Annotated in this window: 40 protein-coding genes and 1 pseudogene (1 of these 41 running past the window's edge); 11 read left to right on the top strand and 30 right to left on the bottom strand. The window is 57.4% G+C overall.

Annotation, left to right across the window (positions count from 1 at the left end; genetic code table 11):
• From ligA to argH, 24 genes and pseudogenes are all read right to left on the bottom strand, one after another.
• Positions 1-1,026 carry the 5' portion of an NAD-dependent DNA ligase LigA gene (gene ligA / locus HY298_21225; GenBank protein ID MBI3852784.1) on the bottom strand. Its footprint begins 1,002 nt before the window's first position, so the window shows 1,026 of its 2,028 coding nt (coding positions 1-1,026); its start codon is at positions 1,024-1,026; its stop codon lies off the left edge, out of view.
• A 165-nt stretch (positions 1,027-1,191) separates the two neighbouring features.
• Positions 1,192-2,628 carry an SBBP repeat-containing protein gene (locus HY298_21220; GenBank protein MBI3852783.1) on the bottom strand — a complete coding sequence of 479 codons (1,437 nt, stop codon included), beginning with the start codon at positions 2,626-2,628 and terminating at the stop codon, positions 1,192-1,194.
• Positions 2,617-2,781: pseudogene (locus HY298_21215) on the bottom strand (SBBP repeat-containing protein). Before HY298_21215 ends, HY298_21220 begins: the two are co-directional and overlap by 12 nt.
• Positions 2,782-3,367: 586 nt before the next feature.
• Complete coding sequence (locus HY298_21210; protein MBI3852782.1) at positions 3,368-4,024, bottom strand: DUF4375 domain-containing protein; 657 nt, start codon at positions 4,022-4,024, stop codon at positions 3,368-3,370.
• Positions 4,025-4,075: 51 nt separating this feature from the next.
• A complete protein-coding gene (gene acs, locus HY298_21205) occupies positions 4,076-6,082 on the bottom strand; it encodes an acetate--CoA ligase (protein MBI3852781.1) in 2,007 nt (668 codons plus the stop codon).
• A gap of 144 nt (positions 6,083-6,226) precedes the next feature.
• Positions 6,227-6,982, bottom strand: coding sequence for a hypothetical protein (locus HY298_21200; protein ID MBI3852780.1), 756 nt, complete (start codon positions 6,980-6,982; stop codon positions 6,227-6,229).
• A 164-nt stretch (positions 6,983-7,146) separates the two neighbouring features.
• Positions 7,147-8,130, bottom strand: coding sequence for a right-handed parallel beta-helix repeat-containing protein (locus HY298_21195; protein ID MBI3852779.1), 984 nt, complete (start codon positions 8,128-8,130; stop codon positions 7,147-7,149).
• A 237-nt stretch (positions 8,131-8,367) separates the two neighbouring features.
• Positions 8,368-9,702 (bottom strand): hypothetical protein, encoded by a 1,335-nt coding sequence (locus tag HY298_21190; protein ID MBI3852778.1) that lies wholly within the window; start codon positions 9,700-9,702, stop codon positions 8,368-8,370.
• 34 nt (positions 9,703-9,736) lie between these two features.
• Positions 9,737-11,359: a hypothetical protein gene (locus HY298_21185; GenBank protein MBI3852777.1), complete on the bottom strand. Its 1,623-nt coding sequence runs from the start codon at positions 11,357-11,359 to the stop codon at positions 9,737-9,739.
• Positions 11,360-11,378: 19 nt separating this feature from the next.
• Entirely contained in the window at positions 11,379-12,455 is a 1,077-nt protein-coding gene (locus HY298_21180; protein MBI3852776.1) for a right-handed parallel beta-helix repeat-containing protein, read from the bottom strand.
• Between the two features lie 187 nt (positions 12,456-12,642).
• Positions 12,643-13,086: a DUF5069 domain-containing protein gene (locus HY298_21175; GenBank protein MBI3852775.1), complete on the bottom strand. Its 444-nt coding sequence runs from the start codon at positions 13,084-13,086 to the stop codon at positions 12,643-12,645.
• Positions 13,087-13,150: 64 nt separating this feature from the next.
• Positions 13,151-14,206 (bottom strand): formate dehydrogenase accessory sulfurtransferase FdhD, encoded by a 1,056-nt coding sequence (gene fdhD, locus HY298_21170; GenBank protein MBI3852774.1) that lies wholly within the window; start codon positions 14,204-14,206, stop codon positions 13,151-13,153.
• On the bottom strand, positions 14,206-16,905 hold the full coding sequence (fdhF, locus tag HY298_21165) for a formate dehydrogenase subunit alpha (GenBank protein ID MBI3852773.1): 2,700 nt from the start codon (positions 16,903-16,905) through the stop codon (positions 14,206-14,208). The genes fdhD and fdhF overlap by 1 nt, the downstream gene beginning before the upstream one ends.
• Positions 16,893-18,395: an NADH-quinone oxidoreductase subunit D gene (locus HY298_21160; GenBank protein ID MBI3852772.1), complete on the bottom strand. Its 1,503-nt coding sequence runs from the start codon at positions 18,393-18,395 to the stop codon at positions 16,893-16,895. Before HY298_21160 ends, fdhF begins: the two co-directional genes overlap by 13 nt.
• 190 nt (positions 18,396-18,585) lie before the next feature.
• Positions 18,586-19,449 (bottom strand): xylose isomerase, encoded by an 864-nt coding sequence (locus HY298_21155; GenBank protein MBI3852771.1) that lies wholly within the window; start codon positions 19,447-19,449, stop codon positions 18,586-18,588.
• A complete protein-coding gene (locus HY298_21150; GenBank protein ID MBI3852770.1) occupies positions 19,449-19,859 on the bottom strand; it encodes a hypothetical protein in 411 nt (136 codons plus the stop codon). Before HY298_21150 ends, HY298_21155 begins: the two co-directional genes overlap by 1 nt.
• 73 nt (positions 19,860-19,932) lie before the next feature.
• On the bottom strand, positions 19,933-20,166 hold the full coding sequence (locus HY298_21145) for a galactosyldiacylglycerol synthase (GenBank protein MBI3852769.1): 234 nt from the start codon (positions 20,164-20,166) through the stop codon (positions 19,933-19,935).
• A 33-nt stretch (positions 20,167-20,199) separates the two neighbouring features.
• Positions 20,200-21,090 (bottom strand): NAD(P)-dependent oxidoreductase, encoded by an 891-nt coding sequence (locus HY298_21140; protein MBI3852768.1) that lies wholly within the window; start codon positions 21,088-21,090, stop codon positions 20,200-20,202.
• Positions 21,091-21,210: 120 nt separating this feature from the next.
• Entirely contained in the window at positions 21,211-21,375 is a 165-nt protein-coding gene (locus HY298_21135; protein ID MBI3852767.1) for a hypothetical protein, read from the bottom strand.
• Positions 21,372-22,871: a sodium:solute symporter family protein gene (locus tag HY298_21130; protein MBI3852766.1), complete on the bottom strand. Its 1,500-nt coding sequence runs from the start codon at positions 22,869-22,871 to the stop codon at positions 21,372-21,374. The genes HY298_21135 and HY298_21130 overlap by 4 nt, the downstream gene beginning before the upstream one ends.
• A 213-nt stretch (positions 22,872-23,084) precedes the next feature.
• Entirely contained in the window at positions 23,085-24,383 is a 1,299-nt protein-coding gene (gene lysA, locus HY298_21125; GenBank protein MBI3852765.1) for a diaminopimelate decarboxylase, read from the bottom strand.
• Between the two features lie 951 nt (positions 24,384-25,334).
• On the bottom strand, positions 25,335-26,378 hold the full coding sequence (locus tag HY298_21120) for a squalene/phytoene synthase family protein (protein MBI3852764.1): 1,044 nt from the start codon (positions 26,376-26,378) through the stop codon (positions 25,335-25,337).
• Entirely contained in the window at positions 26,375-26,767 is a 393-nt protein-coding gene (locus HY298_21115) for a thioesterase family protein (protein MBI3852763.1), read from the bottom strand. The genes HY298_21120 and HY298_21115 overlap by 4 nt, the downstream gene beginning before the upstream one ends.
• On the bottom strand, positions 26,764-28,164 hold the full coding sequence (gene argH, locus HY298_21110) for an argininosuccinate lyase (protein MBI3852762.1): 1,401 nt from the start codon (positions 28,162-28,164) through the stop codon (positions 26,764-26,766). Before argH ends, HY298_21115 begins: the two co-directional genes overlap by 4 nt.
• A 137-nt stretch (positions 28,165-28,301) precedes the next feature.
• Between argH and HY298_21105 the strand changes: the two genes are divergently transcribed.
• The 3 genes from HY298_21105 (at position 28,302) to HY298_21095 (ending at position 29,992) form a co-directional block, all read left to right on the top strand.
• Entirely contained in the window at positions 28,302-28,754 is a 453-nt protein-coding gene (locus tag HY298_21105; protein ID MBI3852761.1) for a DUF4190 domain-containing protein, read from the top strand.
• A 105-nt stretch (positions 28,755-28,859) separates the two neighbouring features.
• Positions 28,860-29,708: a hypothetical protein gene (locus tag HY298_21100; GenBank protein MBI3852760.1), complete on the top strand. Its 849-nt coding sequence runs from the start codon at positions 28,860-28,862 to the stop codon at positions 29,706-29,708.
• Positions 29,708-29,992 (top strand): hypothetical protein, encoded by a 285-nt coding sequence (locus HY298_21095; protein ID MBI3852759.1) that lies wholly within the window; start codon positions 29,708-29,710, stop codon positions 29,990-29,992. Before HY298_21100 ends, HY298_21095 begins: the two co-directional genes overlap by 1 nt.
• A gap of 70 nt (positions 29,993-30,062) precedes the next feature.
• On the opposite strand, the gene HY298_21090 is transcribed toward HY298_21095, so the two are convergent.
• Positions 30,063-31,667, bottom strand: coding sequence for a PQQ-like beta-propeller repeat protein (locus tag HY298_21090; GenBank protein ID MBI3852758.1), 1,605 nt, complete (start codon positions 31,665-31,667; stop codon positions 30,063-30,065).
• 177 nt (positions 31,668-31,844) lie between these two features.
• Between HY298_21090 and HY298_21085 the strand changes: the two genes are divergently transcribed.
• The 6 genes from HY298_21085 (at position 31,845) to HY298_21060 (ending at position 39,738) form a co-directional block, all read left to right on the top strand.
• A complete protein-coding gene (locus tag HY298_21085) occupies positions 31,845-32,870 on the top strand; it encodes a hypothetical protein (protein MBI3852757.1) in 1,026 nt (341 codons plus the stop codon).
• A gap of 227 nt (positions 32,871-33,097) precedes the next feature.
• Positions 33,098-33,940, top strand: a complete 843-nt coding sequence (locus HY298_21080) for a prepilin-type N-terminal cleavage/methylation domain-containing protein (GenBank protein MBI3852756.1) — start codon at positions 33,098-33,100, stop codon at positions 33,938-33,940.
• 185 nt (positions 33,941-34,125) lie between these two features.
• Positions 34,126-35,010: a DUF1559 domain-containing protein gene (locus HY298_21075; protein MBI3852755.1), complete on the top strand. Its 885-nt coding sequence runs from the start codon at positions 34,126-34,128 to the stop codon at positions 35,008-35,010.
• Positions 35,011-35,098: 88 nt separating this feature from the next.
• On the top strand, positions 35,099-35,320 hold the full coding sequence (locus tag HY298_21070; protein MBI3852754.1) for a hypothetical protein: 222 nt from the start codon (positions 35,099-35,101) through the stop codon (positions 35,318-35,320).
• A 145-nt stretch (positions 35,321-35,465) separates the two neighbouring features.
• A complete protein-coding gene (locus tag HY298_21065) occupies positions 35,466-38,186 on the top strand; it encodes a DUF1553 domain-containing protein (protein ID MBI3852753.1) in 2,721 nt (906 codons plus the stop codon).
• A gap of 10 nt (positions 38,187-38,196) precedes the next feature.
• Entirely contained in the window at positions 38,197-39,738 is a 1,542-nt protein-coding gene (locus HY298_21060) for a DUF1501 domain-containing protein (protein ID MBI3852752.1), read from the top strand.
• On the opposite strand, the gene HY298_21055 is transcribed toward HY298_21060, so the two are convergent.
• Both HY298_21055 and HY298_21050 read right to left on the bottom strand, forming a co-directional pair.
• A complete protein-coding gene (locus tag HY298_21055) occupies positions 39,719-42,790 on the bottom strand; it encodes a DUF4091 domain-containing protein (protein MBI3852751.1) in 3,072 nt (1,023 codons plus the stop codon). The genes HY298_21060 and HY298_21055 overlap by 20 nt on opposite strands.
• A gap of 138 nt (positions 42,791-42,928) precedes the next feature.
• On the bottom strand, positions 42,929-44,041 hold the full coding sequence (locus HY298_21050) for a PD40 domain-containing protein (protein MBI3852750.1): 1,113 nt from the start codon (positions 44,039-44,041) through the stop codon (positions 42,929-42,931).
• Between the two features lie 180 nt (positions 44,042-44,221).
• Here HY298_21050 and HY298_21045 point away from each other — a divergent pair, with 180 nt between their 5' ends.
• Positions 44,222-45,955: a tetratricopeptide repeat protein gene (locus tag HY298_21045; GenBank protein MBI3852749.1), complete on the top strand. Its 1,734-nt coding sequence runs from the start codon at positions 44,222-44,224 to the stop codon at positions 45,953-45,955.
• 149 nt (positions 45,956-46,104) lie between these two features.
• On the opposite strand, the gene HY298_21040 is transcribed toward HY298_21045, so the two are convergent.
• The 3 genes from HY298_21040 to HY298_21030 all read right to left on the bottom strand — a co-directional run bounded on the left by HY298_21040 (position 46,105) and on the right by HY298_21030 (position 53,868).
• Positions 46,105-47,781 (bottom strand): tetratricopeptide repeat protein, encoded by a 1,677-nt coding sequence (locus HY298_21040; GenBank protein ID MBI3852748.1) that lies wholly within the window; start codon positions 47,779-47,781, stop codon positions 46,105-46,107.
• A gap of 371 nt (positions 47,782-48,152) precedes the next feature.
• A complete protein-coding gene (locus tag HY298_21035) occupies positions 48,153-51,791 on the bottom strand; it encodes a hypothetical protein (protein ID MBI3852747.1) in 3,639 nt (1,212 codons plus the stop codon).
• Positions 51,792-52,482: 691 nt separating this feature from the next.
• A complete protein-coding gene (locus HY298_21030; protein MBI3852746.1) occupies positions 52,483-53,868 on the bottom strand; it encodes a hypothetical protein in 1,386 nt (461 codons plus the stop codon).
• Positions 53,869-54,755: 887 nt separating this feature from the next.
• On the opposite strand from HY298_21030, the gene HY298_21025 reads away from it, so the two are divergent.
• Positions 54,756-57,671 (top strand): hypothetical protein (locus tag HY298_21025; GenBank protein MBI3852745.1); only part of this gene is annotated, 2,916 nt, incomplete at its 3' end.

The following is a 57,671-nucleotide window of genomic DNA, read 5'->3' as shown; positions in this document are numbered from 1 at the left end:
CACCGGTGTGAGCGCGCCGGTGCGGCCAACTTGGATCGTGATCGCTTTGAGTTTTGTTTCGCCCTGTTCCGCCGCGTATTTGTACGCCATCGCCCAGCGCGGCGCTTTGGCAGTCGCGCCGGCCCGCTGTTGTTGCGCGAATGAATTGAGTTTGATCACCGCGCCATCCGTCTCGTAGTTGAAGCCGTGACGAATCCTGTCCAGTGCGTCGATGGCCTCAAAGAGTTCTTCCACCGAACGGCACAACCACGTCGGTTCGGGTGTTTTGAAACCGAGCGCCTTGAGCCACGCGAGCAGGTCCGCCTGCGTTTCAGGTCGCGACTGGCCCGCGCCTTCGAGTTGGCCGATGCCATACAGGATGATGTCCAGCGGGCGCCGCGCGACAATCTTCGGATCAAGTTGTTTCAACGAACCGGCGGCGGCGTTGCGCGGATTGGCGAACGTTTCTTCGCCGGCCGTCTGGCGTTCCGCGTTCAATTTTTTGAAACCCGCGAGGGTCAGATAAACTTCACCGCGCGCCTCCAGCACGGCCGGAGCGTCCCTAGCCAGCTTCAACGGAACGCTGCGGATGGTTTTGAGATTCGCCGTGATGTCGTCACCGGTCGTGCCATCGCCGCGCGTAGCGCCGACCTTGAACACGCCCTGTTCGTACCGCAAATTGACGGCGAGGCCGTCCACCTTCGGTTCCACCACCCACTCGAGCTTTTCATTCGGCAAAAGCTTTTGGACGCGATTGACGAATTCGCGCACCTCCTCCTGCGAATAGGTGTTGTCCAGGCTCATCATCGGCACCGCGTGTGGCACGGATTTGAACTCACTCAATGGCGCGCCGCCCACGCGCTGGCTCGGCGAATCGGGCGTGGCGAGTTCGGGAAACTCCCTTTCCAGATCCAGCAGCTCGCGGTAGAGGAGATCATATTCGCGGTCGCTGATTCGCGGTCGCGCCAGCACGTAATAAGCGTGATCGTGGGCGCGCAACTCCTCGCCAAGTCTGGCGTGACGGGCTTTGGCCTGAGCGGCTGTCATCGGGGGATAATATCCAAACTCGATTGGTATTGTGCATCAAAAATCCAGAGGGATGTGCCGCCATCCTGAATCAAGAACGCCACGTTACCTTCAGCAAACTAAACCGATAAGAGCTTGCGCAACGTTTCTCGATGCCCGTCCAACCCGGACGTTGGCAACATCGGGTCACGGATTTTTCAACCGATAAAATCTGTTCCCGACTGAAATATTATTGCTGACAACATTTTGATCGCCGACCAGCACGGGCAGATTGGTCACAGCCGACCAAATGTTGCTTGCGGACAAACTCGGTACGCTTTCGAGTTGGAAGCCGACTTGATTCGTTGGCCAGGAGAGGACGAATTGAGTTCCTGTGCGCGCGACATTCAAGCGTGGCGGGCCGTCGAGCCGTGCGGTGAAACAATCAAACCCTCCAAAGCTGTTCAGAGTTTTACTGTCGAAGCCGGCGGTGCTCGTGAAGAAGCCCGCGGTGCAAACATTACGTTCCGCATCCACGGCGATCCCGTACCCACGATCATAGTCACTGCCGCCCGCCTGCTTGATCCAGATGAGATTGCCTGCGGTGTTGTATCGAGCGACGAATAGATCATCCAGGCCGTTGCTGTTGAGGTTGGTGTTGCCAAATGTGGCGGTGTCGGAGAACCAACCGGTGAAGTAGCAGTCCCCCTGCGCGTCGGTTGCGACTACACCGGTGCCGCTGTCGGCGCCGCCGCCGGTTTCTTGCGCCCAAACCACGTTACCCGCTCCATCATACTTGGCGATGAAGTGGGCCGCGCCGGAATCATTGGTGAGCATGATGCCGCCGAAGTTGGCCGTATCAGAAAATGCACCCGCTACGAAACTATTGCCGGCGGCGTCCACGGCGATGCTGTGACCTTCGTCAACTCCGGTTCCCCCGGCTTGCTTCGCCCAGAGCACATTACCGGTGGAGTCATACTTGGCGACGAAGACGTCGTTGGTCGCCAAGACACCTCCACTGTTGTTTAGTGTGATGTTCCCAAAGGTGGCGGTGGAGCCACCGAAATAACCGGTCACAAGACTGTTCCCCGCCCCGTCCACGGCGATGCCGTAGCCGACATCAAACCCGTTTCCGCTGGCTTGTTTAACCCAGACCAGTTCGCCCGTGGTGTCGTATTTGGCGACGAAGATGTCGAAGTCGCCGCCGATGGTCGTTGTCAGGGTCACCTGGTTGGTGGTGCCGAATGTCCCCACGCCTTGGAAAACGCCGGTAACGTAGCTGTTGCCGGCCGTATCCACGGCGACACTCCGACCGGCGTTGAGGCTGGTTCCGCCGGCTGGTACGGCCCAGAGCAGGTTGCCATCGGTGTCATATTTGGCGATGAAGATGGCCGAGCCACCGAGGTTGTTGAGAGTGTTGGTACCAAAAGTGGCATCGCCGGAGTACGCGCCGGTTACATAACTGTTGCCCGCGCCGTCCACGCCAATCCCAAGCCCGTAGTCGTCGTAGATGTTGTTGCCAGCCTGGTTGACCCAGAGCAGGTTGCCCGCTTGGTCGTATTTGGCGACGAAGATATCGAGACCGCCGCTGCTGGTGATTTTGGTGCTGCCGAAAGAGGCTTCGCCGGAAAAGGAACCGGTCACGTAAATATTTCCCGCGCCGTCCACGGCGATCCCGCGGCAATAATCATTGAAGGCGCTGCCCGCCTGTTCAATCCAGCGGAAGGGCGGCGGCTGGGCGGCTTGCGTGGTTGGCTGAAGGGAAACAGCCAGCGTCAGCCAACCGGCGACCGACAGCGCGTGAGCGAACGGGGAAAAGTTTCTGAATGATGCTTAGTTTGTTTGCATACCAGTATCAGCTCTTGAGAATTGGTTTTGACGCTGGCTACCAACTGGCAACCAGCGTCGTCCTCAACAGACTTGCATTTGCGCCGGAGGATAAAACGAGCGGGCATTGGGCAACACACAGAATTTTTTTATACCCAATGCCCGCGCCTTCCACCCGGAAAGAAATCCACTGGACCGAAATTGTCGGTCAACCCGCTGCGACATGTTATTTCGCGATAGGGAATGCGCTGTTCCCAATTCAAGAGCGGCTGTCATGCCAAGGCTGCATTCTTTCTCTGTGCCGCTTATGACTCAACAACTTCGATATCCTTTTGGTGAAGGCGGAGGGAGGAGAGACCCGTCCGGGTCTTGCAAAATGCACTGTCGGAGGTTGCATTTTGCAAGATGAGTGGCAGTTGAACAGATGAAGGGGCACGCTTTTTCCGTGGCGGCTTTTCTTCGATGCTTTGACAAAACACATGTAATTCGGTTTGGCGACCGGGGTAACTGCTGTGGCGACGTGATTGTGAAGTTCCCCCTGCCGAGCCGAAGGATCTTACCGAAACGAGTCCTTGTGGATTAGAATGTAATTAGCCATCGATTCGGACAGACGACCCTCCAATTCCCGGTAATACTGACTATCCAGCTTGTTCCAGCGTTTACGAATTGGTGCCCGGTCTTCGAACGCAAAGAAAACTTGGTGCGCTTGTTCTGGTTCCGGTGGGAGCATGCCATCGGGAAAAACCGCTGTCGCTTTGCGAAACCACTCGGCGACAGAAGCACATTCAACGGCAAACAGGTCTTCCGCAATCTGAGCGCTTTCCCATCCACGATTGAGGAAGAACTGGTGAAGCCCGCCGTTACCAATCTCCGATTCGAACTTATTGAGTCTCCAAATGATTCTCTCGTGTTCGCTCAAAGCTGAAAGATCCCACGCGCTTTTCTGGTCGTCGTAGCGAACCCTCTCGTCGAATCGTTCGCGAACCTTAAGGGCGACTGTGCCTGGATACTTCGGAATGAAGGACAGGATTTCGTCCATGCTCAGATCATTGCCAGATTTCTTGTTCAGCTCTAGCAATTCAGCTTCGCTCTTTTCGTTCGACGACGTGCCGGGCAATTGCATAGTTTTCGTGATTATCGTGGTGGTGGATTTGCATCCGACGACCAGTACCGAAATGAGTCCAATCACTTTTGCGAATTGAGTTGGTGCCATTCTCAGTAGCTATTCTGTTTGCGATCAAGAGATCCTGGCGGCTCATTCTTGTCACTCCTCGGCCTGACTCAAACGCGCCAGCACATTGAAATCTTCCAAGGTAGTGGTGTCACCTTTGATCTCTGTGCCGGAGGCAATTTGCTTGAGCAGGCGGCGCATGATTTTGCCGGAGCGCGTTTTGGGCAGCGCTTCAGCGAAACGAATGTCATCGGGCTTGGCGACCGGACCGATTTCCTTGGCCACGTGGTTGCGCAATTCATCGCGGATCGCAGGGCTGGCATGGACCCCGCCTTTCAGCGTGACAAAAGCGACGAGCGCCTGACCCTTCAGCTCATCCGGACGGCCGACCACCGCGGCCTCAGCGACTTTCTGATTGCTGACCAGCGCACTCTCCACTTCCGCCGTGCCGATGCGATGACCCGCCACGTTGAGCACGTCATCAATGCGGCCGACGATCCAGAAATACCCGTCCTTGTCCTGCCGGCAACCATCACCGGTGAAATAGCTGCCTTTGACTTCGCGCCAATAAATTTCCTTGTAGCGCTGCGGGTCGCCCCAAATACCGCGTAACATGGCGGGCCATGGTTTGCGGATGACGAGTTTACCTCCGCTGTTGGGCGGCACCGGATTGCCCTTGTCGTCCACCACTTCAGGCAACACGCCGAAGAACGGCAGCGTCGCGGTACCGGGTTTGGTCGGGATTGCTCCGGGCAACGGTGTGATCATGATGCCGCCAGTTTCGGTTTGCCACCACGTATCGACGATGGGACAACGCTTGCCGCCGATTACTTCGTTATACCAGATCCAAGCTTCGGGATTGATCGGTTCACCAACGGTGCCAAGCAAACGCAACGAAGTGAGATCATGTTTCTTGGGCCACTCCGCACCCCACTTCATGAATGCGCGAATGGCGGTGGGCGCCGTGTAGAGAATCGTCACCCCGTATTTTTCCACGATGCGCCAGAAGCGATCCGGCTCAGGAAAATTCGGCGCGCCTTCGTACATCAGACTGGTCGCGCCATTGGCGAGCGGACCGTAAACAACATAGCTATGACCGGTCACCCAGCCGATGTCGGCGGTGCACCAAAAGGTGTCCGTTTCCCGCAAATCGAAAACGTAACGGGTGCTCAGTTTCACATAGACCAGATAACCGCCGGTCGTGTGAAGTATCCCTTTGGGTTTGCCGGTCGACCCGCTGGTGTAAAGGATGAACAACGGCGCTTCGCTGTTCATTTTCTCCGCCGGACAATTGGCGTCCACATATTCCAGTTCACGGTGCCACCAGACATCGCGCCCTTCCTCGATGTGCACTTCATTGAACGCGCGGCGCAAGACGATGACCCTTTCAATCGTTTTGGCCAGCAGATTTCCGTCGGCACCCTTGAGGGTGAGCGCTTCATCGACATTTTTTTTCAACGGCACCACGGCGCCGCGACGAAATCCGCCATCCGAAGTGATCACCATTTTCGCCTGGGAATCATGAATGCGGTCGGCCACGGACTGCGCGCTGAAGCCGCCGAACACGACCGAATGCACAGCGCCGATGCGGGCGCAGGCCAGCATGGCGACGGCGGCCTCCGGCACCATCGGCAGATAAATGATGAGGCGGTCGCCGCGCTTGAGGCCGTTTCGCTTGAGCACGTTGGCGAACTGGCAGACTTCGCGATGGAGTTGTTTGTACGTGATCGTGCGTTCTTCGCCCGTTTTGCCGGGTGCCGCTGGTTCCCCTTCCCAAATGAGCGCGGCCTTATTGGCAGTTGGGGTGTCGAGGTGCCGGTCGAGACAATTATAGCTGACATTGAGCTGGCCACCGACGAACCATTTGGCGAACGGCTCCTTCCATTGCAGCACTTTCTTCCACGGCTTGAACCAGATTAACTCGTTTTTGGCCTGCTGGCCCCAGAACTTTTCCGGCGAGCGGATGGATTCGTTGTAAAGCTTGCGGTAGTGCGCCAGAGACTTGATGTGTGCGCGCTTGGAGAATTCCTTGGGCGGCGGGAAGACGCGTTCCTCTTGCAGATAGGAAGTGATGTTGGTGGGTTTTTCGTTGGCAGGCATAAATGTGTCAGGAATTTTTGTCCGCATTTTAGGGAGGCGCGGCCCAGCGTCAATGAGCGAGTTGGAGTCCAGGCTTTAGCCTGCTTTGGAACCAGGACCACTGCGTCGCGCGGAACAAGCTGAAGCTTGAACTCCAACTCGCGCTCAGGGCGACAACGGCTTGACGGCTTGAATGCGATAGAACCGCATCGGCGCGTTTGTATCGAAGATGTTGCGGGTGGTCGAGACGCCGTCAGGGCTGATCAGACCAAGACCGCTGTCGAACCACGGTGAGGCAATGTTCAAGTTCAGCCGCTCCTGGATGTAGTAGCAGCGCGACAACGCGCTCTTCCAGGTGAGGCTGGTCGGTGATCCACTGGCGTTGGCGGCGATGGCGGTAATGGCCAGGTAATCAGAAAGATCGTTCGGGTTCGTGCCCGCCAAGTATTCGTTCCTGTCCGAAACTCCGTCGCCATCGTAATCACTGACGGCGTTCATCGTCGTCAGGTTGCCGAAATAGGTGTATTCGTACGCGTCGGCAATGCCGTCACCGTCACTGTCAGTTCCAGGCGCAATCGTATCCGTTTGAACGAAGGCGAACGCGTTGCTCAAGCTGATCCAGCCCACGTTCGCGCCGTAAACATACCCACTCAACTTGCCGGTCTTGAGATCAACTTTCGGCGCGCTGTTCGCCTCAAAATTGATCCAGCCGATGTTTGCGCCATAGGCGTAACCGCGCAGATTGCCTAGACCGTCGTGGTTCACGCCAAAATCGCTGGCGGAAAGATTCTGATACTGGATGCCGTTGGTGGGCGTGCCGCCGCCGAGATTGATCCAGCCGACATTGGCGGCGTAGATGAAGCCGGAGCAAACGTATTCGCCGATGACGGCGCCACTGTTGGTGTCCCCTCGCCAATCCATCCAGCCGAGGTTCGCGCCGTAAGCGAATTTGTTGGCGACATTGATCGTGGTCGCGGCCGATGCAGAGGCAATTAACGCCGCCAGCGTGACCAGAGGAGCGAGAGTTTTGATTGTGGTAAACGGTGCTGCTTTCGGAGTGTTCATAATTCGACTCAGCGTTCGCCTTAGTTTTGAAAGTTTGCCCACGGGCTGATGTCTGCGCCGGTTGTGCCGAGCGTGCCTATGGTGGTGATGGTCGGCCCGACCGTGTTTCCCGTGGTGCTGACGCTCAATGTGCAGCCGGTAAAAACATTGCGGATGACCGTGGCCTTGGCATTGGCGGGGACGATGAGGCCGATGAATGCGTTTCTCGTGCAATGGTTCGAATCAATCAATAACCGCTGCACTCCGCCGGGATCAGTGGAGGAAATAACGATTGATGTGCCCCCGGTGTTGGCCACCTGATTGTTCAGCACGGAAATATCCCGGACGGTTCCACCGGTTTGGGCGTTAACATCAATGCCGGTGCTGCCGCCTCCTGAAATCCGGTTGTTGGCAATGGTCACGCCGCCGATGGTTTGACCGGCAAACGCGCTGACCGAAATCGGCAGCATGCACTCGACGAACAAATTGTTGCGAATGACCGCGCCCTGGCAATTTGAACTCAGCCACACGCCCGCGCGCGTGCCGGTGTGCATCTGGATGTCTTCGACCAGCAGGCTGTCCGCTCCGTTGGCACCCATTGCTACCGCGCCGCCAAAGTTTACGAACTTGCCATTTCGGATCGTGACGTTCGTTATCTGGTTGGCTGGATCAATGATAACGCCGTACTTGGTCACGCTCCCGTTGCCTGTAAGGGTGAAGCCGTTCATATCCAAAGTCACGTTGCCGGCTTGGATATGAATGGCGCTGTCGGTCACCGATGCGTTGGTCGTCAAGTAATACGAGCCCGGCGTGGTGACGGTGAACGGCAGGGATGAAATGGGCGTGCGCGGTTCAAGTTGATCAAGCGTTTTCATCGTCGGCGCGGGCGCACCAGGCGGCGTGAGGCTGCCTTGGGCAAATACAGTTAGGAATTGAGAGTTGAGAGTTGAGAGGAACAGCAGAGCGAAAACGAACTGCGACTTAAACGCCGGGACGCACGCCAAAAACCGAGGAGTATATTTCATAGAGTTACCTTTGGCAGCGGATTATTTGTGATGACGGTGTGAGCATGGCAATTCTCTCTGTCCGCTTCAAGCTAGAATTTCCCGCGACTTTCGCCGCGCCAATCCATCCAACCGAGGCTGGCGCCGTAGGCGAATTTGTTGGCGACATTGATCGTGGTCGCGGCCAGAGTTGATAATGCGATGCTGCGAGCAAGAAGCGCGACAAGATGTCATTTCATTGTCTATTCAGGTTCAGGGTTAATAAGCAAAGTTGGCCCACGGATCGGTCGTCGCCACGGTGCTCGCACTGCTGTTCCCATTGACAGCCGCCGTTCCAACTGCTGTGATATCAACGATCGGCCCGTAGCGATTGCTACCCACGATATTGTAATTGGTCGTGTTCAACTTCGCGCTGTTTTTGATGATCAGGTTGCCGGCGGCGCCAATATCAATGCCGCGCGGATTATCGGAAACGTTGTTGCCTTCGATTCGATTGCGCTGGCCGGTCACGTGAATGCCAGCGCCGTCGCCGCCCCCGGTGCCGTTGTTATAGCAGTGATTCTCGCTCACGAAGGAGCTGAAATCTACGGTCATGCCGTCGCCGTGATTCGAGGTGAAGGTGCAGTGGGTAATCTTGCTATACGCGGCCGTGATGCCGGCGCCGGCAAAGTAATTCGGCGTGGGGTTGCCGCTCGTGTTGTTCGATGCATCACATCCCATCAGCGTCGAGTTGTAGGCGACGATCCCACTGGAGCCTCCCGACGCCCGGGTGTTACTGTTCGCAGTGCAATTCAGCAGTGAACACGAATTCGCATAGATCCCGCCCACCGCCGCGTTTTCGCTGGCGTCACAATCATGAAGCGTGGCGCTCGAAGCGAAAATCGCATACGAACCCACGGTGTTCTTGTAAGCATTGCAGCGCGTCAGCACACACCCGCTGCCGGCATTGATGGCGTTGTTGCCGCTGTTGTTCGAAGCAGAGCAATCCAGCAACGTGCTGCCGTTGCCACCGGAGATCGCGTTGTTGCCGGAGCAGTCGTGCGCGACACAGTGGTCGAGCAACCAATTCTGACCGCTGAGAATTCCGTCGGAGGTGCAGTTTGCCACCGAGAGGTTGAGGAGCCTTCCGTCGCGCGCATACGAGTTGCTTACCGACAGAGACACAATGCCGCTGGCAAATCCCGAGATCGAACCATCGCGCAGGCTGGCACGGTGGCTGGTGGCGGGGATGTCAATGCCGTTTCCGCCTGAGCCGGAGGCGCGCGAAATTTCAAAACCCTTCAAGTCAAAGCTCACACCTGCGGCGTTAATCTGGACGCCGTGCGTCTTCGTGACACCGAGGTTCGCGGACAAGTAATACGAACCCGGCTGCGTGATGATGAAGTGATAGTTCGGATCGGTGGTGGTCACCGCTGAGGCAGGGGCATTCTGCAAATCAATCCGGGGCTCGATCTGCGTCAGCGACTTCATCGTGGGCGCGGGCGCGCCGGGCGGCGTGAGGTTGCCTTGGGCGAACACGGTTGTGGGTTGAAGATTGAGGGTTGAGAGCAATAGCAGCACGGTCGCGAGCCGCGTGTTTCGATTCGTTTTCATAGTATAGTTCTTGGTTGTCTTTGGTTTGAGTGTGTCACGGCGATACCGAGCGATAAAAGCGCACGGGGAAGGATGGCGCGTTCGTGTCGGTGAACTGATACACACCACTGGCGTCTGCGGCGGCGCCGCCGAGTGGGGTCCGCACGGTTGGCGGAGCAAGGTTGGTCGCGGCCTGCACTGCGTAGGTCAGATTCGATTGTCCCTGGCCGGTCAGCAACGCAAAGCCGTTGGTCAGGCTGACAATGGATGTGAGGGTGGAAGATGGCGCGCCCAGTGTCGTGGTCAGGGTCACGTCGTCGCCGTCGCCGCCCGCGTAGCTAAAGCGGAAGATGGTCGCGCCGTTGGTGAGCAGCGCGTTCTGCGGCAGGCCGGCGAAGATCCCACTGATGGCGTCGGTGCCGTCGTTGTTGATGATCACGAAAGTGTCGCTGGGCGCGGGTGTGAAGCCGAGTGTCACCGAGAGAGTGGGGTTGTTTAACAGCACAGTACCGTTGACGTTGAGTTGATCGTAGCCAGCTCCCGGAGCCGTGCCATTCAGTTCGACCGGCAACGCGGTGAGAATATCCAGCGCTAAATTGTTACACGTAAGAATTCCGGGACCGTTGTGGCCGGGACTGAGCGTTTTTCCTCCGTTGCCGCCTGCGGTGATGGTTCCGACAGCGCCTTTGCCGCCAACGGTGCCTTGATAAAAAACGATCGCGCTATCCGGTTGGTTGCCGTTCACGATGAGTGTGCCGTTGCTCACGACTGTTGTGCCGGTGTAAGTATTGTTCGAATTCAAAGTGAGTGCCCCCGGTGAACCTTTGCTGAAGCCGTTGGTCCCGGTGATGACCGCGTTGATGATTAATTGGGAGGAGGTGTCGCTCACAATGCGCGCGCCCGCCGAAGCCAGTGTAATCGGGCCGGTCCAGGTGTTTGTGCTGCTGCCGACAGTTCTGAGCGTGCCGGACAGCACCAGCGGTTCGGCGACCGTGATGGAGTTGAGCAAAATCAGCGACGCGCCGTTCGCAACAGTGGTGCTGCTGCTCGTGCTGCCTAATGAGCTCCCGTCGCTGATGTTGATGAATCCTTCGTTCAGTTGAACCGTTCCGGAAAAGGAATTGCTGACGTTCAAAGACACTGTCCCGCTGCCGGTCTTAATCAATCCACCGGTGCCGGTGATTCCGGCGCTGATCGGGGCCAGCGAGGGCGCGGTGACGGCGAACGTCAGGTCTTTTCCACTCGTATCAATCGGTCCAAAGAAGGAGAAGTTCGCGTTTCCGATGCTGACCGTGAAGGTCTGGTTGGAATTCAGAACGAGCGCATTGTTCACCGTGTTTGCCGCGCCCACGTTCGTCGCAATGATGCCGGCGTTGAGAGCGAGGGAACTGCCACCTATCGAGTAATTCGTGCCCGAGAAGATGATCGAGTTGAACGTGGTACCGGGTGCATAGTCGTTGTTGTTGTTGGGATGCGCGGCTCCGCCGGGGAACAGCAAGTCGTCGCCGGCCACTGGCGGGCCGTTGCTCCAATTGTTCGCGGTGGTCCACCGGCTGTCGTTGGCCGCGGCACCGGTCCAGGTACGCAGAGCGGCCTCGGCGCGGGGCGAAAGATTGGCGGAGACGGCGAGGATTCCCAATAACCCAATAACTAAAAGGCGTTGAGTTTTGAGTTTCATAATGGCGAAAGGTTGAGATTCAGTACGAAAAGTTTGCCCAAGGATGATTCGCATTCGTGACGCCGGAGATGTCGTTCGTGCCCGCGACGTTGATGATCGGGCCGAAGCTGTTGCCCGTGCCGGTCAAATAATTATTTGCTCCTGCGCCGCGAACACTGTTGCGAATTACAAAGTTGTTCAACACGCCCGCATTGGTCAGCAGGATGCCTGCGGTCGGATTGCCGACGAGCATGTTTCCATCCAGCGTGTTGCCTGAACTGCCCCCGGCCGCTTCGATGCCTTTGCCTTTCCCATTGCCATCAATGAGGTTGCCGATGACACGACAGTTGTTGAACAGGTACATGCCATCTGCGCTGTTGTTGAAGGCGGTGCAATGGGTCACCGTTGAGTCGCCGGCCAGAAAGCCGAAGGCGTTGTCGTTGGCCACGCAGCCTTCAATGGTGCTGCCATTGCCGCCTTGAATGCCGTTGTAATTGGTCTTCGCGATGCAGTTGACGATGCGCGAGCCGTTCACCGTGATTGCGTAATTCGTAAACGCGCCGGACGTGTTCCCCTCCGCGACGCAATCGGAGATCACCGCGCCGGTGGCCTTCAAGCCGTTCAGAGCATTAGTCAGCAGCCGCAGTTTGGAAAACTCGGCACCCGGCGCGCCGGGTTGAGCATTAATGCCGCTGCCACCCCACCCGGCAACGGTGCCGTTGCGGACCACCAACCCCGCGGCGAGGCCGGCGCCATTCGTGGCATTGATGCCATCCACCGAGCCAGGTACACCAATCAGCGAAAAGCCGTTCAAGTCAAGCGACACTCGGGCCGCGGTGATGCTAATGCCGTGCAGGTTGCTGACGCCCGTGATGTTGCCAGTCAGGTAATACGAGCCCGAGTTTGTGATCTTGAACGCTGAAATGCCATCGCCTGGTGTATTGTTGGAATTCACGCTCGTGCGCGCTTCAATCTGGTCGAGCGACTTCATTGTCTCGCCGGGTGGTCCAGGCGGGGTGAGGCTGCCTTGGGCGAGGACGGTTGAGAGTTGAGAGTTGAGGGTTGAGAGCGAGAACAGCGCCAGCCAGACCGCCCAAGCGGAGAATAAGTTTTTCATAACAGTTACGGCGTTAAAGCTCAGGTAACAATTACATTTTGGAGTAATGTGTTGATACATCATTCATCGGTCCATTCCAAGTCCAAAATCAGCGCCGCCCCCTCGCCAAACCACCTCCGCCCAATTGGAAAATAAAAAAACCGGCGCAGGGCAAAACCTGCGCCGGTTTCTTGTTCGATACGACCGTTTAGTGCTTCAACACGGCTTCGTGGAATTCCTTCCAGTCGTCGAGGTTGTTCAGATTCACCGCATCTTTGGGGGCGGCGGCATCATCAGGTATGCCGTTGGCGCTTAGGATGGATTTGCGCGTGGCGTCATCGTGGATATAGCCGCGGATGGAAGCGTTGAGTTTGTCCACCGAGCCTTTGTCGAGCTTGGTGGCGTTCTTTTTCACCCAGGCTTCGAATTGGGGATAAGTCGGCCGCGTGTCTTTGATGAATTTGAGCACGGCGTCGCGGTTGAGGCCCACACCGTCGATGACCATCTGGTCATAGCCTTTGCCGGCGCCGGGATAGCCGGGGGCGAGTTTGCCGCGCGCTTCGAGCGAAGCTTTGAGCCAAAGTCGGGGCAGATGAATCACACCGAGCGGACCGGCCACGCCGGAACTGATGAGAGGAACAATTGTATTCATAGTTTGTGAGATAGTTTTGTTTTGTTGGATAACGCGGCGAGCTTAGAAAACCGAATGGGTCGGGTCAACGGGAATTTATCCGTTTCGTTTTTGCGACTATCCTTTCCGGATGGGAATAAATATTCATGGTCTGACCGCGGAGAAATCCGATCAGCGTCTGGCCGCTTTCCCGCGCGAAATCCACCGCCAGACTCGACGGCGCGGAAACGGCGGCGACGATTGGAATCCGCGCCGCCAGTGCCTTTTGCATGATCTCAAACGAGGTCCGGCCGCTGACCAGCAGAATGTGCGAATCGAACGGCAGTTTACTTTCAAGCAAGCCGTGCCCCAGCACTTTGTCGAGCGCGTTGTGCCGGCCCACGTCTTCGCGCAGGACGATCAAGTTTCCCGCCGCGTCAAACACCGCCGAGGCGTGCAGCCCGCCCGTCTGGGCAAACGTCCGTTGCGCCTCGCGCATGACTGCTGGCAATCCCGCCACCGTTTTCGCCGCGAGCCTTAAGCGCGATTTCACCGGCGGAAAGTGCTGATGCACCGCCGCGATGGATGCTTTGCCGCACAGCCCGCAACTCGACGTGGCAAACACATGCCGCGTGAGTTGCGCGAAATCCACTTTGAGCGACGCGGAAAGGAAGACGTTGAGCGTGTTGTCGGGCGCCGCCGCTGCGCGGCAATGGAGGATTTCCACCACGTCATGACGGTCACGGATGATTCCCTCCGTCAGCAAAAATCCGGCGGCCAGTTCGCGGTCGTGACCCGGCGTGCGCATCGTTACTGCCACGCTGCGGCCCTGCACGCGGATTTCCAGCGGCTCTTCGCGGGCCACCTGATCGGTGTGGCGCGTGGCCCGGCCGGCCTTCCACCGCACGATCTTTGTGGCGCTCGCAGCCGCGCTGTCAACTGCCGGCTTTGTTCCTGGGGAATACTTGGGAGGGACGACAGACTCAAGAGCCGTGCGCGCTATTCTCCCTCTCCCCCGCCGAGGGGGAGAGGGCCGGGGTGAGGGGGTAAGTCCGCCAGCCGGTGGGTTGCCGCGCGACTCCTCACCCTGACCCTCTCCTCTTCCGAAGGGGAGAGGGGGAAGCGCCTCGCCCGCGGGTTGGCCATCCAGCGGTTTCTTCATTATTTCGCGGCGACGGGTTCAAGCTTCTCGATGCGCACGGCGGTGACCTTGTATTCAGGCGTCTTCGTGTAGCGGTCGCGGTGCGAGGTGGTAATCTGGTTCAGGAAGACGCGCGTGGAGTGGAACGTCGTATAGACTTCGCCGGGTTTGACGTGGTCGCTGATTTGCACGGGCAAATCGGCCGCGCCCTGTTCGCTACGGAGGCGGACGATCTCGCCGTCGCTCAGACCGAGATGGGCAGCGTCGGAGGAGGAGAGCTGCAGGTAATCGGTGGCGTGCAAGCTGTTATTGGGCGTGCGGGCAGTCTGCGTCGCGGCGTTGTATTGGTAGAGATTGCGGCCGGTCGTGAGGAGGAACGGATATTCCTTCGTGGTCAGCTTCGGTGGCGCGACGTATTCGATGCGGCGCAGCGCAGTCGTCTTTCCGTGCGTGAAATGATCCGTGTGCAACGTGCCGGTGCCGGGGTCGTTCTCGTCAACGCACGGCCACTGGAGGCCGCCGAGCTTGTCCATGCGCGCGTAGCTGATGCCGGCGGCTTCGGGCCAGAGCGAACGGACTTCGTTCCAGATTTCCTCGGCGCTCTTATAGGCGAAATGCTCGCCTTTGCCCATGAGCTTGGCGATGTCGCAGACGATCTCCCAATCGGAGCGCGCCTCGCCCTGCGGCAGCACGGCGCGGCGCACGCGCTGGATGCGGCGCTCGCCGTTCATGAAGGTGCCGTCCTTCTCGAACGACGACGCGGCGGGCAGGAAGACGTCGCCGAATTCCTTCGCGGTTTCGTTGATGAAGATGTCCTGCACGATGACGAGATCGAGCTTCTCCATCGCGCGCCGCGTGAAGTGCATGTTCGGGTTCGTCATCACGATGTCGTAGCCGATGGACCAAAGCACCTTCAGCTTCCCGGCGTCGGCGGCGTCCATCATCTCGATCATGTTGATGCCGGGGTTGGTCGGGAGCGGGACGTGCCACGCGGCCTCGAACCTCTCCCGCGCTTCGGTGATCGGCACGTAACCGGCGAGGAGCTTCGGCTCGGAACCCATGTGCGGCGCGCCCTGCACGTTGTTCTGGCCGCGCAGCGGGTTGATGCCGGTGCCGGGCTTGCCGATGTTGCCGGTGATGAGCGCGAGATTGACCAGCGCCATGATGCCCTCGGTGCCCTGGATGTGCTCGGTCATGCCGAGACCATGGACGCTGAGCGAAGGTTTCGCGGTCGCGTAGAGCCGCGCGCCTTCGCGGATTTTCGCCGCGGGCACGCCGCAGATGTGCTCGACCTTCTCGGGGAGAAACTCGCGGATGAACTCGCGATACTCGGCGTATTCGGTGAGGCGTGTGCGGATGAACTCCTCATCAACGAGTCCCTCGTCGATGATCGCGGCGCCGATGGCATTGAAAAGCACGACGTTCGTCCCGGCGTGAAGTTGAAGGTGCAGGGTCGCGAACTCACACAGCTCGATCTCGCGCGGATCGACGATGATGAGGTTTGCGCCGTGACGCGCGGCTTGCTTGATGCGCGCGCCAGTGACGGGATGTCCATCGGTGGGATTGACGCCGGCGACGAGAATCGTGCGGGCGATCTCGATATCATCGAGAGAGTTGGTGGCGGCGCCGGTGCCGAGCGTCATCTTCATCGCGGCGGCGGTGGGTGAATGGCAGACGCGCGCGCAGCAATCGATGTTGTTGGTGCCGAGGACGACGCGCGCGAATTTCTGCGCGACGTAATTTTCCTCGTTGGTACCGCGCGCCGAGCTGAGCAGCCCGATGCTGTCCGGCCCATGCTTCGCGGCGGCTTCGCGCAGGCGGTCCGCGGTGAACTGGTTGACCTCGGTCCAACTGACCTTCTGCCACTGGCCAGCTCGGCGGATCATCGGCGAGGTGATGCGGTCCTTGGAATAGACGTAGTCAAAGGCGTAGCGGCCTTTCACGCACGCGTGGCCGTGGTTGCTCGGCCCTTCCATCGACGGACGGATCGTCGTGATCCGCCCGTCGCGCGTGCCGACGTTCATTTCGCACCCGGTGCCGCAGTAGGAGCAGATGGTTTTTGTCCAGTCCGTCGGCACGCCGCGTTTGAGCAAGGTGAGATCCTCCAACGCACCGGACGGGCAGGTATCCACGCACGCGCCGCAACTGACACAGCCGCCGTCCTGCAATGTTACGCCACGCACCGGCCCGATGCGCGTCTGGTCGCCGCGATTCCACGCCTTCCACACGAATTGCCCTTGGACTTCCTCGCAAATCCGCACGCAGCGGTAGCACGTCACGCATTGCGACATGTCCACGTTGATGTAGGGGTGCGTGGCGTCCTTCATGAACGGCACCGCTGGCGATGGCGCGGTGCGCGAGCCGCGGGCCTTCACGTCATATTCTCGGAGGTAGCGGTGAAATTGTTTGTCAGGAAATTGCGCGACGGCCTCGGCCGGATAATCCTTCGCGATCAATCCGAGCAACGTCTTGCGCACGCCCTGCACGTCGGGCGAGTGCGTGAGGATTTCCATGCCGTCGCGGAGTTGCGTGTTACACGCGGTCACGAGCCCGTTCACGCCCTTGACCTCGACCGTGCAGAGCCGGCACGAGCCGTAAGGTTCGAGCCGATCGTCGTGACAGAGCGTCGGCACTTCGACGGCGATCTGCTGGAGGGCCTGGTTGATGGTGAGGCCCTCGGGGAACTGGTGTGAGTGGCCGTTGATAGTTACTTGAAGCATGGCTCGATCTCCTGGGGGTAGTAATTGAGGATGGACTCGGCGAAGCGCGCGAGGCCGGTGCCATGGCCGCAAAGGCTGGCGAGCTTGAGCGCGACGACCAGGTCGCGGCACTCCTGCAAGTCGGCCTTCGTCGCGTCGCCAGCGCAGGCGTTGGCGAAGATTTCCTCGATGCGTCCGCTGCCGCTGCGGCACGGCGTGCATTTGCCGCACGACTCGTAAGCGCCAAACGAGAAGACGTGCTCGACGAGCGCGGGAATGGACGTGTGTTCATCGAACGCCACCACCCCGCCGTGACCGACACCCGCGCCGATGGCGGCGAGTTCCTCGAAACCGAGCGGCGTATCAATCAGGTGCGGCGGGATCATGCCGATGATCGGTCCTCCGATGAGCACGCCCTTGAGTTTGCCGCCACCGCGCAAGCCTCCGCCGATTTCCTCGACGATGTGGCGCACGGTGACGCCGAACTCGACTTCGTAAAGGCCGGGGCGGTTGAACAGCGAATTGAGCGAGAGCGCTTTCGTGCCGCGGCTCTTCGAGAAGCCCAGCTCTGCATACGCCGCGCCGCCGTGAGTAACGATCCACGGCACGTTGACGAGGGTCTCGACATTGTTGAGGAGGGTCGGCTTGTCGAACAGGCCGCGCTCGGTCGGATAGGGCGGGCGCGCCATGACTTCGGGACGCTTGCCTTCGATGGAACGGAGCAGCGAAGTCTCCTCGCCGCAAACGTAGCTGCCGTGGCCGGTATAGACTTCAAGATCGAAAGCGAAATTCTTTCCGCCGACCCGCGGTCCAAGCCAACCCGCCGCGCGCGCTTCAGCGATGGCCGCGCGCATCACCGTGTCGGCCAGCGGATATTCGATGCGCACGTAGATGTAACCCTTGCTCGCGCCGACCGCGTAGCCCGCGAGGATCATGCCCTCGATGAGCGCATGCGGATCGTCCTCCATCAGGTAGCGGTCAATGTAAGCGCCCGCATCGCCTTCGTCGGCGTTGGCGACGACGTATTTTTCGCCGGGCGGCTGTGATGCGACCGCACGCCATTTGCGTCCGGCGGGAAAGCCAGCGCCGCCGCGACCGCGCAAGCCGGAGGTTTCGACGGCCGCCAGAATTTGTTCAGGCGACTGCTCAAGCGCCCTCCGGAGCGCAGCGTAGCCCCCCAGCTTTTCATACGCCGCGAGCGTGCGCGCGCCGCCGGCTGCGATGCGGCCCAACACGATCCCGTGGCGGGAGAAAACTTTGACCGGCGGTCGCGGATGCGTCTGGCCCTTCGCGGGAGCGGCGAAACATTCGCCGAGACAATAGACGCGCGGATTCTGCGCGTTCGCCTCAGTCCAGAGCGCGGGGTTGAGATGGCGCGCGGCGAAACACGCCGTGCCCTGGCAGGCCTTGCCAGTGTGTTCACCGTGCGCCAGGTGATAGAACGACTCGACGTCGGCAGCGAGCGTAAGCTCGGAGCCGGTGGTGGCGGGGTGGGAGGCAAGTCGGCTCATCATATTCTTGAATCTCAAGGAAGAGACGGAGGCAAAACCTCGTCCAACCCCGTTTCTTTTCCAGAAAAAAATTTTCGCCACGCTGGAACGGCCATGTCTCGGAAATGCCTTGGCTTGGCCTGCCCAAAGCCAAACGGGATGGCGGCGTTCAGCTTCGCGTTCCAAACTTCTTGGATTCGTTGTCGGGAATTCATGGAAAAAGCTTCCACCTTCTCAACGCTTTTTGCCAGCATTTTTCAATTTCGACCCTCAGGACTTTAGCGTCTTCCCAACTGCTGGGAAGGCAATGCAAATTGTAGCCGAGCCAGAGCGGTCCCATCTCCGGCACGGCGAACATTTCCCGACCCGGCGTCGCCGCGGCCAACCACGTCTCCATCACCCTTTCGACAAACGGCAGATAGTCCAGGACTTCCGGCGTCAATCTGCCTCGCCCATCGGTAACCGGCACCTGGCAATGATGGCCGTTGAAGGGACGGAAATGAAACTGTTGCGCGCGCAGAATCAAATCCGGTCGCACGCCGAGCCGCTCCCAATACGGCGGCAACAGATGTTTGACAATGGCGAGGTGCGAATAATCCCACGTCATCGGCAACAACTCTCCCGTGGCTCGCTGATAACCGTCGGCCAGCGCGTAGGTTTTTTCAGGCGTCTCGGTGCAGGTGTCACGATGCACTTCCACGGCGGTCTCAACGTCCAGCTTTTTGGCTTCGATCATCAACCGCTTCGTCAGCCGAATGGCGACATCGGTTGGCGTGTCGTGATCGGCAAGTTGGACGTTGATGTGATGCGCGCCCGCGTCCTTTTGTTGTCGCAGCAACGCGGCGAACTCAGCGGGATTACCAGAGGAAAAATAACCGACGCGGATGAGGCCGAGTTTATCGCCCAACTTCTTGTGAGCCGGAGTAAGTTGTGTGGTGAAGCCATCGAAGCCGGCTTCCTTGACCGCGCGGAGTTTCCGTTCCAACGACCATTCTCGTTTCTTCGTGGGATGCCAGACCAGCGTCCAGAGATTGGCGATGTGGCGTAGGATCGGTTTGTTGATTCGGGGTGGCATCACGGCTCGTTGCCAATGCGCCGCAGCGCGATTTCTTCTCCGATGGCCGCAAGCGGTTGTTCCGCCTCGGTTACTTCGCTCTGCTCCTCGCCTTCACCCGCCCGCCGCGGCCAGATGTGGAATCCGCCGTGGTTGAGCGGCCCGATGTCCCACGCTCCCCAAATTCCATTACCCTCTCGGAAGCCGCGATAGAAAACCGCATGTGACCCGGTGTAAGTCTTGATCCAGGAACTTTCAAGTGTGTTCGCGTCGTAGCCGCCTTTAATGACGAACGGTCCGACATCGTCGCGGCCAGCGCCGCTTAATTTGCCGTTGGCGAACGCGAGATCCAACTCCATCCTGTGCTTGTCGTTGGGACTGTAGTTATAGAATCCCACCCACGGTCCAGAAGGAAACAAATTCTCGCTCACAACAATTCCCCGCCATTTTGATTAGATTGTCACCACCCTCCCTTCAAAAGTAGGGCAGGCTCATGGCGATTCGCTAGCTCACCCAACGGACTTCGACCTCTTCCTTGTCGCCCATGGCTCGGCGAAGCAGTTCCATCAAACCGGCATCGGCACCCTGTCGCTCGAACAGCTCAAGCGTATCGCGATTAAGATAATAGTCGGTGTCCTCGGCGGATTCCTCCTCCAGTTGCGCCTTCAGGAAATCCAACTGGTCTTCGGTGATTATCCCCACGAACTCGTTCGTGTCTTTATTGTAAAGGTTGGGCATAAAACTTTCTGTTTGTTGCAACCGGCGGCGGCGTCACTCGCTGCCGCGCCGGTCTTTGAACGTCAACTCGGCGATGCCCGATTTATCCAGTTCGCCCAGCCCTTTCTCCACCATGCGGTCGTATTGTTTCTTGGTGGCGTTGGCGAGCGGCAGGACAAGACCTTGCGCCTTGCCGAGCTTGAGCGCGATGCCGGAATCCTTGGCGGCGTGCGCGGCGGAAAAGAAACAGGAGTGGTCGCGGTTCTGCATGTCTTCACCGTCGGTTTGCAGCACGCGGGAGTTCGCGCCGGTTTGGGAGAACACTTCCCGCAGCAGGGGCAGATCGAGTCCCAACGCGGCACCCAAACCAAGGCCTTCGGCCAGACCGGCGGTGTTGATGTTCATCACCATGTTGACCAATGCCTTGACTTGCGCGGCTTTTCCGGCCGACCCGACGTAACGAAGCAATTTGCCGTCGTCGCTAAGTTTTTCAAGCAACGGCTTGGCGCGCTCAAAAACTTCCGCCTTGCCGCCGCACATGAGATAAAGCGTGCCCTGTCGCGCTTGCGTGATGCTCGAGGCCATGCAGGCTTCCAGCGAACTTGCGCCTTTGCTCTCGCACTTTTGCTCGACCCACACGTGAACCGACGGCGTGATGGTGGCGCAGTTGATGAAGAGCTTTCCCTTGGCGCGCGACAATAGGCCGCCGTTGAAAATCTTTTTCATCGCCTTGTCATCGGTCACGACGGTGATGATGACATCCGAGAGTTTCGTCACTTGTTTGGGCGCGGTGGCGGTTTCGCACCCGAGTTCCTGGGCGAGCGCCTGCGCGGCAGCGGTGTTGACATCATAGACCGCCGCGATTGGGTAACCGCACTCCTTCAGACGACGCGCCATGTTGCCGCCCATCCGACCGACGCCGACGAATCCAATTTTTTCTGGCATAGTTTGATCCGAATTGATGGTTCTTGTTTTATCCACGGCGCGCCAGTTTACGACTGGGCGACCACGGTTTTGGAAATACGACGCTAGACTAATCTAAAGTCCCGCGCGTGGCACGACTTTTTAATCTTTTTTCTCAGCCGCGTTGCGATCCTCCAACGTCTTGGTCATGGCCTTGATTTCACGGCCTGCCTTCGCTCCCACGTAAAACAAAAGAAAGGCGTACCAAGCGATGGATGCGAACACAATCAACGTCCAAAAAACGATGGATAGGATAAACATTATCATGAAGCCGCCTCCGGTTTGGCGGCACGGGTTGCTGTCGCCAGCGAGCCGATGATCATTCCGATGAACGCCAGCGCAAATGATGACGTCCCCGCCACTTCAGGCGCAATCGAATATTTTTTCCCAAGCAACAGGAAACTGATCGGGCCGACGGCACCCAAGACCAACGCGGCGAACGCGCCGAATCGGTTTGCCCGTGGCCAATAGAGTCCGGCCACCAACAAGGTGAAGACACTTGCCAGATAAATGTTTCCCGTCACCGCCAGATAATCCCACACGTTGCCTTTGAGTTCGTAGAGCAACCCGTAGAAAACCAGGAACACTCCGATCGCACCGACCAACCCGCGCGTGATCAACAGTCGCGGTTGATTCGAGAGTGGTCGTTTGACAAAAGGCATGAGCAGATCGTTGTAAATCACCGTCGCCCACGTCAACAGGTAACCGCTGTCGGTGGACATCTCGGCCGCCAGCATCGCCGCGATGACCAGACCCATGATGCCCGCCGGCAGAATGGTGGCGAGATAAGCGGGCATCGCCGTACGACTGTCCAGACCGGCGGACAAGCCATTGCCGTAGCTGAAGTGAATGAACGCGCCGACACCGAACAACACCGGTAGCGCGAACCTTCCGACAAAATAAAATGCCGAGCGCCGATACATCCGTTTGGCCGTCTCCTCACCCTTGGCGGAGAGCACGCGCGAGATGGTGGTCTGCCAGGTCGTGACGACCGCGAGTTGAAACATCACCTGCCACAAAATGTAACCCCAACCCAGACTGCTCGAATGAAATGGATTGAAGGGATGCGACTTCATAAGCAGCGGCGCGTTGGCGCGTGAGCCGTCGTAACTCAGCCAAAGTTTTTCAACGAGCGTATTCCAACCAAGGTCGTGGATCACCCACAGCGAAGTGATGACGATGCCCAATCCCATGATGAGGAATTGCAGGTAATCCGTCACCAGCACGGACAGCATCCCGCCCAAGATGGTGTAGAGCAGCACCAACGCGAGCAGGCCGATCATAATCAGTTCCAGCCAATAAACCGGCAATCCGGTCACGTGAACCAGAAATTCTCCGCCTACGCGCAGGAACACCCCCATGTTCAGTACGCCGCCCAGCACCACGAACAAACCAGCCAGCCAGCGCACCTCCTTGCCGAATCGTTTTTCAAAAAGTTCGGGGATCGTCATGATGCCGGACTTGCGCAACGGTCCGATCACAAATCCCGTTCGCCCGACGAAATACATCGCCAACGCCATGATGATGCCGACCGTCGCGCCCGCGAACCCTTTCTCAAAACCGAGTTGAGCGGTGTACATGACCGTCACCAAACCCAACTCCGTGGCGGCCAGTGAGGCGATCCCCAGATTCACATCCATTTCGCGGCCAGCGACGGCAAAGTCTTCGACGCCGCGCACGAACCGCCGCATCCACAAGCCTGCGCCCATGCAGATCACGAGGTACACCACGATGATGACCCAATCAATTGGAGCCAGGATCATGTCAGTTACGTTTGGGATTTGCGTCCGCCGCCGCCCTGACGGGAATCTGGCGAAGCGCCGGCGCGAAATGGAGGCACCCTCCCACCTTGTCGTAGGTGCTCAGAGAATGATTCTTCATGGCGACGGTGGCCAGACTATGGCAGCAACCGACAAATTTGCCAAAGGCAAAAGGAGGGGCGGATTAGTTTTGCCCAGCAGCCCAAACCTCGTGCGTCATCTCAACCACACCGCCACCTTTTCCCCCGCCCAAATGTCTTTTATTGGCTGGCGTTGGCGCACAACTGCCGACCGGCGACCATTGACCAAGACCTCCGCCACCAAAGGACGAGTGTTGTAGTTGGAAGCCATGACGAAGCCATAAGCCCCGGCGCTCAACAAGGCGAGGCAGTCTCCTTCGCCAACTTTTGGCAATGGACGGTCTTTGCAAAAAAAATCTCCCGATTCGCAGACCGGCCCGACGACATCCGAGCGGATCAATCTTCCGCCCTTGCGGACGAGCGGCACGATCTCGTGATACGCCTCGTAAAAAGCCGGGCGGATCAAATCGTTCATCGCCGCATCGACGATGAGAAAATTCTTTCTCCCGGTTCGCTTCACGTATTCAATCCGCGTCACGAGAATGCCGGCGTTGCCGGAAATGAACCGGCCCGGCTCAATCAAAATCCGCAAGCCAAGCGGTTGCAGCAGTGGGACGAGCCGATCGGCGTATTTTTGCGGCGTGAGGATGTTCTGCGCCCTGGTCGATTTCCACCACGCGACCGAGCCGCTTTCCAGCGCCGGCTGATAAACGATCCCCAAGCCGCCGCCGATGCTGAAAAACTCCAGTGCGTACTTCTCCTTCAATCGTTTCACTAGGGGCAGCACTTTGCGCACGGCCTGTTCAAACGGCTTGACGTCGGTCAGTTGTGAGCCAATGTGCATCTGCACGCCGTGCAGGCGAAGGTTTTTCAACCGGCTGGCTCGAGCATAGACACCATCGACGTGCTCGAAGGCGATGCCAAATTTATTCTCATACGTACCAGTGGTGATCTTGGCGTGCGTTCCCGCATCGACGTTCGGGTTCACGCGCACGGCGACCGGCGCGATTGTCCGCAAGCGGGCCGCGACGCGATTGATGCGGGTGAGTTCCGGTTCGCTTTCCGCATTGAATGAATAAACACCGTGTCGGAGAGCAAACTCGATTTCCTGCTCCGTCTTCCCCACGCCGGCAAAGATGGATTTGCACGGATCGCCGCCCGCCGCGATGACACGTTGCAATTCGCCGGCGCTCACAATGTCAAACCCGCTGCCGAGATTGGCGAGCGTCCGCAACACGGAGAGATTTGAGTTCGACTTCATCGCAAAGCAGACGAGGTGGGGCAGCGGCGACAAGGCCTGGTCGAGTTTTTGAAAATGATCGGTCAGCGTGTGCTGGGAGTAAACGTAAAGCGGCGTGCCGTGTTTTCTCGCGAGTGAAGCGACGGAAATGCCCTCGCAGAATAGTTGGTTACCGACATAACAAAAATCATGCATGGCGCGTAGTTATGCCAAAGCGAAGCGCAAAGTTCAAAGTTCAAAGTGCCGGAATAAAAAAAACCCGCCGGGTTGCGACCCGGCGGGTTGACGACAAGAGTTGCGGCTAAGGCTGGCTGAGAATCTGGGCGCGGCGCTTGTGGTATTCATCGGGAGTAATCGCGTTGGCTCTGTAAAGCGACAGCAACTCCGCGAGACTTTGTTGCTTGGAACTTGAAATACTTGAGGGGATCGGTGACTGGAGTGAGGCCGGAGAGGAAAAAACGTGATCCTCCATTCTCGGTTGCCTCGCCTTGGTGGTGGATGTCCTGCCTCCACTCTGAAACAGAGTGTCAGAGGTTGTCGCAGCAGATCCGGCGGCGCCCATGTGTTCATGCAAAGCTGCCCGCACTCTGGCTTCATCTTCCGCACTTAATCGAGCCGTGCTCACGACTGGCGCAGACGCGCGAACCACCGTCCTGGCCGGTGCTGGTGCGGCAACTGGTGCGGAAGGCGCCGGGGCCTTGACCGCTGGTCGCGGTGTGACTGCAGGTGGAACGGCTGCGGGCGGAGGCGCTGTTTCAGTCGCCGGCTTCGCGGGAGGTGTCAGCGGCGGCGCGCCGGAGAATTCCCGGGTTGGAAATTGTTGGTTGGGAACGGGCGCAAAGACCGGAGCTGGTTTTGTAGCCGCCTTCTTGGCCTTTGGTTTTTGGGGTGGTTTTGCCGGTTCGGGTGACAGAGGCGCGGGTGGCTGCGACTGCGTCGCTGGTTGTTTGGCGTCAAGCTCGGCCATTTTCTGGCGCAACAGCTCGCGAGCTTTGATCTGCTCATCGGTGTCAGCTCGCTGGGCGTTTAGCGTGGTCGCGCCAAGCGCAGCGGCGCAAATTATCGAAAGGAATTTTGGAATCTGCATACGGTTTTAATACTTTAATTTGGCTGGCGATGCAACAGCTATTACAGGTGAATTGTGGGTCAATGACCGGAATCGCGGAACAGTCGTTTCCAAGCAGGCGGCCAAGGATAAGCGACCATCGAACGGAGGATCAGAGCTTTCACTTCTGCGCGGGTGATTTTGATGCGTTGCTGCGGGTCGAGGACATTTCCTTGGCGCAGCCGCGCCAGGGTTTTCATTCCGATCAACACCGGCCAGGCGCAGGCCAGGCGTAATCGTACATGAAGACCTGGAATTGCGTTTGTGTAATTCCAGCCCGCCGCCAAGTGCGATTCCGCAAGCTCGAGATAGCGGGTGAAGAGTGGGCGGAACTTCGTGGCGTTCGCCGGTTGCAACAAATCGGCCGGTTTCAATCTCATCTCCGCCAGCGAGTCCGAAGTCAGATAACAACGTCCCTTGCGCAAGTCCACGGGCAGGTCACGAAGGATGTTCACCAATTGCAAGCCCTTGCCGAAGCGAATGCCATCCGCCAAAAGCTTGGCGTCGTCCACTTTTGAGTTCTGGAAAACATGCGCGCGGCACAGCTTCGTCCAAAATTCGCCGACGCAACCGGCGACGCGATAGGTGTAGTCGTCCAGTTCAGCATCGGTTTGGAGCGCAATGATTGGTTGAGGTTGGAGTTCAAGCTTTAGCTTGTCCGCCGCGCGCTGAAGTTTGGACTCCAACGGCGCGAATCGGCGCAAATCCAACTCCTGCCCGCTCGTGATGGTATCGAGCACGGGGCGGATCAGTTTGGTGTCGTCGGCAGACATATCGCGGAGCGCAACTAGCGCAAACTCCACATTCTCCAGCAACGCGCGTTCGGCAGGTGCCGCTTGCGAGCGGGCGAGTTCGCCGAAATCCAGCGGCGCGGCGCTCGCGCCCAGAATCCGCTCGCGCAAGACGTGGAGCGCCGCAAGCCGTTGCGCCGGCGGGACGAGCTCCGTGTCGGCAATGGTGTCGGCGGTGCGGGCGAGCAGATAGGCCAGGCCGATTTGCGGACGCACGGCGGCGGGCAGTACGCGCAACGTCAGATAAAACGAGCGCGAGGTTCCCTTCAGTAATTCTCGAAGCTGTGCGTTCATGACTTGGCTTGAACCCGCCGGGCAAAACTTGCGGTGCGAACTACCGCGCGTCTGTGAATGCCGCGCAAAATCAATTCGTGTTTATCGTGCGCCTCCACTTGAAACGTCACCTGCCGGCCTTCCGCATGAATCACGCGAACGGTGATGTTGACGCGCGCGCCCAGCGGCGTCGGCGCGAGATGCCGGAGTTCAATCTCGATGCCCACGCTGCGTTCGTCTGCGTCGAGGAAAGGAGCGATGGCCTGGCGCGCCGTGCGTTCGAGAAGGCCGACGAGATTCGGTGTGCTCAACACGGCGGGCATCCCATCCGTGGCGAAATCAATGCAATGCTTTTGCTCGACGACGAACTGCAACGCGCGCATCGTGCCGATTTTGGGAGGTGGCTTCACGCCAGCACTTTTTTCCAACGCGCGAGCTGCCTCCCGACTTCTTTTGTGCCGGGCGCGCCGGTCTGGTTACGCTGGGACATTGCCTGTTTCAAATTGAATACGCCAAGCGCGTCGCGACCAAAGGTCTTATCCACGGATTGCAATTCTGCGACCGTCAATTGATTCAGCGGCTTGCCGGATTTCTCCGCCAGCGCCACGACTGCGCCGACGACGTGGTGGGCTTTGCGGAAGGGCATTCCTTTGCGCACGAGATAATCGGCGAGATCAGTGGCGAGCAACGTGGGGTCGCTCGCGGCGGCGGCGCCGGCGGCGCGGTTCACAGCAGTGTGCCGCAGCATAGCGGCCATAAGGCGTACGGACGCGCGCACGGTGTCGGCGGCGTCGAAAAGGCGCTCCTTGTCCTCCTGCAAATCGCGGTTGTAGGTCATGGGCAGACCCTTCAGCAGCGTGAGCACAGCCACGAGGTTTCCAATGACGCGGCCGGACTTGCCGCGAATCAGTTCCGCCACGTCAGGATTCTTCTTCTGCGGCATCAACGACGAGCCAGTCGTATAGGCGTCGGTGATTTTAATGAAGTTGAATTCGCTCGAAGCCCACAAAATCAAATCCTCCGCCAGCCGCGAGAGATGCACGGCCAGCAGCGCCGCCACGGCGCAAAATTCAATAACAAAATCGCGGTCACTAACGGCGTCCATGGAGTTTTGCGTGACGAGCGGCCTGCCCTTGGCATCAACGAAGCCGAGCAACTTGGCCACCAGTTCGCGGTCGAGCGGGAGCGTGCTGCCGGCGAGCGCGCCGCTGCCAAGTGGGCAAATGTTGACGCGCTGAAAACAATCTTTTAGCCGAGCATGATCGCGCTGCAGCATTTCAACGTAGGCCAGGAGATGATGCGCCAAATAAACCGGCTGGGCGCGTTGCAAGTGCGTATAGCCGGGAATGATTACGCCGGCGTTTGTGTCGGCAAAATTGACGAGCGCGCTTTGCAGCGAACGTATTTCGCCTGCGAGTTCGACAATTTCATCGCGCAACCAGAGGCGCAGATCGAGCGCCACCTGGTCGTTGCGCGAACGGCCGGTGTGAAGTTTTGCGCCGGCCGGAACACGGCGGGTCAGTTCGGATTCGATGTTCATGTGAACATCCTCCCGTTCCGTTTTCCAACGAAACTTTCCGTCGGCGATTTCCTGACCGATGGCTTCCAATCCTTTGACGATGGCCTTGTGTTCGGTTTTGGTGAGCACGCTGATTTTGCGGAGCATGGTGGCATGGGCAATCGAGCCGAGGAGATCCTGCCGCCAAAGCCGCCAGTCGAAGGAGACGGATTCGGTGAATTGAGTTACGTCCGCGCCGGGACCACTAACGAAACGGCCACTTCGAGAAACATGAGAAGTCTTTTTCATGCGCTTCAATCTAGCTAAGTATGCGACGAATCGGAGAGCAAGTCACTGTTAAACGTCATTAGATGTCGGCGGCGGTGCGTGGTGAAAAATTGTAATTGTCGCCCTTGGCCGGGTGTGCAATTCTCCAAGTCCAATCCATGAGCGATTTCAAATTTGCCTGTCCAGTCTGTGGCCAGCACATCCGTTGCGATACAAGCTACGTCGGCACGCAGACCCGATGTCCTGCCTGTCAGAATTCGATTGCTATTCCGCCGCCCCCGGCCGTGCCGCTGCCGAAGTTGTCCATTTCCAATCCGCATACCGTTCCCCTGCCCGGACCGGAAGCCCATGCCGCGCCGCCGGCCGTGGACTTGCCTCCGCCGGAGCCTGTCGTTCCCAAAACCTCTGGGCTGGCGATTGCCTCGTTGGTGTTGTCGTTACTTGGCATCGGCTGCATTCCGGGAATCATTTGTGGGCACATGGCCCGAATCAGGATCCAAAAGGAACCCTCGCTCGGAGGCTTGGGACTGGCAAATGCCGGGTTGATTGTCGGCTACCTGTTTCTGCTCATCGCAATCGCTGCCTTGATCCGTCGTTTAACAGCCGGTTGAATGACCAAGGGAGGTCGCGACGAAGCACCCGCGTCATTTTGAATAAGCTGGAGACAAAACAATTCCTTTGACAGTGAGACTGAATCTCATTAAAAATCCCAACGCATGATCGATTCTATTAACTCAAGAAAGTATCGTCCGGCGTGGCGTGGCGGCTCGTTAGGCATTCTCGCGGGCGTGCTGGCGCTGCAAATTGCCTCCGCGACCGAGCGGTATTTCACTTACTCCTACGAACCCGAAACCATGCCGGAGGGGGCGATGGAATTTGAACAATGGGTCACGTTGCGAACGCAACGCACCAAGACCGTGGGCCAGGACAACTACAATCGCTGGGACATCCGCGAGGAGCTCGAGTACGGCGTGACAGACAATTACACCGTGTCGCTCTATCTCAATACCAAAGCGGAAAGCTTTCGCGACCCGACGACGGCCACGGATCATTCTTCGTTTCGATTTGACGGCATCTCAGTGGAGAATCGTTATCTCGTGCTTAATCCGGCCGAGCATTGGGTTGGCCTGGCGCTGTATCTGGAGCCGCGTTTTGCTAGCGATGAAGCCGAACTCGAACAGAAAATTATCCTTGGCCAGCGTCATGGTGATTGGAAATGGGCGTTGAATTTGACGCACGCCACGGAATGGGAAGACAACTTTCATGCCACCGAGGGCGAGGTTGAAGTCACCTTCGGCATCGCACGGCACCTGAACAAGCGCTGGGCCGTTGGTTTGGAGGTGCGCGACCACAACGAGATTCCCGAGTACCGCAAGTGGGAGAACACCGCTTTATTTGTCGGACCGGTGGTCAGCTATCGTCAGGAGAAATGGTGGGCGGCGCTGACGGTGATGCCCCAGGTTTATGGCAGAAATTTTCAAGGCAACCCCGACGGGAACCGATCGCTGGAACTGGAAGGCCACGAGCGTGTGAACGTCCGGTTGATGCTGGGGTTTGATTTGTAATGCGACCGGCGATCGCGATTTCAATCGGTGTGCTTGTTCTGACTTTTTGCCAGGCCAGAGCGGCGGATTTGTCACCCAAAGAGATTGCCGCCGCTAAAAAAATTTACACCGCCAAGTGCGCCAAGTGCCACAAGTTCTACGACCCCGCGGCATACAACCAAGCCGAGTGGGACGAGTGGATGGTGAAAATGCGCAAAAAGTCCAAACTGAAATCAGATCAGTATGCCTTGCTATCACGCTATCTGGAAATCTTGCGCGGTTCGGAAAAAATGCCTGAAAAGTAAGCCTCCGTTTGCAAACAGGCATTTTCTTCGGGTTTGGAAAGCTCCGCGAATTCGGACCAAGTGCTGCTCGTTATCTCGCCAGCGGCAACCGGTAGCAAGCGGCTTCCTTGTCATTGCGCACCAGGAGGAGGTCGCCCGCCAGGGCAGGCGGATTCCACGTCTTGCCCTTCAAAGCGGAGAAATGCGTCAGTTCCCGATGTTCCTGAGGAACAGGCTCGATCAGAACCACGTCGCCATTTTCGGCCATGACCAGCAACAATGCACCCACGAGAATTACCTGTCCGTGGCCATAACGGCCCTCCTTCCATTTCTGTTCCCCGGTGGCAGCGTCAAGACAAACCAGAATTCCATCATCCAATCCGTAAATGAACCCGTCTCGAAAAACCACATTGGTGAACTTGGCTTTCAAGCGAATCGATTTCCAAATCCTCGCGGCGGACCATTTTTCTTCCTTCTTGATTTGCAACAGTTCACTTCCCGTGCCGTAACCGCTGGAAAGCAGCACACGAGCATCCGGTAGAAGCACCGGTATGGAAATGTGCGGGTGACCTTTCGGCCAGGGATATTCCCACAAGATTTTTCCTGCCGCAATTTCGTGCGCCGCGATTCCGCTGGAATTAAAGATCAAGACTTGCGGAACGCCTGCCAGTGTCGCCAGCAATGGCGAACTGTAACCCGCTCCATCACTCCCGCCGCCCCAAACAAAATCCCCGGTGGCCTTGTCGTACGCCACGAGCGAGTGGTCGTTTGGCCCGCCGGCGCTGGCCACCACAAGTTTGTCGAAGACCAGCGGCGACCCGCTCATCCCCCAACCATTCACCTGGCTGTGGTTGTCCTTGATGATGTCCTTCGTCCAGATCGGTTTTCCCGTCAACAAATCGAGACAATTCAGAATACCAGTCGCCCCCAGTGTATAAACGCGGTTGCTGACGATGGTTGGAGTCGCGCGCGGTCCTTCACCAGCAATGATCGTGTTGTAGTGGGCGCTGTCGGCGTGAGACCAGATGGGTTTTCCGGATTTTAGTTCATAAGCGACGACCATTTCCTCCTCGCCCCGTTGCTCCTGGGTCACGGCGAAATTGCCCGCGATGGCGAATCCCGACCACGCGGTGCCGATTGGTTGTCGCCACAAAACTTGCGGCGGTGTTGCTACCCAGTCCCGCGCCAGTGGCGGTCCGGACACGGTGCAGTTGCGGTGAGGCCCTAGAAATTGCGGGTAATCATTGGTGGTCTGGGCGATTGATTCCGGCTGGAGAGCATTCGCATTCTCAGTTCCTGCTGGTTGTTTGGCCACCAAGTCGGAGCGGATCGGCCTTTTCCAACGCCATTCCAGCACCGGCAATAAATCGCCAGTGACGCCGCGTATCCTGAACAGAAGCGCTGTGAGACAAATCATTCCCACGACTCCGCCAAGAACGAAAAGTCGGATCCTCCAGCGCAGCCGCGAAAAAAAGAGACACCAGATCAGCAGAGCCAACAACGTGAACACGACGACTTGAGCGGTCTGAATATTCTGATTCTGGTGGTTGACGACGTCCTGCAAAAACCGAACCCAAATCCATGCGCTCGCGCCGATCAGCAGAATCACCAGCGCCGGCCATTTTCGTATTGGACGCGAGCGGGTGGATTTGAGATTGCCTTGCGCCGGACTGGTTTGATCCTCGGAGTTGGTCATAAAATTTAACAGGGCCGCTCCTCAAAGCTCCCTGTCGGCGCACTCTACAATACGGTCTCGAAATTAAAAGCCACAATGTCATGCTGGCCCCCGCCGCCCGCCCGATTGCTCCTCTCCAATCGCGCCATCCTACAAAGAGAACTTGTCTTCACGGTCAGCAAGCGTTAGAGCAAAGTCATGTACCACCAGAATTTCGTTGGAGGAGCTGCGACTGCTAGTGGCGCCTTTTGCGTCGCGCTGTGGATCGTCTCAGTTGGCCTCTGCGAGGACGCGGCAGATTTGCACACAGCGCACCTCCGATCAGGAAACCTGAGTCTGGTCGTGGCGGATAATCAAGCTTACGGCAAGGAGCATCGCGCGGGTTACAGCGGTATTTCTGAACTTTCTCTCGGTACGGAAGGCGCGCGGAATGTTTTCGTTCCGCTGTATGCCGGCCTGAATTTCGAACATATTTTCAGCGGCGATTCACAAACTTATGGCTGGAACATCTTCGAACCGCGTCGTTCGCCGATGAAATTGATGCGGGTTTCAGAAACACGGGTGCAGTTGCAGCAATCCCGCACAGCGAACTGGCCGTTGCGAACAAGGATTGATTACGAGTTGAGCGAGGGCGGCATTAACTTCACGTTTTGCGGCGTGCCTCTCGAAGACATCTGGAAGAAGCACGGCTACATCGGTGTTTTCTTCGCGTCGTACATCAGCGCGCCTGAGGATATGGCGATCAACTTCATCGGACGGTCCCGTTTTGGGAAGGGCGACCCACAACCGCGTTGGATCAAACACTTGCCCGAAAAGCATGGTCAGGCGGCAAATCATCGGCCTGCCGACAGCGATTGGGACCCGTCGTTCGATGAGGGCTTTCATCTCGAGCTGGTCAAGGGATTTTCCAACCTGGAATATTTATATCCTTTTTATTACGGGCTGTCAGGCGAAAATGTTCTTGTCCTGATGTTCAAGCGTCCTGGCAAAGACGCTGAACTTCGCTTCGCCCAATCTCCTTCCGGAGGCGGCCAAGGAAATCCCGCTTGGGACTTTGTTTATTTCCAACGCCAATATGTCGTGGGCAGGGAATTCTGCTTTCACGCCCGGGTTGTGTATAAAAAATTCCAGGGACGTCAAGACGTCGTCCGACTCTACGAAGCGTGGTCGAACGAAAAGGTGGTTCGACCAAACTCAGACCCGAACCAGCGTCGCGGGAACTGACAACGCGCACTGGCTATGTCCACCACCCGATTCATTTTGGAGCGACACCGCAGTTAAGTGGAGACTGGCGGGCAAAAAAACAAGATGGCTGACAGGTAAGCTCATCGATCAAGTAAGATCTGATTCTCGCGGGGTGTGCAGCTAAACGCCTACTTGCTCGAACACTGATTCTGCCGTATTAATTATACAGGACCTGAGTATCAAGTAACGGACCGAAAGCAATGATTATGCATGAGAAAAAAGAAAATGCCCGTCGTAAGCCTGCGACCCTGTGCCGATGGGCCGGCGGTTTTACGCTCATTGAACTGCTGGTCGTCATTGCCATTATCGCCATCTTGGCGGGTCTGCTGCTTCCGGCCTTGGCCAAGGCCAAACAAAAGGCCCAAGCCATCATGTGCATGAACAACACCAAGCAACTGGCGCTGGCCTGGCTGATGTACGCCAATGACAACAAGGATTCCTTGGTCATCAATGACAACGCCGGCGCCAAGACCTGGTGTGCGGGCTGGCTCACTTGGGACGGCAGCACTGACAACACGAACACGTTGCTGTTGACCGACGATCAGTTCGCCTTGCTGGGGGCTTACATCGCGAAGCAGGCAAAAAGTTTCCAATGTCCGGCTGACAAGTACGTCAGTACCATGCAACGGCGGATGGGGTGGTCGGCGCGCGCCCGCAGCATCTCGATGAACGGCGCCATGGGCGAAGGCTACAAAGCCTTTTCCTGGTGCGACCCGATGAAAAAAATGAGTGACCTAATCAACCCGCGACCCAGCCTTGCTTGGGTGCTGGTGGACGAGCACCCCGACAGTATCAATGACGCCATGCTTTATGTGAACCCAAAGTGGCCGAACCCGAATTATTACCAATGGACCGATGTTCCTGCCAGCTACCACAATGGTGCCTGCGGGTTCAGCTTTGCAGACGGCCATTCCGAGATTAAGAAGTGGAAGAATTACGGTCCCCAAAACGGCACCGTCTATCCCGTCCGCTACAACGGGCTTAACAATATTTCCGCCCGCAACAGCGTGGATTATGGCTGGGTCGCGGATCGGACTCCACGAAAGTAGGTGCGTTGTCGGTTGGGCAAGAAAGCTTCTCCGGAGGAGACTGCGATTACCTCCAACGTCCTGCCGGGCCTTGGCCGGGTTTTTGAACGAGGGTGTGCCTCCAAACGCACACTTGCTTCCCAACCGGCTTTGCGGTAATGGTGGTTTGTTTCCAAGTTAAGGATTGAAAACGGAAGGTTCAAATTATGCGACGAAAGAAAAGAATTGAATTTTGCCAAACTGGCCATCGGTGTCCCGAGCCACGCGGGTTCACTTTGATTGAGTTACTGGTCGTCATTGCCATCATCGCCATCCTAGCGGGGCTTTTGCTACCCGCATTGGCCAAGGCCAAGCAAAAGGCACAGGCTATTTCCTGCATGAGCAACACCAAGCAGTTGGCTCTAGCTTGGCTGATGTATCCAAATGACCACAACGATTATCTTTGCCCCAACCGGGATGGTGGTGATGTTAGAAACATGCGCACATTGACCGCTAACTGGACAAAGCCAATTCCGTATTCAAACCTCAGTTGGGCTGATGGGTGGGAGAATTTCGATGCCAATAACGATGACAACATCGAGACGCGGAATTTAACCGAGGCCGCATTAGGTCCGTACACCAGCAAGAACGTCGGGATCTATCACTGTCCAGCGGATAATTACCCAGCGAAGCAGAAAGGTGGTATGATGCTGCGGGTTCGCAGCAACTCAATGAACGGATTTATTGGAGATCGGCAGGATTGCAGGAAGACGGGAAGAAACGATTGGTACTCAAGCTATATTCAGTACATCAAAATCACAAGTCTAGTCCGTCCGGGGCCGGCAAACCTCTGGCTTCTGGTTGATGAACATCCTGACAGCATCAATGACGGATGGCTGATTCCTGCCGTGACCGACACTTCACGGTTTGTGGATTTGCCCGCCAGCTACCACAATGGCGCTTGCGGCTTCGCTTTTGCGGATGGCCATTCGGAGATTCACAAGTGGCACGGACTGACCATCGTGCCCGTAAAGAAACAGCAGTATAACGGCTTTGCCGGGGATCCCCGGGACGTGCAGTGGTTCATTGAGAGATCCACTGCCAGATTCTAAGATCGATTAGAAGGACTGTTGCGAAAATAACCGTCCAAGCCGTAGTCGAGCTTTTCGGTTTACTCAAGGGCCATCCGTTCTCCTTGCGATGTCCAAAGCGCTGCTGCTGCGCTCGTTGATTCTTCCGGCCAGCTACCATAACAAAGCGGCCGGCATCACTTTTGCCGACGGCCACGCCGAGATCAGAAGATGGCGCGACCCGCGCACATGCCCTGCCCTCAGAAAGCAAGTGGGATTGCAACTCGGCGTTGCATCGCCCAACAACGAGGATGTCGCGTGGTTGCAGGAACGTACTTCTAGCTTAAAGTAAGCGGCGCAAATTCAATCTTCCTTCTTACGGACAATTAGAGACGAACGATTGCCGGCAAGTTCCAGTCGGTTAGTGACCCTCTTCAACAAATCATTCGACGTAACCGGGCTGTTTTGGTAGGAAGGGTGTTGAATCCCGGTGTCGAATGCGACCAAATTGCTCGATTGAAAAACTGATTCTGCTGGCGTTGCTCACAACTGCGCTCCCGGTCTATCAGACGACCGCCAAAGGGACCGGTCTGGCAGGCGCGGGGTCAAGTAATCACTGGTCTTTAAGACCTTTGCTCAAGCCGGCGGTGCCGCTGGCAAATAATTCAAGATGGATGCAGACCCCGATCGACTCGTTCATCCTGGTCAAACTCACGGAGCAAGGGATGAAACCATCGGAGCCGGCGGACAAACGAACATTGATCCGCCGGGCAACGTTCGATCTCATCGGTTTGCCACCGACACCGGAGGAGGTCGCCGCATTCCTGGCGGACAAATCGCCGCAAGCTTACGAGCGCGTCGTGGATCGTCTGCTGTCCAGTCCGCGCTACGGTGAACGTTGGGCGAGGCATTGGATGGATGTTGTTCACTACGCCGAGACTCACGGCAATGATCAGGACCGGCCTCGTCCCAACTCCTGGCCTTATCGTGATTACCTCGTCCGCTCTTTCAATGATGACAAACCCTACGCCCGCTTCGTGGAGGAACAACTGGCAGGCGACGTTTTGTATCCGGACGATCCGCAGGGCATCGTCGCCACTGGCTTCATCGCCACCGGCCCGTGGGATGAAAGTTCGCTCCTCAATATCATGGAGGACACCGTCGATAAAAAAATCGCCCGCTACCTCGACCGCGATGACATGGTGACCACGACGATGTCCACTTTCGTCAGCACCACCGTGCAATGTGCCCGCTGTCACAACCACAAGTTCGATCCCATACCGCAGACGGATTATTACAGCCTCCAAGCGGTGTTCGCCGGCGTGGACAAAGCCGAGCGACCTTATGACCTCGATCCGAAAACAAATCTGACGCGGCAGGCATTGCTCAAACAGAAAACCGCGCTCGACGTTCGACCCAAGAAAGTTGTTGAAAATCTGCTTTCTCCAGCGACACAAGCCGAAGTCGCTGATTGGAAAAAAACCTTGAACTCGCGACCTTCGATCTGGACAACGCTAGCCCCCGTCAGTTTCGTCTCATCAAACGGCGCGACCTTGACCAAACTATCCGACCTCTCGCTGCTCGCCGGCGGCACGAAACCGGACGTTGACACCTACACCATCGTGGCGGGCACCGATTTAACAAACATTACCGCCGTGCGCCTTGAAGTTTTGGCCGATGACAGCCTGCCTTACAAAGGTCCGGGCCGGCAGGACAACGGCAACCTTCACCTCTCAGAATTTCAATTGAAGGTTGCGCCAAAGTCCGGGACGACGACCAACAAAGTGGTGGCTTTGCAAAATGCCAGCGCTGATTTCAACCAACAGGACTGGAGTGTATCGAAGGCCATCGACGGCAAACGCGAAACCGCCTGGGGCATCTATCCTGAAGTCGGCAAATCGCATCTGGCGGTGTTTGAGACCAAGGAAAGCATCGGGTTCGACGGTGGCACGACGCTCACATTTGTTCTCGATCAACAACATGGACGCAGCCATTTGATCGGCCGGTTTCGATTATCCGTGACCACGGCGCCGCGTCCAGTGAAGGCAAATCCGTTCCCGGATAACATCACCAAGGTCCTGGCGATTGATCCCGCTCAGCGCACCGACGCGCAAAAGATTGACCTCGCCGCCTACTTCCGCAAGGAGCAGATCGACCAAAAGCTCAAAGTTCTGCCGCCTCCGCAATTGGTCTATGCCGCGGCCAACGATTTCACTCCCGATGGAAATTTCACTCCTGCAAAAGTGCCACGCCCGATTTATTTGTTGAAGCGTGGCGACGTAACCAAACCTGGCGACCTGGCCGCGCCTGGCGCTCTTTCCTGTGTGCCCGGACTCGAATCACGATTTCAATTGGCCAACCCCGAAGACGAGGGCAATCGTCGCGCCGCGCTCGCCAAATGGATTACTGACCCGAAAAATGTTTTGACCTGGCGCTCCATCGTCAACCGCATCTGGCATTATCATTTTGGGCGCGGCCTCGTCGATTCGCCCAATGATTTCGGTCGCATGGGCGCGCGACCGACTCACCCCGAACTGCTCGACTGGCTGGCGGTTTCGTTTCGCGACAGCGGCGGTTCGTTCAAGCAATTGCACAAACTGATTGTTACCAGCTCAGTCTTTTGCCAATCGTCGCAGTACAATCCGCGCTACGCCAAACTGGACGCCGACAACCTCTATCTTTGGCGCATGAACCGCGCGCGTCTCGACGCTGAATCGGTGCGTGATGCCGTCCTGCAAATCACCGGCAAGCTCGATCTGACCATGGGCGGCCCGTCGGTGAAGCAGTTCATTCAGACTCCCGGCATTCACGTCACCCCGATGGTCGATTACGCCAGCTTCAACGTGGACAGCCAGGAAAGTTATCGTCGCAGCGTTTATCGTTTCATTTTTCGTACGCTGCCCGATCCGTTCATGGACTCACTCGATTGCGCGGACTCCTCGCAACTCACGGCGAAGCGCAACACGTCCGTGACTTCCCTTCAAGCGCTCGCGATGTTGAACAACCATTTCATCGTTCGCCAAAGCGAACACTTCGCCGAACGCGTGAGCAAGGCCGGTGATCTCAACGCGCAAATCAAAGCGGCTTATGAGTTGGCGCTGGGCCGCGCGCCAACTTCCCGTGAAGCCAAAGCTCTGAAGGCGTACGCCGCCAAACACGGCATGGCCAACACCTGCCGGTTGATTCTAAACGGCAACGAATTCATGTTTGTGAACTGACAGGAATCCCATGCAAACAAATCCTTCAAATCATCATCTCACCGATGAACCGCCGCGTAGCCGCCGACGTGAGGAGGCGGATTCTCAACCCACACCTGGGCCCGCCTCCTCACCTCGGCGGCTACAATCTTTACCACGCCGCGAATTTCTCTGGCGATTGGGCGGCGGACTCGGCGGCATAGCCTTCACCCATTTGCTCAGCCAGAGCGGGTTGCTGGCGGACACATTGCCGCTCAAACCACATGGTGACCTCAACGGCGGCCTGCATCATCGCGCCAAGGTCAAGCGCATCGTGCAACTCTTCATGAACGGCGGTGCCAGCCAGTGCGACACGTTTGATTACAAACCCGAACTCATCAAACGCAGCGGCGAAAAGTTCGACCCCGGCGAGCGCGTCGAATCCACGACCGGCACCGTCGGCAATCTGATGAAACCTCCGTGGGATTGGAAACAGCACGGCCAGTGCGGCCGCTGGGTGAGCAATGTTTTTCCGCACATCGCCACGTGCGTCGATGACCTCGCGTTTCTCATGGCGATGGCTTCCAAGACCAACGTGCACGGCCCGGCCAGTTACATGCAGAACACCGGCTTTGTCACGCCCGGTTTTCCCTGCATGGGCGCGTGGATTTCCTATGGGCTGGGCAGCTTGAGCGACAACCTGCCGACCTTCGTCGTGCTGCCTGATCCGCGCGGTTTGCCTTACAACAACATGGGCAACTTTTCGTCGGGCTTCCTGCCTGTGGCCCACCAGGGAACCATCATCAAACCGAATGCGCCGACGCCTATCGCTGACTTGTTTCCGCCGCCGTCCGCGAAATTCATCACCAAGGAAAGTGAAACCGACGGTTTGGCGCTGTTCAAGAAACTCAATCGCGAACATCTGGCCAAGTGGCCGGGCGATTCCCGGCTCGATGCGCGCCTCGCCTCCTACGAACTCGCCGCAAAAATGCAGGTCAGCGCGCCGGAAGTGCTCGACCTCTCCGGTGAAACCGAAGCGACAAAGAAACTTTACGGCATGGATGAAAAAGCGAGCGGGGATTTCGGGCGGAGTTGCCTGACTGCGCGGCGGATGCTGGAGCGCGGCGTGCGTTTTGTGCAGGTCTGGAGCGGCGCGGGCGGCGCAACCGGCAATTGGGACAATCACGGCAACGTGGAAAAAGAGCTGCCGGTAATGGCAAACGCAACCGACAAACCGGTCGCCGGTCTCGTGAAAGACCTGAAGGCCCGGGGAATGTTCGAGGACACGCTCGTCATCTGGACGACTGAGTTCGGCCGAATGCCTTTCGCGCAAAGCAGCACGGGCCGCGATCACAACGGTGGCACGTTTGTCACGTGGCTGGCTGGCGCGGGCATCAAAGGCGGCGTAGCCTACGGCGAGAGCGACGAATGGTCATGGAAAGCGGCCTCGAACCAGACTTATTGCTATGATCTCCACGCGACCATCCTCCATCTGCTCGGCATCAATCACGAGAAACTGACGTTCCGCCACAACGGCAGCGACCGCCGGCTTACAGACGTTCACGGAGAGGTGATCAAGGAGATTCTGGTTTAGTCAGCGCCAGCGTCAGCCGGGCGATTTCAGAGCGATGACGGCGTAAGGTTTCGAGGTCGGTCCACGTGTGGCCAAGAACGCGATCACCCGCGCGCAGGTAATCACGGCTTTCCACAAAGGCTTCGTCTGAGAGTTCCATGATGTCGCGCAACGCAATTCGCAGTTCTTCCTCGGCCTGCTTCACCTGTTCGTGATTTGTTCCCGCTTTGCGGTGTTGCTCGATTGCGTGTTCAAGCAAGGTAATGGCGGCCACGTCTTCCAGCCCGTCGCGAACGGCTTCCCAACGCACGCTCGGCACTGGGAGTTCCCCGGGATAAACCAGCGCGTACTCGTCGTTGACGGTTTTGCCTGCGAACCAATGGTCCACTTCCGTGGTGCTGTGCGTCCAGAAACCGATTCCGCTCAGGCCGAAGAATTTCGCCCGCCACGCGTTGGCGCGATTGTAACGCAGCGGCGAGAGGGACTTGACCTGTGAGACGCATTCGTACGACCAGACGGTCTTCGCATTCATGATGCGTTTGATGCGCGGATCGCCGGAGAGCAAACCGGAAACCAAACGCATATTCGGCGCCCAGACATCAACCAGCGGTTCGATGCGCTCAAAATCCTTCCAGGACAACCCGGGTACGGGATCGGTGTAGGTGCGTAGTTTCGGGTCGGCTTCGCGGAAGAGTTGGCCCGCGTCAATCAGTATCGCGACGTTCGGGCCGTAATCGAGACCCGGTTCATCGAGCAGGTAGAAGGCGTAATCCACGTAACCCCAGCCGCGCTCGCGCAGATGATCGCGCAACGCGTGGATGTAGGCGAGTTCGACGGGCCGTTTCTCTTCGTCGGTTTTCTTTCCGGCGAATTCGATGGGCGGATGATTCAAATGAAACAAAATCTTTCCGCGTCCGTGCAATCGCTCCAGTTCTGCATCGAGGGTTGACCAGTCGATCGTCAGATGGCCTGCGGTATCCACGCGGGCGGCCGGGATCGTCGAACGGGGAAACACGTTCACGCCGTGCCCCGACATGTCGTCGAGCACCTCTTTGGAGCGCGTGGGAAACCAGCGGTTCGGAACGTAGTCCCAAGTGCACAAGGTCAGCGGAGGCTCCTGGGGCAGACGCAGGTTCAGAACTTCGATGGCCAGCGGCAGTTCGAATTTCTCTGCCTCATTATTCAACGGGGAGATGGTGATGCGTCCCTTGTAGTTTCCCGGCGCCGAGCCGCGGCTATCCGCGCTCACCCAGATTTTCACGGAGCGACGGGGCGGAATCGTCACCAGACCGGCATCACCCAACTTCGGCAATGCGTCCGGTACACGCTCGCCATTCACCGAACCGGTGGCAATCACCTGGCGCAAGACATTCGCTCCGGCAAAAATTGCGCCGTCTTTGCGCACCAAATTGGTGAGTGTGACCCTGCATCGGACGGCGTCGTCCCGCGTCGAAGCGATGATGAAAGCTCCTTGCTCAGCTTCGTCCTGATACAGGTTTTGTAGAGTGACTTCCTGTTCGCGGCCCGGTTCGGTCTCGTTGTCGAACGGTGCAAGCCTCGTTTCTTCAAACGAGCCAAACGGCGGTGTGGACCAGGCGCGGAGTAATCCCGGGAGCGCGGGCTTCGGTTCGATAGAAGAAGATAGCGGAAGTTTCCACGACTTATCGTCCAACAGATGTCCGGCAGCGTCCTGCGCTGTGGCACGCAGTGACCATGCGCCTGTGCGAACCAGGCTGGGCAGAGCGATTTCAAACGCTGATCGCGCGGCCAGACTGCTTACGATGCGTGTCCAGTCATTCGTGTCCGTCATCGACAACTTGACGTTGATGAGCGCGCCGTGCGGGTTGCGCACCTGGAGCGCGGAAGCTTCGCGCACCTCTCCGGCTGACGGAGGTTGCAAACTCACTTGTTGCGGGACGCCGGTTTTTCCATAAGGCGATTTTGGCTCGCCGGGTCGCAGACGATAGGCGAGCAACGTGGTGGTTGTTACCAGCAGATCCGTCCGCCCGGTGGCGGGATCAAGGATCGGGGTGAGGGCTGAAGGCATGATGCCAGAGAGGCGAAGATCGTCGGCCAGGCCGCCCTTCTCGTCGAACGCATAGACGTGTTGGTGAAAGGTAGGAAGGAAAATTTTCGGATGACCGTCGCCAAGGGCATCCACTACCAAGGGCGTTGCACGGGTCTTGGCCCGGAACAGGTGGGTCCAGACGTGGCGACCTTCAACATCAATGGCGTGCAGGTTGCCCCACAATCCAGGGCAAAGAATCAACGGCGCGGCATTGGCGCGCGGCAGAAATGCGATACTGTTATTGAAGATGTCCCCTGTGGCACATTCCCAAAGTATTTGTCCTTCGGGGCTGATGCCGAACAGCGATCCGGCTGCGTTTCCGCACAAGATCATTTTCCGGTTGGGCAAGGAGAGAACCTCCGGTGGTGTCATGATTTCCTTTCCGAGATCGCATCGCCAACGCACGTGGCCGAGGCTGTCGAGGCAGAGCACCGTCGAGCCGGCGGCGATGAGGAGGTGTTCTTCACTTTGACCGCGAACGAAGCTCCGCAGCGGCGCTTCTATTGGTCCCGCGCCGAGCGCGTTCGTCCAAGCAACGACGCCCGTCGGCGTGAGACACGTCACGGTGCCCGTCCCGTCACCGAAGGCGTAGGCCAGCCCCGAACTGGTTTGCAAACGCGCGGGTACCACCCGGCCCCAGCCGGTTTTGCCAGCCAGTTTGTGTTGCCAGAGTATTTGAAACTTCTTATCCAGTCCGACGATCAAACCTTCCACGCTCGCGATTATCAGTCGCGCGCCCGTCGGTCCGTCAACGAGGGTCGGGGCGGTGGTCCAGCGACCTTGTGGTAACTGTGCGACAAGACCATCCTGACCTGAGCCGATGTCTTTGCCGTCCGGTGACCAGAGCATAAGTTGCCCACCACGATTGAGAACGAGGATTTCAGTTTTGCCAGGCTGGCTGATTTCGCCAACGAGCGGCGACGATTCCACGGGCCATTGTCCAGCCATGCGCGTCCACTGGATTTCCATCGCGCGGCCAATGAGGGGAGTAATGGCTGCAGCCAACAACAGCAGTTTGAAAAACGTTTGAAGTCCATGAACGGTAGCCGCTGACGTGAGGAAGCGGAATAAACTCGAGTTTCTGGAATAAATGTCCGCCTCCTCACGTCGGCGGCTACAATTTCTGCTCCAAAGCTTGTTCATTTATTTCGTCCACTTGAGCGGAGGCAGTTCGTTCAGGTCGATGAGGGCGATGGTTTCGTGGGTGCGTCCGGTGTGAAATTGCACGTAGCGTCCGAGCCGGTCGAAGGAGGCGTGGGCGTGAACTGTGCGGACGGTGTCATAGATACCGGTGGCGAGGAGGCGGGTGTTGCCAGTGGCGGTTTCCATCAACCAGAGACGACCTTGGTTGTCGTCGAGCACCAGAAATTTTCCATCGGGCCGGGCGGCTGCGTGCCAGTAATGGCCTTCGCGAATCATGCGCGCCGTGCCATCCTTCTTGACGAGCATGACGCCCACCCTGTCGTTGATCATGGTCATGTCGCCGGTGTCCTTCACCCAGGCTTCATGCGTGAGCCATTCCTTCAGCGGCGTGAACCAGGTCTTGGGATCAGTGCGGGCGTAAAAGGGACGGTTGCCGGTGCCGTCTTCGTTGACAATCCAGGAACGTTGCGGTGCGTAGCCGCCGGTTTCCCAAACATAAAAGATGAGAGGATCAGTCGGGCTGTGTTGCACGTGGCCGATGCGAAACCCTTGGGTGATGATGGTGCGGTAGTCGCCGGTTTCTGTATTCAGGAGGCCGATCTCCCAATTGGCTGCGTCTCGTTGCTTGGTGAGGGCCATCATTTTGCCATCACCGCTCAACGTGGGTTGCTGAAATCGACCGACGTGAGGTTTGGGAATCTCTCCCACCTTGCGCTCTTTGAAATCAAGGATGTCCAAAGCGATGACTACTGGTCCGACCAAGTAATACAAACGTCGGGCATTCGTATGATCCGGACAGGCGGTGCGGGCACCGACGGAGGGGCCGTCGGTGAGCTGAATGATGCGACCCGTTTCGATCTCAGCGCGAAAGAGCTGGCTTGTTCCCGTCCGTTCGGAAGCGAAAATCAAGTAACGGTTGTCAGCGGTGAAGTTGGAGAAGTGATAGTAGAGGTTGTCGCTGGCCGCCGGGCCTTTGGCCATCTCCCAGACGCGGACATTGGTGACGGGGTCGAGGTGCGATTCGTGTTCGACGCCCCAATCTTTGCCAGCGTCGCTGGCGTGTAGCGATCCGCACAAGATGAAATTCAAGCTGATGGCCCAATTGTTTTTCATGCCGTCATTAAAGCAGGTCGCGAAAGGATTGTCGAAGTGTCTCGATGGATAATTCGTCACCCGGTGCGCTTGGACGCTGAGAGCGAAAAGTCGTCGTGCCGGCTGTATTCGAAACTGGTCATTAGCTTTCCACAAGAAGATTGACCCGGGACCAATTTTAATTTCCCATGATACCTGCGAATGAAAGTCCGTCATGCCAACTTTCTCCTGGCCTTCATCCTCGCCATCGAACTTGGTTCAGAAGCGCAGGCGAACGACGCTGTGCGCAAGCCAGGCACGTTGACGTTCAACAAAGACGTTGCGCCCATCGTGTTCCGGCATTGCGCCAGTTGCCATCACCCGGGCCAAGCCGCGCCGTTCAACTTGCTGACGTACGCCGATGTCAAGAAGCGATCCAAACAGGTCGCAGAAGTGGTGGAGAAGCGTTATATGCCGCCCTGGCTGCCAGAACGAGGACTCGTTGAATTGGCCCATGACCGAAGCCTGAGCTTAGATCAGATCGGTGTGATCTGGCAATGGGTGGCGGAAGGAGCTGTAGAAGGCGCCGGTGCGGACTTGCCGACGGTGCCTAAATGGATTGATGGCTGGCAACTGGGCACGCCCGATTTGGTGGTGAAACTGCCGCAACCTTACACGCTGGCGGCGGAAGGCAAGGATGTTTATCGCAATGTTGTGATTCCAATTCCTATTTCGGAGCGGAAATATGTGAAAGGCGTTGAATTCCTTCCGGGCAATTGGAAAGTTGTGCATCACGCCTTCGTCACCGTGGATTCAACACGACTCTCCCGGATCCGCGCCGCCAAGGAGAATCCGCCGGGATTTGACGGGATGCAACTTCCCGAAACGGCCAGAATGCCCGACGGCCAGTTTTTGGGCTGGCAGCCCGGCAAGGTGCCGCAAATGGCGCCGGAAGGTCTGGCCTGGACGTTGGAAACCAATACCGACGTCGTCCTTCAATTGCACCTGCACCCAAGCGGAAAGCCCGAGGTGGTTCAGCCGACCATTGCGTTTTACTTTACCCGGCAGCCGCCCACGAATTCGGCCATTCGTCTCAATCTAAACGCATTGCGCATCGATATCCCCGCCGGGGCAAAAGATTATGCCGTAGAGGACAAATATACTCTGCCGGTCGATGTGAACCTGATTGGAATCGGTCCCCATGCGCATTACCTGGGTAAGAGAGTGGAAGGCTACGCCCAGTTGCCTGAAGGAACGAGAAAGGACCTTATTCTGATCAAGGATTGGGATTTTAACTGGCAGGGCCACTATCTCTTCGCCAAAGCCGTTTTTTTGCCCAAGGGCACGACCCTGGTAATGCGTTGGACGTACGACAACTCTGCTGAAAACGAGCACAACCCGAACCATCCTCCCAAGCGCGTCAAATATGGCCCGCAAACCACCGATGAAATGGGTGAACTTTGGTTTCAGGTTCTGCCACGCAACGCATCCGATCGCAACCTTTTTGAACGCGATTTTTACGGACATTTGGGAAGACTCACCATCGATTACAACGAATCCCTCCTTAAGGAAAATCCGAACAATGCCGAAGCACACACGAAGGTTGGAAGAGCCAGGTTTTATTTTGGCCAGGTGGCGGAGGCTTTGAACCATTTGCAAAGTGCGATCAAGGCCGACCCCAATTACGACAAGGCCTACTACGAACTTGGATCCATTTATTTGCGCCAGAACAGATTGGCCGAAGCCCGGCTGGCGTTTGAGAATGTTATCCGGCTCAACGCGGACGATTACGAGGCCGAGGGCAGCCTCGGATACATCTATTTACGGAATGGCGATCTGGGCCAGGCGGAATCCCATATCAGAGCCGCGTTGCTCATCAATCCGGATGATAAGATCGCCCGTAAAAATCTTGATCGGGTGTTGCAAGCCAAATCGAGTTTGAAGCAGAGCAATTAGCCATGGGTCTTCTGCCCCAGTCGGGTCAGTAACCCAGGCAGCAGTTTTAACCCGCATTCCGAAATCAGAATTGGATGCGAGGACGCGTTCCGGGGCACACACGCCTCCGGTGTGTGGTTTTCGGCGTCGCCCTTTCGTTTACCAGGAATTTAATTCTTCAACCTCGTCTTCGCGTCCAGCACCCGGCTAAGATAATTACTGGCAAGTTTATCATCCGGGTTAATCCGCAACGCGGCTTTGAAATGGGCTTCCGCTTGCTCCAGATCCCCCTGCCGTAAAGAAATGATTCCTAAACTTCCTTCGGCTTCATAATCGTCCGGGTTGGACCGGGTGACGTTTTCAAAGGCTGCCCGAGCCTCCGCCAGTCGCTTCTGGCGCAGATAAATGGAGCCCAGTTCGTAGTAGGCGCGGTCGTATTTCGGGTCGGCCTTTACCGCCGCCAGAAAATGCTCCAAGGCCTTGCTGACCTCGCCGAAATAAAGATTCGCTCGGCCCGCCATCGTGTGCGCTTTAGCGTCATTCGGGTTTTCTGCCACGAGCGATTCATTGCAATCGAGAAAAACCCTGGCAACATGCTCGTTGTAATCGCGCTGGAACAATCGTCGTTCCGTTGAATTGCGAAGCAGGAACTGAATCCAGAGTTGACTCATCTCATCCGTCGTTTGTGGGCCGCGTCGGACGCGCTTGGGCGGTTGATTGGGATTGCGGACGTTCTCCACAGAATTATCATAGACCCAGTGCATCGTCAGCGTGGCTCCTTTGGGCAAAGCGATCGGCTTGGCATAGCGAAAATCGCTCTGCCAGTTAAAATCCCAGTCTTTGATCAAGAGCAGCTCCTTTTTGCTGCCATCGGGCAACCGGGCGTACCCTTCCACTCGCTTCCCGAGATAGTGCGCATGCGCGCCGATCCCCAGCAGAGTCACATCGACAGGCAAAGTGTAATGATCTTCAACAGTGTAATCTTTCGTCCCAGCAGGAATGTCGATGCACAGCGCCTCGAGATTCATCAGCAGCGGCGAATTGGTCGGCGGGTCCTCGGTGAAGTAAAACGCAACCGATGGCTGCACCAGTTCGGCTTTCCCACTGGGGCGAAGGTGCATCTGCAGTGCCAGGTCCGTCCCCGGTTGCAAAGTCCACGCCATACCCGGCAGCGACGGTTGTGGGACCTTACCGGGTGCCCAGCTCAGGAAATAACCGTCGGGCATCTGGGCGGTTTCGGGAACTAACATTCCATCGAACCCGGGAGGAATTTGTTTCGCGGCGCGCAGGCGACAGACGGGTGTGGAATCCACCTTGATCAACACATGGTGGACGACCTTTCGGTTGCCGGGCTGAAACTCGACCCCCTTGATATATTTTCGCTCCGAGACGGGAATCGGGACCACCAGGTTATGAAAAACATCCTTGCCTTCCGCCGCCAACGTATAGGGTTGCGGCACCTTCACCACCAGGTCGGGCGTGCCCAGTTGCCAGCCTTCGGCCAACTTGGGCAGCGGCGGCAAATCTGATGCCGCCCCCTCCGGAGCGCCTTGCGCCTCCCATTGGCCGATGAGGCGGATCTGGTCGTCTGTCAGGCTCAGGTCATTGACAAATTCCACGGATCCCCTTTCCGGCAACCACGGTGGCATGTACCGTTTCTGTACGACCTCGGCGATTTGTTTGGATCGCTTTTTGACATCGGCATAACCGAGCAAGTTGAAGGGCGCGGCCTGACCCGGACTATGACAAATTGCGCAACGTTGGAAAAGGATCGGGGCGACATCTTTGTTGAACGTCACCGCGCCTGCTTTGCGAGCCGCGTATCGGTCGGAGACAGTTACCTTCACGCCCTCACCCGATGCTCCCTGACAGAGATCCGCCGCAAATGCGAAAACTAAGAGAAAGATCCTGTGGTCGGCTTTCATTTGCGCGTATCATGGGAAATGAAAACGGCCCTCAGGTCAACCTTCTTGTTGAAATCGACAGGGTTTCGGAGACAACTCAAGACCGGCTTGCGGGGACGCTCCCCTCAACCAAAACCCAAACTTCGTCAGTATCCAAGGCCCGCCTGAGTTCCGTCAGAGATGAACCATCCCAAGCCTTCATTGGAGCCCGTGAAGCGTCGGAAGGGCTACGTGCGCCAGATGCGCTCTCCGTACAAGAAAAAACGGCTGGTCGCGAGCGACCAGCCGTTGTGTGGAGAGTGTTACTTACCGGCTTACGGAGAGTAAGTCAGCACGATGTTCGGTCCCGACAAGACGGCACTGACGATGGTTTTCGGGGTTGACGCAGGGGGTGTGTTGATCCTGTAGAACCTGGCTGAACCCGAGCGCGCCACGGTTATGGTCTTGGCGTTCGTATCGATAGCTGCTCCCGACTCCACTGTCCACGTCCCGATTGGTGCGTTGACGGTTGGTGACGACAGCAGGCTTATCGTGACGACCTGGTAAAACGCCTTCACGAGGAAGGGATCGGATTGGTTGCCGCCTGGGTCATTAAGGACCCGTTCGGCACCCGTGTCCGGATTGACCGAATAGATGTGGAGTTCGGCGTAGCCGCCCTCCTCCTCCCAGATGCAGCGAGTTGGATACAAACCATCCGCTTCCACGTTGAAGTCCACAAGGGTATAATACGTGCCGTCTTTGGAAGCCAGTTGGGTGGCGTTGGGGTCTGCGGGCGTGGCGCCCGAACGTAACTGCATCGAATCATCACTGGCGATGCGGAAGCGATGCCCGCCCGCTTTCAGTTGCATATAGCCGAGGAGTTCCACGGCGATGTTGGAATAATCTGCGATGTCGTTCACAGATCCCGTGTAATTGGTGGCTACCCCATCCAGTCCTGGGAAAGGTATCGTCGCATTGTTATCAATCCAGTTGATGCCCTGCGCAATGGTTGACCAGAGCCGGTTGCTGGGGTCAACCGACGTGGCCGGGTCTGGAACGATCGTTGGAGGTATGCTCAACATGGCTTCCGCCACGAGCAATGAATTGTCCCTTGCGGTCGGCGCATCAATTTGCACCATGCGATAGTTAAACCCTCTGGTAGTCCCGGCAGTAAAAGGCAGGCTATTGCTGGCCCGCAGGAAGGCGTAACTGTACGTCCAAGTGTTGGTCTGACTGACAGTGCCATCCGAGAAGGTCAGAGTGTTGGTGATGACCGCGGCGCCAGGCGTATCAGTCAAAGACCACGTCACATTGGCTCCGCTTCCATTGTCAGTGATGGTGATCGGCTTCGGCGTCCCGTTCATCTTTAGCACAATCGTGTTGGTGTCTACCGAGGTATCCCGGTTGAGGATCGTGGCAAACGTCGGCAGCGAGTAATTGGCCACCACGGAACCGTTCGGCGGCGAAAAAGAGGACACAATCGGCCTCTGCGTGCCGGGGTTGGCCGTCGGCACAAACGCCATGTAATTCAGAGATAATCTGCCATTTGCGTCAGAGTCATTTCCGGTGATGCGCTCGGTCACCCGCAAGGTCTCCACGCCACCGGCGAGGTGGACGACAATGGGGTTGCCACCCCCATCCGTAAGCGGCACGTTCCGAAAGAATCCGGCTCCAGATTGCGGGCCGAGGAAAGTTCCCAAGGTGACGGCCGTCTGGTTGTTCGTGTGCGGATCACTGGTCACCCGTTCCAAGGTGACTTGCGATACCGGCAACACGAATACCGATTCCCTCATAAACACATTGTAATAACCTGCGGTGAAGGTCTTGGTATAGTTCTGCCAATTGCCGTCATGTATACCAGAGAGTTCTTCTTCGTTGTATCCACCGGGCGTTCCCGCCGGGCCGGCGTTGACCAAATAGGCGCGTCGTGCGTCGGCACTACTCGAGGTCCGCACCGCATCATCCGTGCGGAAGCTATGGTCCGCATCGTAGCCTATATGGGGACCATTATTATTGTGGAAGTCGATTTCGGGCAGACCTGGCAACCCATTGTAGGCGAAACTAGGGTCCGTCGAACCCTCGGCAATCAACGCCGGATTGTCGAAGAACGCACCGCCAGGAGCGATGGGGGCGCCGAAACCATCGTAGTTCGTAGTGAAGTTGTATTCTTCCATCTCAACCTGCAGGACGTTCGTCAAGAAGGTATCGAAGGCCAGCTTGGTGAAATTTGTGGCCCCTAACGGGTCGGTGATTAGAATGGTGCCGTCATAGTCCACGTTCGGGCTGAGGGCGTTGGTTAGAACAAAGTGCCGGGTTGCGGAGAAGACGCTGGTTGGCGTGACGATGACGTTGGGGTGACCGTTCGTATAGACGACCCCATTCAGAGTCACTACCATGTTGGGGAGTGGTATGTTCGCCTCGTCCTTCGCATCGAATGAAATAACAGTATTGGCGGGCAGGAACTTCGGCTCACCAGTGATGCCGCTTGGCGGAAGGACATTGAGGAGTTGCGGCGCGGCATTCGGCTGAATCGTAAAGCTGGCGGTGGCATGGTCAAAAGTGGCCATTACGCTCGGCGCGCCCGCATTGAAGACGGTAATACCAAGGTTGCCATCAATATTCATGTATGGGAGTTGGTTGCCGCTATTCTCCGATGCCCCAGGGTCCTTGGCGGGCGTGTCCACAAAGCGGTGCTCCCAAATTAGGCGGTTCGTGGAGTTCACATCCACCGTAAGATCCTCCAACCGGTTTTCAAATCGGCAGTTGGCACCCTCCCCGGTCATAATTACAGTCAAGCGAACAGGGGTTGTACCGATAGTGCCTATCGGGTCGCCCTGCCCATATCCAGCTCTAGCCAACTGAGCCCCAGTAAAAGTGCCATACTGCTTCCCCATATAGATGGCACCGACGTTTGGGGCTACGAAATACTCTCTTATGGATGCGGCCCCGGCAGCCCCACCCGGAATAAAACCGAGCACTGGAAAAGTGGCCGGACTTAAGTCGTCACTCACGAGATCCGCGGTGAATTCCAGCCGGCCCCCATCAACAATTTGGAAGGTCCTCCCTTGGTAAAAGCACCCGGAATATCCCCCTGGAAAGTTATCATAATAAGACACCATATCGACCTTACCGCCGGACTCGGTTACTGTATCGCCTAAATCAGGACGTTTCAGAAGAATGAACCAGGTGTTGATGAGGTCAGTCTGAGTGCCATTGAATTCGTCAATAATTTTGTTTTCGATGTCAAACTCCTGGAGGTTATCAAAGTTAACTGATGAACCAGTGGGCGAGACGCGATTCTTGACTCCGAGCGCAGCGTTCCCCGCGGTCCCAAGGTAGCTGCCAGACGCGTCAGTGGCCGTCTGCTCAAACAACTCAGTGAAGTAATTTCCTGCGGCGTTGTCGAGCGGCGTGTTGAGCCGTTTGTAAACGCGGGCGTTGATGGTTACGCCACCCGCGCCGTTAGTAGTCAGGCGGAGAACCATGGTGATGTTTGTGCTTCTCCAGTTTGTGTTTATCAAGGACGGGTCTAGCGAGACAAGGACTGTTCCATCCTTCCGAATCTGAAAGTCATTTCTGCCTACGGCAACACTATAACCGTTGGTCAGAACAGATCCGCCGCCGGGCACCCAAGCCAGGACCGCGAGCGTGTTTGTGTCCGCCAATGATGTCGGCGACGTTGCGTCGATGAGATCCACCCGAAGTTCAAGAGTATTAGTAGCAAAATGGGTGTAGTTGGAGGCAGTTTTCGTGCTGAAGGTCAAGTCTCCGCCAGCGGTGGCGGTCGTGATGGTGAACTGAGCGGAAGCTTCAGTTACACTGCCCCCGTTGAGCGTGTCGGTCCAACCGGTTTTGGAGTTGTCGTTAAAATTATCCACAACGTAGGCGGACAAAGACAGGCAACAAAGCAGCGTGAACGCTGCGACAAAACACGAAGTGCGGAGCGAAGTATTGAGGTGAGAATAAGCTTTCATCTTAGGGTCCTGAGTTTGGGGTTTGGGAGTCGATTTTTACTAATTGATTGGTCTGGGCACCTGTTGGTGATTTCAAAAAAAGTTTACTGCCGAATTATTCCAGTGTCAAGTTGGAATTCAAAACACGTTCCAGTAACAGGTGTTGATTTGGAGATGACAAGTGGGAGGGAGCAGTCGTTTTCATATTACTTTGATTGGGCTGGTCGTAAATAAAACAGAACATACTGCCGAGGTCAATCATTTATTTTGAAAAATGCACAAAATTATCTCCGGGTGCTTCAATGATTTGACCGGAGTCAAACCATTCAAAGGTCTTCTGCTTCAGATGCAGGAGACGGCAGGAAAATCCCCACAAACTTCCACCGGGGGTGTTTTTCCCGCAGGCGGACAATTCCGCAGATGGAATTGCTTACAATTTCTTGTTGGGTGGTCGAACGTTCATCGCACAATGGGCTGCGATTCTTTCGCTGTCACCAATGCTGGTCTGAGGGAAATCCGAAATCCGAAACGCCTGCATCCTTCGAGGTTCGGAGCGCCACGCCCGTCCCACAATCGAGGTTGCCTGCTGTGCCCGCCAGCGGCGATTGGAATTTCGGGTTTCGAATCTCGAGTGTTGGAATTGACTTCGAAAGGGGACGCGGATTCCACGGGAACTTGCTAAAAACCAGGGTTGGTTCGGCGGGGCAGCCATCTAATTTTGCGCCTGGCCGCCGGACAACAAAGCACGCGCGCTTTGGAGACCTTGCACCGCCGTGGGATTTGAAGTCACGCCCAGCAGTTGGTCGATGAGTGCCCGCCGTTGATTGATTTGATCGGCGGACAGATTCGCACCCGCGGGCGTCGTGTAGAAATTCTGGTTTCCAGCTTCAATATGATAAGTCCGCACACCTGGACCGGTTGGCGGGGGTAATTTGTTATCAAAAAGCTGGCTTCCAAATTGATACTGATCGCCTCCCAGGATCCAGGCAATCTGTCGCCAGGCGTAGTCCGAGATCTGATTCAAACGGGCCTGCGCGACCAATGCAGCGCCCGCTTCGGGATATTGCGCAGAACCTTGGGCCAGCATCTGCAAGGCGACGTTGCGTGTAGTTGAGCTGGCGGCGGCGGGATCTTGCACTTCGCGAATGAGGGTGGGAATCCCCTCACCCCCGGGAAGTCCAGCCAAAGCCATCGTCGCATAATAATTCCACCGCGGCAGCGAGTTTTGCAGCTCAGCCAGCAGGTTGGCGTCACCGTAGGTTTGGAACAGTTGAAACAGCGGTGCAACGTCCCGGATGTTTGGTTTGTCTTGAAGTGCCAGCGCTAGAGTCTCGCGGGCAGCATTGAGGGCATCCTGACGATACTGCCCCGGCGACTGCTGTTCCAGATTTCGTGCCAGCAATGCAATTTCCAACGGATCGGCGGTCGTCCGCAGCGTCTGGAGCGAAAGCTCCAACGCTTCCGGTCCCCCGATTTGTTGCAATGTATCGAACAGGCCGGCGCGCAACGAAGGATAACCCGTCAAATCCCCGCCATTGACTCCGTCGAATCTCAAGTCCTGATTTCGTTCCAGGAACTCGCGGATGGCCGGCACTGCGGCCGCTCCCTGCTGAATAAGTTGTTGCACGCCTTGTTTCCACTGGTCCGCCTGTTCCCGCGTTATCGCTCCCCGACTGAGATCGATCTGGGTCAGACTCGTTACCAACTGTCGCGTCGCGGGCGTTGGCTCCGTCCGCGCTGTCGCCGGTTCAGGAACCGAAACGGGTCGGTTGGGGATCGCCAGGACAGCGCCGGGGTTCTGCGTCGTGGTGGATTGCTGCGAGGTGACTTCAACCGGTGTGAGCGTTTCACCATCGGATTTGGCAGTAGTGGGGGCAGGTGAGGCGGAAGGCTTTTTCAGCCGAAAGCCATTTCGCGAGGACGTTGAGCTTGATTCAGCGGTTGGATTTGGCTCGCGCGATCTTTTCACAAACGCCCAAGCACCGCCCAGCACAATGACGATGAAAAGGATCGCCAGGTAGCGTGCCAATTTCCCACGCGGCTCAACCGGCTTTGCAGCCGGCGCACTGACATCAAATTTTGGACGTTCCCGATTCATGGTTTCTGTACCGTCGCAATGTAACAACAATCAAGTGAGGGTCAAGTTTCGAAAAAAGTGGAGCGCATGGATCGTGTTCTGCCAGCCTCAAATTTTGAACGCAAGGACGATCCCCTATCGCCACGACAGTTGTTGGACAAAGACCACATCCGGCAGTTTGCGTTCTGGCAATTGGATACGTGCACAAGAAAAACTCCAACACTGAATCATCTCCGCATTGTCTAGTCTCACCCAAGTTCACCAAGCCCTCGCCTCATCCAAGTGCGGTGACTGCCTCGAACTCGGTCGAACACTCGCGCCCATCGCTCTGTCTCACAAACTGATAAAGATTTCGCGCTCGGCATGAATTTTCCGGACTACCCTGCTCACGGTCCAAGGACAGCTTTACTCTTATCGGAGGAAGGGAAAGAGTGAGGAGAGTGCTTTCGCACTCTCACAATCCTCGACTTGGAATGCAGCTTCGTTACTTCGAACTCCTGACTTTGGCGGAAGCGCTGACTGGGATCAAGTCCGGTTTCATAAATTGTTTATGGGGTGAATATCCTGGTAAGTAAATTTGAAAAACCGCTTGACTCTTTCCCGGCCATGCGATACAAACAAATCGTAGCTCAGAAAGATTCGCGAAAGATAAACTATGCGCTTTGATTTGTCCCCACGGGTAACCGTCGCGCGAAAGTTTCTTGCGAGAGTTTGTTGGCTTTTTATGCATGCCCTTTTATGAAGCCCGGCACCCACATCAACCGGGACAACTCAGTGGCAGCCCCGTGCACTGAATGGGACACACCACCAGCGCTTTTCTCCGTCCGGCCAGTCCTCAAGTTTTTCCGTCCGTCGGCCCTTGTTTAACAGGATATACCCAGAACACAAAACCCCACACCACTACCGCTATGAAAGTCGTCCAATCACTTCTCGGCATTCAAGACGCTTCTGCGACCCACCCCCATCGCTTCCCCAGCCGCGCTCGCAACCACCATTCACGGGATTGCGCCGCGCTGTTGTGGGATTCCTGCCGGGCCGGAGCGAAAAAATCCTTGCTGCTGGCTGCCTTGAGTTTCTTCACGCTGCCTCTGTTGGCCGGCGCGCCGCCGTGCCTTACCATCACTTGCCCACCGAACACGAACGTTCAGTGCGCAGCGGACGCGCCCGCAGCCGCCACCGATTCAACCAGTTTTACTGCGCAGGGTGGGACCATCACGAACACCTGCGGCGGCAGTTTGACGGTCAGTTCCACCGACGCCATCACCTCCAGCAACTGCCCCAACAGCTTCACCATCACCCGCACCTACACCGTAACCGATAACACTGGTCCTACTGATGCAATCTGCGCGCAAACCATCACAGTCAACGACATCACGCCACCTGTGTTCACCACTTGTCCGGCCAGCACAAACTTGGGCTGCAATCCGGGGAGCGTTCCCGGCTGCGATTTCAGTCCTGCCAATGTCGCGACGACCGATTCTTGCAACTCGCCGACGCTGACTTGCATCCTGAACCAAGCAACCAATGGCTGTGTGCGCACCCGCACGATCACCTACAAGGCCACCGATAATTGCGGTAATACCAACACCTGCACGCAGGTTATCACTTGGACGGTGGACACGACCCCGCCCTCGATCACTTGTCCGGCGGATACCACGACCCAATGTGGTCAGACCACGCCCAACTTTACCGGTCTCGCGACTGCGACGGATGATTGCGGGACCAACTTGGTGATCACCTTCAGCGACGCCGCCACGCCCGGCACCTGCCCGACCAATTCGACCATTACACGGACGTGGAAGGCGACCGATGCATGCAATAATGTAGCCACGTGTGACCAGTTCATCACCGTGTTGGCCACCGCGCCGCCAGTCTTCACGAATTGCCCGGCCAGCACGAATCTGGGCTGCAATCCGGCGAGCGTTCCCGGCTGCAATCCAGCGGTGGGGACGACGGCTGATTGCGCCACGACCGTGACTTGCGTCCTGAACCAGGTGACCAATGGCTGCTCGCGCACGCGCACGATTACCTACACGGCGGTGGACGCCTGCAACAACACTAATACGTGCACGCAGGTGGTCACCTGGACGGTGGACACGACACCGCCGGTGTTCCTGAGCTGTCCGACCGGCACGACCAACATGGGGTGCAATCCCGATCCAGCGAGCATTCCCCACTGTCTGGTGTCGGTTCAGGCGACGGATGATTGCAGCACTCCGCACGTGACTTGCTCCTTGGTGCAAACGACCAATCTGCTCACTTGCGTGCGTACGCGCACGGTCATCTACACGGCCACTGACGCCTGCGGCAACAGCACCAATTGTACGCAAGTGATCACCTGGACGGTGGACACGACGCCGCCGGTGTTCACGAAGATTCCGCTGGCCAGCACGAATCTGGGGTGCAACCCGGCGAGCATTCCGGTGTGCAACCTGGACCCGACCAATGTGTTTGCGATTGATGATTGTCCGACCAACGACATACCGGTCATCACCTGTGCCAGTGTGGAGGCGACCAATGGGTGTGTGCACACGCGCACGCTGACCTACACGGCGACCGGCGGCTGCGGCAACACCGCCACCAAAACAACGGTCATTACTTGGACGGAGGATACGGCGCCGCCGGTGTTCACCAAGTGTCCGACGAACATGAATCTGGGCTGTAATCCGACGAACGCCATTCCCGACTGCGATACCAGCACCAACAATGTCGTCGCCACGGATAATTGCGGTGCGCCGACCGTCACTTGTTTGAAGTCCGATGCAGTTTCTGGCGATGGCTGCGTGCATACGCGCACCATCACTTACGCGGCCACGGATGCTTGCAACAACAGCAACACCTGTGTGCAGGTGATTACTTGGACGACGGACACGATACCGCCGGTGTTCACCCGGTGTCCAGCCAGCACGAATCTGGGCTGCAACCCGGCGAGCATACCCAACTGCAATCTCCTCTCGACCAACGTCGAAGCGGAGGATGTTTGCAGCACACCGGTCATCACCTGCGCCCAGGTGGACTCGACCACTGGGTGTGCGCACACACGCACGATTACCTACACGGTGACTGACGCCTGTGGCAACAGCAACACGTGCACACAACTGATCAGTTGGACAGAGGACACGACCCCGCCCACGATCATTTGTCCGGCGAATACGACGGCGGAATGTGGTCAAACCACCACCAACTTCACCGGTGTGGCGACCGCGACTGACAGCTGCGATACCAACGTGGTGATCACTTTCACTGATGCCTCTACGCCCGGCAATTGCCCGACCAACAATACGATCACGCGGACGTGGAAGGCGGCCGATGCATGCAACAACATGGCGACGTGCGACCAGATCATTACAGTAGTGGACACGACGCCTCCGGTGTTCACCAACTGTCCGGCCAGCACGAACCTGGGCTGCAATCCGGCGAGCATTCCCGGCTGCGATCTCGCGGTTGGGGCGACCGATAATTGCGGTGTGCCGACGGTGACTTGCGTCCTGAACCAGGTGACCAATGGGTGCGCACGCACGCGCACGATCAGCTACACGGCGACCGACGCCTGCGGCAACACCAACACGTGCACGCAGACGATCACCTGGACGGTGGACACAACGCCACCGGTGTTCCTGAACTGTCCGACCGGCACGACCAACATGGGGTGCAATCCTGATCCGGCGAGCATTCCCCACTGTCTGGTGTCGGTTCAGGCGACGGATAATTGCAGCAGTCCGCACGTGACTTGCTCCTTGGTGCAAACGACCAATCTGCTCACTTGCGTGCGTACGCGCACGGTCATCTACACGGCCACTGACGCCTGCGGCAACAGCACCAAT

The sequence above is a fragment of the Verrucomicrobiota bacterium genome (assembly GCA_016200005.1).
Taxonomy (GTDB): domain Bacteria; phylum Verrucomicrobiota; class Verrucomicrobiia; order Limisphaerales; family PALSA-1396; genus PALSA-1396.
The sequence above is the reverse complement of the archived record's forward strand: the minus strand, read 5'-3'. Positions and strand labels throughout refer to the sequence as shown.

Excerpts from the sequence above, each read along its gene's own strand:
- HY298_21210 (MBI3852782.1), bottom strand. The coding sequence starts at position 4,024 with ATGGCACCAACTCAATTCGCAAAAGTGATTGGACTCATTTCGGTACTG.
- acs (MBI3852781.1), bottom strand. The coding sequence starts at position 6,082 with ATGCCTGCCAACGAAAAACCCACCAACATCACTTCCTATCTGCAAGAG.
- HY298_21200 (MBI3852780.1), bottom strand. The coding sequence starts at position 6,982 with ATGGATTGGCGAGGGGACACCAACAGTGGCGCCGTCATCGGCGAATAC.
- HY298_21195 (MBI3852779.1), bottom strand. The coding sequence starts at position 8,130 with ATGAAATATACTCCTCGGTTTTTGGCGTGCGTCCCGGCGTTTAAGTCG.
- HY298_21190 (MBI3852778.1), bottom strand. The coding sequence starts at position 9,702 with ATGAAAACGAATCGAAACACGCGGCTCGCGACCGTGCTGCTATTGCTC.
- HY298_21185 (MBI3852777.1), bottom strand. The coding sequence starts at position 11,359 with ATGAAACTCAAAACTCAACGCCTTTTAGTTATTGGGTTATTGGGAATC.
- HY298_21180 (MBI3852776.1), bottom strand. The coding sequence starts at position 12,455 with ATGAAAAACTTATTCTCCGCTTGGGCGGTCTGGCTGGCGCTGTTCTCG.
- HY298_21175 (MBI3852775.1), bottom strand. The coding sequence starts at position 13,086 with ATGAATACAATTGTTCCTCTCATCAGTTCCGGCGTGGCCGGTCCGCTC.
- fdhD (MBI3852774.1), bottom strand. The coding sequence starts at position 14,206 with ATGAAGAAACCGCTGGATGGCCAACCCGCGGGCGAGGCGCTTCCCCCT.
- fdhF (MBI3852773.1), bottom strand. The coding sequence starts at position 16,905 with ATGCTTCAAGTAACTATCAACGGCCACTCACACCAGTTCCCCGAGGGC.
- HY298_21160 (MBI3852772.1), bottom strand. The coding sequence starts at position 18,395 with ATGAGCCGACTTGCCTCCCACCCCGCCACCACCGGCTCCGAGCTTACG.
- HY298_21155 (MBI3852771.1), bottom strand. The coding sequence starts at position 19,449 with ATGCCACCCCGAATCAACAAACCGATCCTACGCCACATCGCCAATCTC.
- HY298_21145 (MBI3852769.1), bottom strand. The coding sequence starts at position 20,166 with ATGCCCAACCTTTACAATAAAGACACGAACGAGTTCGTGGGGATAATC.
- HY298_21140 (MBI3852768.1), bottom strand. The coding sequence starts at position 21,090 with ATGCCAGAAAAAATTGGATTCGTCGGCGTCGGTCGGATGGGCGGCAAC.
- HY298_21135 (MBI3852767.1), bottom strand. The coding sequence starts at position 21,375 with ATGATAATGTTTATCCTATCCATCGTTTTTTGGACGTTGATTGTGTTC.
- HY298_21130 (MBI3852766.1), bottom strand. The coding sequence starts at position 22,871 with ATGATCCTGGCTCCAATTGATTGGGTCATCATCGTGGTGTACCTCGTG.
- lysA (MBI3852765.1), bottom strand. The coding sequence starts at position 24,383 with ATGCATGATTTTTGTTATGTCGGTAACCAACTATTCTGCGAGGGCATT.
- HY298_21120 (MBI3852764.1), bottom strand. The coding sequence starts at position 26,378 with ATGAACGCACAGCTTCGAGAATTACTGAAGGGAACCTCGCGCTCGTTT.
- argH (MBI3852762.1), bottom strand. The coding sequence starts at position 28,164 with ATGAAAAAGACTTCTCATGTTTCTCGAAGTGGCCGTTTCGTTAGTGGT.
- HY298_21105 (MBI3852761.1), top strand. The coding sequence starts at position 28,302 with ATGAGCGATTTCAAATTTGCCTGTCCAGTCTGTGGCCAGCACATCCGT.
- HY298_21100 (MBI3852760.1), top strand. The coding sequence starts at position 28,860 with ATGATCGATTCTATTAACTCAAGAAAGTATCGTCCGGCGTGGCGTGGC.
- HY298_21095 (MBI3852759.1), top strand. The coding sequence starts at position 29,708 with ATGCGACCGGCGATCGCGATTTCAATCGGTGTGCTTGTTCTGACTTTT.
- HY298_21090 (MBI3852758.1), bottom strand. The coding sequence starts at position 31,667 with ATGACCAACTCCGAGGATCAAACCAGTCCGGCGCAAGGCAATCTCAAA.
- HY298_21085 (MBI3852757.1), top strand. The coding sequence starts at position 31,845 with ATGTACCACCAGAATTTCGTTGGAGGAGCTGCGACTGCTAGTGGCGCC.
- HY298_21080 (MBI3852756.1), top strand. The coding sequence starts at position 33,098 with ATGCATGAGAAAAAAGAAAATGCCCGTCGTAAGCCTGCGACCCTGTGC.
- HY298_21075 (MBI3852755.1), top strand. The coding sequence starts at position 34,126 with ATGCGACGAAAGAAAAGAATTGAATTTTGCCAAACTGGCCATCGGTGT.
- HY298_21070 (MBI3852754.1), top strand. The coding sequence starts at position 35,099 with ATGTCCAAAGCGCTGCTGCTGCGCTCGTTGATTCTTCCGGCCAGCTAC.
- HY298_21065 (MBI3852753.1), top strand. The coding sequence starts at position 35,466 with ATGCGACCAAATTGCTCGATTGAAAAACTGATTCTGCTGGCGTTGCTC.
- HY298_21060 (MBI3852752.1), top strand. The coding sequence starts at position 38,197 with ATGCAAACAAATCCTTCAAATCATCATCTCACCGATGAACCGCCGCGT.
- HY298_21050 (MBI3852750.1), bottom strand. The coding sequence starts at position 44,041 with ATGAAAAACAATTGGGCCATCAGCTTGAATTTCATCTTGTGCGGATCG.
- HY298_21045 (MBI3852749.1), top strand. The coding sequence starts at position 44,222 with ATGAAAGTCCGTCATGCCAACTTTCTCCTGGCCTTCATCCTCGCCATC.
- HY298_21035 (MBI3852747.1), bottom strand. The coding sequence starts at position 51,791 with ATGAAAGCTTATTCTCACCTCAATACTTCGCTCCGCACTTCGTGTTTT.
- HY298_21030 (MBI3852746.1), bottom strand. The coding sequence starts at position 53,868 with ATGAATCGGGAACGTCCAAAATTTGATGTCAGTGCGCCGGCTGCAAAG.